The organism is Dyella dinghuensis (genome assembly GCF_003977615.1).
GTDB lineage: Bacteria > Pseudomonadota > Gammaproteobacteria > Xanthomonadales > Rhodanobacteraceae > Dyella_B > Dyella_B dinghuensis.
Map to the genome: position 1 here is coordinate 114,964 of NZ_RYZR01000007.1, position 57,510 is coordinate 172,473.

Genomic DNA, 57,510 nt, shown 5'->3' on the forward strand with positions numbered 1-57,510 from the left:
ACGATTCATCCGTTCGAAACTCACTACCACACCACCGTCTACCGGGACGGTAGCGCCTGTGGTGTTCGTGCCGCGCCCACGCGCGACGACGGGTACGCGATGCTCGCGGCAAACGCGAACCAGGCTTTCTATCTGCGGATGTTCCTGCGCAAACACCACCGCATCGGGCAGCGCGTTGCGGCGCGAGTTGTCGTAGGCGTATGCCAGCCGCTTCGCTTCATTCGTGGAGCAACCCTCTTTACCGAAAACGGCATGCAGTGTGTCGACCAGGGAATCGGGTAGTTTCATGCGTGGAAGTATCCCACCATGGCGTTCTTCGTGCGTCAGGAAGCGTCAAAAGCGCCTTGCAGCCAGTTCATGGTTGCGTGGTCAGCCGGTCCGTCGTAACTGACGACATCGAAGCGGCAGGCGCGATGTGCGTGCTTTGGATGCGCGGCGAGCCAGAGTTGTGCCGTTTGAACCAGGCGCGCCTGCTTCGTTGCAGTGATGGAAGCGAGCGCATCACCGTGTCCGGCGCGCAGTCGATGACGTACTTCGACGAACACCACGACATCGCCGTGGCGCATCACCAGATCAAGCTCGCCGTAACGCGTGGTGTAGTTGCGAGCCAGCACGTTGAGTCCGGCCCGTTCCAGTTCCTTGCACGCGCGCTCCTCGAACGCGGCACCTGCCGCGCGCATCAGCCGTTTGCAGGTTGTGCGGGTTGCACTGGCGGTGCGGAGGCGGGTGCCGGTGCGGTGCCCGCTGGCGCGGGGCCGCCAGGTGCATTGTCCATTTGCAACGTGCCATTCATCGGGCGCGCCACGCCATCCTGGAACTTCAACCACGTCAGCACGCGATTGATATGGCCGAACGTATCGCCCGCCAGCTGGCCCGTCGCGCCGGGCAGATAACTGCCTGGATGATTGCGCAGCCAGTCGACATAGGGCACCAGATTCCATGCATCCATGCCGAACGCAAACAGCTGTGCCGTGGCACCGCGCGCGGCAGGCAATTGCGCCGAGACTTCCTGATAACTCGGAAGGCCTGTTTGCGCGTCGAACAACCACGGCGCGTCGCAGAATTCCACGCCTTCCAGGTCACGGTCGGCGATCGCGTTGTCGCTGCCGCCATAAATATGCGACGTGGCAAAAACCGGCAGATTGATACGCGCCACACGCAACTGCGGCAACAACAAGCGTGCCTGATCGACGCGCATGCTGATGAAGATACCTGCATCGCTTCCCGCGTTGCCTGCATTCAAGCCGTTGATGGCGTCGCCATAGTTGACGTTGCCGGAGGCGATTTGCGCGTTGCCCGCCAATTGCCCACCCTTAGCCTGCCACTCCGTTTTGAAGGCGACGGCGGAACGCTTTGCAAAGTCGTCGTTCGACGTCACCACGTACGCGGTGTGAATGCCGCGGTCGATCATATGATCGGCTACCTGCGCGCCTTCGTCTTCCGGCAGCAACGCGAATTGGCTCGCATTGCCGGCGGGAACGGTCTTGTTGTCCGAACGATTGAGCGCGAGCACCGGGACCGGCAGCGATGGCTGGCTCAGCACGCCCAATACTTCCGGCCGTGTCAGCGGACCGACAACCAGCTGAGCGCCATCGGTCACAGCCTGGTTATAGGCCTTGATCGCGCTGGCTGCATTGCCGCCACTGTCGTACACACGCACCATCGCGCGCGGTGCGTGTGTATCGGATGACTGGAAATACGCGGCGAAAAAGCCTTCGCGAATCGCGGCGGAGATCGAAACCAGGCCATCGTTGTTGGGCAGCAACAACGCAATCTGCGCGGGCATTTTGTAACCCTCGCGCACGCTCGCATTGCTACCGGGAACCAGTGTGCCGACGGGCTGTTCCAGACTGGGTTGCGGAGCGGCGACTGTCACACCCAGGCGTCCCAGTGCTTCACTGACCCACGGGAACATCGGATCGCCCGCCTGCATCGCTGCAGCACGCGCTTTAAGTGCGGTGACACCAAGTCGAGCGAGCAACGAAATGGCTGCATCGCGATTCTGCGTGCGATCGAGGCCCTGCAATTGGTGGTCGAGTTCGACGCGTGTTTGCGCAGCACCCCAAAAATCGCTGGTGCCTGCCAGTGCGTCGGCACGCAACGTCAACAGGCGAGGACGCAGGTTCGGCGGCACGCTGAGATCCGGCTGCGTTGTCAGCTGCAATGCAGCGGCTGGATTGTTTTGATGCAATGCGATTTCCGCGCGCAACAGATCCAGGCGCAGGGGTTCGTCGTCGGTCAATTCCTTGCGCTGGATGCCCGCGACAATCGGCCCCGCGCGATCCAGCGCGTTTTCCTGACGATAGGCTTCGGCCGCGAGCAGGTTGTAGTGGTCGGAGCGGCCAGGGTTTTGCTGGGCAAGCATCACGTACGCCTGCGCGGCGCGGTCGAACTGTCCCTGGTTGGCCAGATCGGCTGCGTTTTGAGCCGCAGCAATTTCAGCGGGCGAGCGCGGCACGAGGGACGGCACGCAGGCGCTCAGTACCAGTGAAATCAGCAATCCCGATGCTGCAAGCCGACACAGGCGCATGAAAATTCCTCGATTCTTCTCGACAGGGGTGGCGATTGCGCGATCATAGCCGATCACATCGACGCGCCGTGGCGGACGGATTCCCAAAATGACAGCACATCAGACCGGTTGCCTGTGGGTCGTGGCCACGCCGATTGGCCATCGCGACGACATCTCCGCGCGCGCCATCGAGACACTGCGTAACGTTTCGGTCATCGCCGCGGAGGACACCCGGCACAGCCGCCCGCTGATGCTTCAGCTCAACATTTCCACGCCCTTGATTGCGTTACATGAACACAACGAGCGTGAAGCGGTCGCAGCGATCGTCAGGCGTTTGCAGGACGGGGAATCGGTCGCGTTGATTTCCGATGCCGGGACGCCGCTGGTCAGCGATCCGGGTTTCCGGCTGGTGCGGGCGGCGCGTGAGGCGGGTATTCGCTGTGCGCCGGTGCCGGGGGCGTGTGCGGCGATTGCTGCGCTGTCGGTGGCCGGTCTGCCGAGCGACCGCTTCGTATTCGAAGGTTTTTTGCCGCCCAAATCCGCCGCACGCCGCTCGCGCTTGCAGGAACTTGCGGGCGATGCGCGTACGCTGATTTTCTACGAATCGTCGCATCGCGTGGTGGAAAGCCTCACGGATATGCGCGACGTGTTCGGTGGCGAGAGACCGGGCGTTGTTGCACGCGAACTCACCAAGATGTTCGAGACAGTCCTGGGAGAGCCGCTTGCCGAGCTGGTCGAGCGCGTGACGTCCGATCCGAATCAGCAGCGCGGCGAGTTCGTCATTCTCGTCGCCGGTCGAGGCGAGCACGAAGATGATCAGCTCGCCGAGGGCCGTCGCGTGTTTACGATATTGCGGCAAGAGTTGCCGGCGGCGAAGGCCGCCAAACTGGCCGCTGCCATCACTGGCGCGCCGCGCAAGGCGCTTTACGAAGGCTAATCGCTCTGCAAAGCGAGCGTTTACGGCCACGCATGCGGTTTCGTTTGCAACGCGTGCACCGCATCCCACGGCAATGTAAAACCTTCGCCACGGCAACTGCGCGCCACTTCCGGATAATTGTTGAATGCAACGAACAGGCCGTTCTTGCGCGGTGAAAAGCTGATGGCGTCTTTCCAATTGCCGTCGTGACCGTAGTTGGAGCAGGTGTTGCCGTCGCAGCTGTAGCTCTCGAACACGGTTTGTGCACAATCGCCGTCATTGCGCTTGGATGCTTCATGGCGCAATGCCAGCGACACGATATCCTTGCCGGTAGTGAAGTCGAAATGATCGGTCGAGGCATCGGGAAAACGCAGCCATTGCGTCCAATCGATCGGATTGCCGGTGGCGAGATCGTACGTCACAGTTTCCCAGCTGCTGCTCGGGTGTGCGGCACCGGGTGTATCCCATTCGCATGTGCTGTCGACAACGAAGATGCGCACGTCGGCGAACGGAATGCTGTAACTGCATGATGCTTCGCCATCAGGTTTGGACGACAGTGCAGCATCGATGTCCTGAGCGAATTGATGCTTGAGATCGTCGTTGATCTTGCGCATGCCGTCGCTAGCTGATGCTTTCACCAATTGCGGAATCGTTGCGCCACTGCGTTTTTCCTGCATGAATTGCCACGTTACTGCGCCATCGTCGGATGACGCTTGTTTCGGCAACATTTGCGTAGGGCCTTCTGCGCGCAGTTGCGCATACGCTTTTTCGATAGCATCGGAAGGATCGCTCGCTTTCGCGCAACCGTTGCATTCACGCGCTAGCGTCACCGTTAGCGCATCGGTTGCTTGCAGCGTTTTGCGCCACGTTCCGTTCGCGTTGTCGCCTTGAATCGAAAGCGTCCAATAACCCGTCGGTTTATTGCAGACGTCCGGTTCGTTGTTGCCGCCGCCGAGCGGACACTCGATGTATTCCCCATTCTTGCCGCTGGCAATCAAGCCGATATCGATGCCCTTGGCGCGATAGAAATAGCGTCCGACTTTCTTGCTGTCGTTCGTATAGAGGCGCAGCACGATCGGGGATTTGCCAAGCATGCCCACGAAGGGTCCCTGATCGTCGTCGGCATGTGCGATGCCGACGCTGGATGCAACGAAAATCATTAGGCCGACCATGACGAATGCGTGGCGCATGACGACGGAATCCTTCCCAATAATGTCGATTTCGCTGAATTTAGCGGCGATTGCCGCTTTTTTGCCATGACTGCCTGATGGCCGAACGGTTACAATGCGTGGCGGAGTCGGCCGGACAGTCGCGTCGCGCGCAAGCGCATCGAGGAAAGTCCGGGCTCCATAGGGCAGGGTGCCAGGTAACGCCTGGGCAGCGCGAGCTGACGGCCAGTGCAACAGAAAGCAAACCGCCGATGGCCGGGCATTTCTTCGGAATGTCGGGCACAGGTAAGGGTGAAACGGTGCGGTAAGAGCGCACCGCGCGCGGGGACAACGTCGCGTGGCACGGTAAACCCCACCCGGAGCAAGACCGAATAGGGGAACGATAACGCGGCCCGCGTTGTTCCCGGGTAGGTTGCTGGAGCCAGACGGTGACGTCTGGCCGAGAGGAATGACTGTCGCGCCGCAAGGCGTACAGAACCCGGCTTACAGGCCGACTCCGCCTCTTTTCCCATCGACGCCTCGCCATCCGGTTCGTAAGGATGTGCGTGGTGGTCGAGTGGGTTTTTGGGATGAACGGGTGGTTCAGAAGAGCCCTCGCCCAGGATGTGATCGAGTAGGCATTTGCCAGGTGTGTCTGAACAAAAAAACCACAGCGATCAAGCACCTCGGAGAGGTTCCTCGAAATCGCTGGAAATATGGCCACACTGTTGCCTTTCTCATTGATTCACAAGCAAAAATCCCTTGACAGTCTCAGGGGCTGAGACTATCGTGGATTCCTGTGTGAAATCGTGGGATTTCGTGGGAGTTCATGGGTCGTGTTCCAGGGCGAAACCGCCATCACCGTCGATGACAAGGGCCGGCTGGCCATCCCGACTGCGTATCGGGAGCTGGTCACGAGCGCTTGCGCCAATCGGCTGGTGATCACCTACAACCCTTTCGAGCAGGGCAGCCTCTGGCTGTTTCCGCATGCGGAGTGGGAGCGGGTGCGCGACCAGGTGAATGCGTTGCCCAGCGTCAAGGCGGTGCATCGCGCATTGCAGATGAAGCTGGTCGGCGCAGCCGCTGAAGTGGAGCCGGACAGTGCAGTGCGCATCTTGCTGCCTGCCAGCCAACGCGCCGCGGCGGGGATCGAGAAAAAGGCGGTTCTGCTGGGCATGGGCAACAAGTTCGAGCTTTGGAGCGAACAGGCCCACCTGGCCAAGATCCGCCAGACCATCGGCGAAGACGAGATCAGCGACGACATGACGGACTTGCGGCTCTGACCGGTGACGGTCAGGTGCGAGGTGATTGCGGACATAGAGAGCGGGAGTGCGGCATGGCCGAGCAAGTTTTGCGGCACATCCCGGTGATGCTGGATGAAGCGGTGGAGGGTCTCGCCGTGCGGGAAGGCGGGCGTTATCTCGATGGCACCTTCGGACGCGGCGGTCACGCCCGCGCCGTGCTGTCGCGCCTCGGGCCCGACGGCCGTCTGCTGCTGATGGATCGCGATCCGCAAGCCATCGCCGCTGCGCAAAAAGAATTCGCTGCCGATCCGCGCGTGTCGATCCGTCACGCCAACTTTTCCACGCTCGGCGAATGGGAAGAAACCGCCGTCGGTCTCGATGGCGTGCTGCTCGATCTGGGTGTGTCCTCACCGCAACTCGATGAAGCCGCGCGCGGCTTCAGCTTCATGGCCGATGCGCCGCTCGATATGCGCATGGACACGACACAAGGCGAAAGCGCGGCGGATTTCCTCGCGCACGCCGATGAACGCGAGATTGCCGATGTGCTGTGGACGTTCGGCGAAGAACGCTTCAGCCGCAAGATTGCCCGTGCGATTGTTGAACACCGCGCCGAATCGCCGATCACTCGCACCGGCGAACTGGCGGCATTGATCGAACGTGTTGTCGGTCGCCGCGAGCCTGGCAAGCATCCGGCCACGCGCAGTTTTCAGGCGCTGCGCATTCGCGTGAACGGCGAGCTGGATGCGTTGCAGCGTGGCCTCAATGCAGCGCTTGAGCGGCTCAACGTCGGTGGCCGTCTATCTGTCATCAGCTTCCACTCGCTGGAAGATCGCGCGGTGAAGCTGTTCATTCGCGATCATTCCGGTCGCGTGCAAGGCAGCCGTCGTGGTCCACCGGTTACCGCGCCGCCGGCACGCCTCGCTGCCGTTGGTAAAGCGCAATTCCCGTCTGACGCCGAGCAGGCCGCGAATCCGCGTTCGCGCTCGGCTGTGTTGCGCGTGGCGGAAAAACTATCCGGCGAGGCGCAGACATGAAGGCGGTCGGCGTCTTTGGTCTGCTCATTCTGCTCAGTGCCGTGATGGTCAGTGCCATCGCCGTGGTGTGGACGCGTCATCAGAGTCGCGTGCTGTTCGTCCAGCTCACGCAGCTGCAAAGTCAGCGCGACGATCTCAATATCGAGTACGGCAAGCTAGAACTCGAACAAGCCACCTGGGGCGAGCCGCGCCGCATCGACAGCGAAGCGCGCAACAAGCTCGGCATGGCCATGCCGACGCCGCAAAACATCAAGCTGGTGCAGGAATGAACCCGCGCCCGCACCTCAGCGCGAAACCCGCCGCACGCCGACAAGGCGCGGGCCCGAGCGCGCGCCGTCGCATGTTGCTGGTGATCGGCGTGCTGGGTGCTGCATCCGTGGGGCTGGTCGCGCGCGCGTTCGATCTGCAGGTCGTGCGCAAGCAGTTCTATCAGGATCAGGGCGACGCGCGCTTCCTGCGCGAAGTCGATATTCCGGTCTCGCGCGGCACCATCTTCGATCGCAATGGCGAACCGCTGGCGGTGTCCACGCCGATGGTGTCGATTACCGCGGTTCCGTCCGAAGTACTCGACAACGCCGATCGCATCCCGGCATTGGCCCAAGCGTTGGGTATCAATCCGGACGATCTGAAGTCGTATCTCGAGCAGCGCTCCGACCGCGATTTTGCGTACTTGCGCCGCCAGATGAGTCCGGATGCCGCGCAGGCTGTGATTGATCTGGCCGTGCCTGGTGTGAACGGTCAGCGCGAGTACAAGCGCTATTACCCGTCGGGCGAAGTGACCGCGCATGTGCTCGGTTTCACCAACATCGACGATCACGGTCAGGAAGGCCTGGAGCTCGCGTTCGATAGCTGGCTGGCGGGCAAGAAGGGCGCAAAGCGTGTCATTCGCGATCGCATGGGCCATGTCGTGGAAGATGTGGAGCAGGTGCGTGCGCCGCAGCCGGGCCAGAACCTCACGCTCAGCCTCGACCGCCGCATCCAGTTCCTTGCCTATAGCGAACTGAAAAAGCAGCTCGACGACGTGGATGCCGATTCGGGCGAGATGGTCGTGCTCGACGTTCGCACGGGCGAAATCCTGGCGATGGTGAGCTTGCCGACGTACAACCCGAATGCCGTCACGGGCACCAACGGCTCGCAACGCCGCAATCGCGCCGTGACAGACGTGGTCGAACCGGGTTCGACGATGAAGCCGTTCACCATGGCGGCTGCTTTATCGAGCGGCAAGTTCACGCCGACTACGCCGCAGATCGACACCGGCAACGGCCATTTCATGTACTACGGCCATGACATTCATGACGACAGCGCGAACGGTGTGTTGACGCCAACCGGCGTGCTCACGAAGTCGAGCAATGTCGGCGCGGCAAAAATTGCTATCCAGCTCGACACGCAATTTCTCTACAACTCCTATCGCGCCTTCGGTTTCGGCGACAGCACAGGCAGCGGTTTTCCCGGTGAATCTTCGGGCCTGTTGAAAGTGGGACACACGTGGCGGCCGCTTGAAAAGGCGACGATCGCCTACGGTTACGGCATGAATTTGACGCCGCTGCAGTTGGCCAACGCGTATGCCACGCTGGCCGATGATGGCGTCATGCATCCGCCGACCTTCATCAAGGATGGCGACAATCCGGGCAAGCAGATCGTCACACCGCAAATTGCACATGAACTGGTGACGATGCTTGAAACCGTCACCGCGCCCGGCGGCACCGCAACGCGCGCGCAAATCGCCAACTACAGCGTCGCCGGCAAAACCGGTACCGCGCATTTGGCGGCGGTCGGCGGTTACGCGAAGAACAACTACAACTCGCTGTTCGCAGGGATCGTGCCTGCCACTGATCCACGCCTTGTCGGTGTCATCGTGATCAACAATCCGAAGAAAGGTTACTTCGGCGGCGACGTCTCGGCGCCGGTGTTCCAGCGTGTGATGGACGGTGCGCTGCGCTTGCTGGATGTGCCGCCCGACAACATCGGACGATGGTACGTCGGCGGCCCCATGCAGGCGGGTGGCGGACTGGCGGGCAATGCCCCGCCGCAATCGTCTCAGGGCGACTCCTCCGCGCAGGAGGTGGTCGAGCCATGAGCGGCCAGCGTCTCGATCATCTGTTGCAGGGCATCGCTGAGACGACGGTCGCAGGGCCGATTGTCGTATCTGGGCTCGCGCTCGATTCGCGTCACGTACGCACGGGCGATGCGTTCTTCGCGCTGCATGGCACGCGCGGACATGGCATCGAATTCGTTGCGGGTGCCGTGCAGCGCGGTGCGAGCGTCGTGCTGGCCGAAGCGCCGCCGCGCGCGGTGAAAGATCCGGGCGTGCCGGTGGTGTGGATCGACGGGTTACACACCTTTGTCGGTGAAATTGCGTCGCGCTTCTTTGGACGTCCATCCGAATCGATGCGCGTGATCGGCGTGACGGGTACCAACGGCAAAACGTCCACGGTGCAGTTGCTGGCGCAAGCGCTGGAAAGCCTGGGTCATCGCACGGCGACCATCGGCACGCTGGGTGCCGGCCTGCACGGGCAGTTGCGTGAAGGCGAGCGCACCACGCCCGATGCCATCGCCGTGCAACAGCTCATGGCACAGTTCCGTGGCGACGGCGCCACGCACGTCGCGATGGAAGTGTCCTCGCACGCGCTCGAGCAGGGGCGTGTCGCGGCCGTCGATTTCGATGTCGCCGCGTTCACCAATCTCACGCGCGATCATCTTGATTATCACGGCAGCATGGAAGCCTACGGTGCGGCAAAAGCCAAATTGTTCGCATGGCCCGATCTTGAAACGGCGGTGATCAACACGGACGACGAATTCGGCCGCAAGCTGGTGAACAAGCTCGCGCCCGATGTGAAAGCCTTGCGGTTGAGCAGCGCGGGCGATGCATCCGCCGACATCGCAGCAACGGATATCGTGACGTCGGCCGAAGGTGTCGCGTTCCACCTGCGCACGCCGTGGGGTGCGCGCGTGCTTCGTAGTCGTTTGCTTGGCCGATTCAATGTTGCCAACCTGCTGACTGTCATCGCTTGCCTTGGTGCGATTGGCGAATCGTTTGATCGAATTGTCGGCGCTATTGAAGCATTGGAGCCCGTCAATGGCCGCATGAATCGCATTGGCGGTATCGAAGGCTTGCCGCTGGTCGTCGTCGACTATGCGCACACACCGGATGCGCTGGAGCAGGCGATCACGGCATTGCGCGCGCATTGCGCAGCGAAATTGATCTGCGTCTTCGGTTGCGGTGGTGAGCGCGATGCCGGCAAGCGCCCGCAAATGGGCGATATCGCGGAGCGTCTTGCCGATGTCGCCATCGTCACCGACGACAATCCGCGCGGCGAAGATGGCGACGCTATCGTGGCGCAGATTCTCGCCGGCATGAAACAACCGCAATACGCCACGGTGTTGCGCGATCGCGAAGCTGCCATTCGTGCGGCCCTGCGCATGGCGCGTCCTGGCGATGTCGTGCTGATTGCCGGAAAAGGTCACGAGACCTATCAGGAAGGTGCCGCTGGCAAGCGTGCTTTCGATGATATGGCTGTGGCGCGTGCGGCGCTGGAGGGGCAGGCATGATGCAGCTGAGCGCCATCGCGCTATGGACCCACGGACGCATGCACGGCGCCGACGCCCAGATCAATGGCGTCGCGATCGATTCGCGCAAGATCAAGGCGGGCGATCTGTTCGTTGCATTCAAGGGCGAGCGAGTCGACGGTCACGACTACCTGGCCGATGCCAGGGCGCGCGGCGCATCAGCGGCGCTGGTGGAGCACCGTGTCGACATCGATCTACCGCAGGTGGAAGTCGAAAACGTGGAGCTCGCGCTGGGCGATCTGGCGAGTGCAGTTCGCGCACAACATAATGCGCGCGTCATCGGCATCACCGGTTCCAACGGCAAGACCACGGTGAAGACACTCACGGCTTCGATTCTGTCGCTGCATGGCCGTACACACGTCAACACCGGCAGCTTCAATAATGAAATCGGTCTGCCGCTGACGCTGCTCTGGATGCCGGAAGACACCGAATATGCGGTGCTCGAGATGGGTGCAGGCAAGCCGGGCGATATCGACTATCTCGCTGCCATTGCACGGCCCGATATCGGCCTCGTGAATCTCATCGCGCCGGCGCATCTTGAGCGCATGGGTACGATTGAAATGGTGGCCGAGACCAAAGGCGCGCTTTATCGCGCCTTGCCGGCAGACGGTGTGGCCGTGATCAACGCCGACGACGCGTTTGCGAGTTTCTTCAACGGCCTCGCTGGCGGCCGCAAAGTGCTGCGCTTTGGTTTGGATCACAAGGCAGACGTCGGCGCGGACATTCTGGAGCAGCGCGCGGACGGATCGCGCTTCATCCTCAGCACGCCGCATGGCGATGCCGAGGTGTCGCTACCGTTGCCAGGCCGTCACAACATTGCCAACGCGCTTGCGGCCAGCGCGATTGCACTGGCGCTGGATGTGCCTGTCGACACCATTGTGGAAGGGTTGGAAAAGGCGTCTTCGGTGGAAGGTCGTCTCAAGCGCATCGCCATGCCGAATGGCTGGACGCTGATCGACGACAGTTACAACGCCAATCCCAGTTCGATGCATGCGGCGATCGACACGCTTGCGCTCGCGGAAGGGGAGCGCTGGCTGGTGCTGGGCGATATGGCCGAACTCGGCGCCGATGCGCGTGCGTTACACGCGGGTGTGGGTAGCCATGCGCGCGAGCGCGGCATTCAAAAATTGTTTGCTGTAGGTCCGTTGAATGTGGCGGCGGTCGAGGCATTTGGGGCAGGTGGCGCGCATTACGCCGACAAAGCGGCGCTTATCGATGCGCTTCGCGCACAGGTGCATGCGGGTGTCACGTGTTTGGTGAAGGGCTCGCATTCAGCGGGTATGGAACAGGTTGTCGCCGCCTTGAAGAGCGGACAACCGAAAGAGGGGGCGCACCATGCTGCTTGAACTTTCCGATTGGTGGGCACGTCACTTCAGCGCGTTGCATCTTTTCCAGTACATCACCTTCCGCACGATCATGGCCGCGCTCACCGCGATGGCGATGTCGTTGTTGTGTGGTCCCGCATTGATTCGCAAGCTCGCGGCGCTCAAGGCCGGTCAGGTGGTGCGCAAGGATGGTCCGCAATCGCATCTGTCGAAAGCGGGCACGCCGACGATGGGCGGTGTGATGATTCTTATCGCCGTTGTCGTGGCGACCTTGCTGTGGGCGGATCTCGCCAATCGCTACGTGTGGCTGGTGCTGGCCGTGCTGCTTTGTTACGGCGCGATCGGTTTCTACGACGATTACCGCAAGCTCGTGCTGAAAGACAGTCGCGGTCTCGCATCGCGCTGGAAATATTTCTGGCAGTCGGTGTTCGGTATCGGTGCGGCCTGGTTTCTGTATCACACCGCTGTACTTCCGGCTGAAACGGCACTGTTCGTGCCGCTGTTCAAGCATGTGGCGATACCGCTTGGCATTTTCTACATCGTCATCGCGTATTTCATGATCGTGGGTTTCTCCAACGCCGTGAATCTCACGGATGGTCTGGATGGTCTTGCGATCATGCCCACGGTGCTGGTTTCCGGCGCGCTCGGCATATTCGCCTACCTCGCGGGTAACAAGGTCTTTTCCGAATACCTCGGCATCCCGGCGATTCCGGGCGCGGGTGAGCTCTCCGTGCTTTGCGGTGCACTGTCCGGTGCGGGCCTCGGTTTCCTGTGGTTCAACACGTATCCCGCGCAAGTGTTCATGGGTGACGTCGGTGCGCTCGCGATTGGCGCAGCGCTGGCCGCGATTGCCGTGATCGTCCGCCAGGAAATCGTGCTGCTGATCATGGGTGGTGTGTTCGTGATGGAAACGGCCTCGGTGATGCTGCAGGTCGCCAGCTTCAAGATGACCGGCAAGCGCATCTTCCGCATGGCGCCGATCCATCACCACTTCGAATTGAAAGGCTGGCCCGAGCCTAGGGTGATTGTTCGTTTCTGGATCATCAGCGTCGTGCTGGTGCTTATCGGTTTGGCAACGTTGAAGGTGCGCTGAGAGATGTTTGGTTTCGGTACATCCCAGGCAAAGCGCCGGCAGGGTCCGCGCGGCAAGTTCGACTTGCCGTTGCTGGTCGCCCTGGTTGGTCTTGCGTGCATGGGTGTGGTGATGGTCGCTTCCAGCTCCATTGCCGTAGCCGATAGCCAGCACATGGGTCAGTTCTATTTCCTCAAACATCACTTGATGTATCTGACGCTCGGCGTGTTCGCTGCGGGTGTGGCGATGCGCACGGAACTGAAGGACATCGAGAAGCATGCATTCTTCCTGATGCTTGTCGCGTTCATCATGCTGCTTGCGGTATTCGTTCCGCATTTCGGTATGAGGCTCAACGGCGCACGCCGTTGGCTCAATCTGGGTATTACCAGCTTCCAGCCGGTCGAAGCGGTGAAGCTGATTCTTGTGGTGTATATGGCCAGCTATCTGGTGCGTCACCGCGAGAGTATCGAGACGCGTTTCATCGGGCTGCTCAAGCCGCTTGGTGTTTCGGGCGTGATGGTGCTGCTACTGCTGGCGCAGCCGGACTTCGGTTCGGCAACGCTGGTGATTGCTGTGACGATAGCGATGGTGTGGCTGGGCGGTGCGCGACCGATTTTCCTATGCCTGATGGGTTTGCCCTTGATGCCGCTGCTGGCGATCGCGGCAACCAGCGAAAACTATCGCATGAAGCGCCTGACCACCTTCCTGCATCCATGGGATCACCCGTTCGACGACGGCTTCCAGCTGACGCAATCGCTGATGGCGATCGGGCGCGGTGAATGGATGGGTGTGGGTTTGGGTTCGAGCGTGCTGAAACTGTCGTATCTGCCGGAAGCGCACACCGACTTTATCTTCGCCGTGATTGGCGAAGAGCTTGGTTTGTTCGGTGTGATCACTGTCATGGCGCTGTTTGCTCTTGTCCTATGGCGCGGATTGCATGTCGGACTCAAAGGTGTAGAGGTGGGGCAGCGTTTCGCTGGCTATATCGCCTTCGGCATCTCGCTGATGATCGGCCTGCAGACGCTTGTTTCGATAGGCGTGAATCTTGGCGCGTTGCCGACCAAAGGCCTCACGCTGCCGCTGATCAGCTACGGCGGCTCGTCGATTGTGTTGACGTGTGCGATGGCTGGCGTGCTGTTGCGCGCGACGTATGAAATCAACCGCGCGCTCGATGCGCGGCATATGGCAACGCGCATGCCCGCGACGGCAGTGCCCGATGCCAACACAGCGACAGCGCGTGATCGCGAAGCGGTGGCCGCATGACCGCGCAATCGCCTGTCCTGATCATGGCCGGTGGCACGGGTGGACATATCTTCCCGGGTCTGGCCGTGGCCGAAACGCTGCGCGCGCAAGGCGTGCCGGTGGTTTGGCTGGGTGCTGCAGGCGGCATGGAAACCAAAGTCGTGCCTGCGCATGGCATTGAATTGCATACCGTGGCTGTTGGCGGTTTGCGCGGCAAGGGAATGAAGACGCGTCTGATGGCGCCCTTCATGCTGGCGCGCGCGCTGTTGTCGTCGCTGGCTGTCTTGCGTCGACTGAAGCCGCGCAGTGTGCTGTCCATGGGCGGTTACGTGGCGGGTCCCGGCGGCATCGCCGCACGTCTGCTGCATCGTCCATTGCTGGTACACGAACAGAATCGCGTGGCGGGATTCACCAATCGCAAGCTCGCCACGCATGCGCAGCGCGTCATGGCGGGTTTCGCCGATGCGTTGCCGAACGCGGAGTGGGTAGGTAATCCCGTGCGCGGCGCCATTGCATCGCTGCCTTCGCCGGCACAACGCATGGCTGGACGTACGGGCAAACCGCGCCTGCTGGTATTGGGCGGAAGCCTCGGTGCGCGCGCGTTGAATGTTTCGGTGCCGCAGGCGTTGGCCGCCATGCCGGTCGATCAACGCCCCGAGGTGCTGCATCAGTGCGGCAATCGCGGCATCGATGAAGCACGCAAGGCATATGCCGATGCAGGCGTCGATGCGCAGATCGTGCCGTTTATCGAGGACATGGCTGGCACGTACGCATGGGCCGATCTGGCGGTGTGTCGTGCAGGCGCGCTGACGCTAGCCGAGCTGACCGCGTGCGGTCTGGGCGCGGTGCTCGTGCCATTTCCGCATGCGGTGGACGACCACCAAACCCGCAACGCCGAAGCGCTCGTCGCTGCCGGTGCGGCTGAATTGATCCAGGAGCGAGATCTGAATACGCAAGACCTGGCGCAGCGATTGAGCGCGCTATTGAACGATCGCACCAAGTTGTTGGCGATGGCCGAAGCAGCGCGAACGCTCGCGAAACCCAATGCTGCGGCCGATATCGCACGCGCTTGCGTGGAGGTGGCCGCATGACGCCGCGTCGCCTGCTTGCGCACGAAGATTTGATGAGCACGTTCCGCCGTGTGCACTTCATCGGCATTGGCGGCGTCGGCATGAGCGGTATTGCCGAAGTGCTGCACAATCTCGGTTACGCGGTGTCGGGCTCGGATCGCAGCGAATCGGCGACCGCGCAACGTTTGCGTCAGCTCGGTATCGATGTGCACATCGGTCACGCCTCGGCACACATCGGTGATGCGGACGTGGTCGTCACATCCAGTGCGATCAAGAACGACAACCCGGAACTGGTCGCCGCGCGCGAAGCACGTATTCCGGTGATTCCGCGCGCCGAAATGCTGGGCGAGCTGATGCGTTTTCGTCGCGGCATCGCGATTGCCGGTACGCATGGCAAGACTACGACAACAAGCCTTGTCGCCAGCGTGCTCGCCGAAGCTAACTACGATCCGACGTTTGTGATTGGTGGCCAGCTCAACGCCGCAGGCGCGAACGCGCGCTTGGGTACCGGCCAATACCTGGTGGCCGAAGCGGATGAATCGGATGGTTCGTTCCTGCTGCTTTCGCCGGTGATTGCGGTAGTGACGAATATCGACGCCGATCACCTTGAAAACTATCAGGGTGATTTCGCGCTGGTGCGCAAGGCGTTTTCCGACTTCCTGCATCGCTTGCCGTTCTACGGTCTGGCCGTGTTGTGCGTGGACGATCCGGAAGTGGTCGACCTCGCGAAGATCACCGCGCGTCGCGTGATGACGTACGGCATCGATACGAAAGATGCTGACGTGCGTGCGGCGAACATTGTGCAGAAAGGGTTCGAGATGCATTTCGACCTGATCTTGCCGGGCGTCAAGAACCCGATGCCGGTGAAACTCAATCTGCCCGGCCGCCACAATGTGCTCAATGCGCTTGCCGCCGCGACGATCGGCTGGCAGCTCGGTGTCGAGGCCGAGGCGATTGCGCATGCGTTTGCGCACTTCGAGGGTGTCGGTCGTCGCTTCCACCGTCGCGGCGAGATTGCGCTCGATAAAGGAACGGCGATGTTGGTCGATGACTACGGCCATCACCCGCGCGAACTCGCTGCCGTGTTTGCAGCGGCGCGTGGCGGTTGGCCGGAGCGTCGCCTTGTTGTCGGATTTCAGCCGCATCGTTACAGCCGCACGCGCGATTTGCTCGACGACTTCGCGAACGTGCTGGCCGAAGCCGACGTGCTTGTTTTGACGGATGTGTATCCCGCCGGCGAAGCGCCGATTGCTGGTGCCGATGGACGCGCGCTGGCGCGTGCCGTGCGCGCGCGCGGCAAGGTTGATCCGGTGTTGGTGGGACATCCGCGTGAATTGAAAGACGCGCTGCCTGCGTTGTTGCGCGACGGCGATCTCCTGTTGCTGCTGGGCGCAGGCGATATCGGCGCTGCAGCCGTCGAGTTGGCTCAACTGGGACATTTGAGGACGAGTGAGTGATGAAGATCCAGGACCCCGCACAATTTGGTCGCGTCGCCGTGGTGATGGGCGGTAGCTCGGCCGAGCGCGAGGTATCGCTCGACTCCGGTCGCAACGTGCTCGCGGCGCTGAAGGCGCGCGGCGTGGATGCGCACGCCATCGACGGTATTCCGGCATTGCTCGATGCGCTGCGCGCTGGCCACTTCGCACGCGTGTTCAACATTCTTCACGGCCAGCATGGCGGTGGTGAGGACGGTGTGCTGCAAGGTGCGCTGGAATCGCTCAACGTGCCGTACACAGGTTCGGGCGTGCTTGGATCTGCGTTGTCGATGGACAAGACGCGTTCGAAGCGCGTGTGGCAGTCGCTTGGTTTGCCGACGCCGAAGTTCGTCCCGCTACCGCGTGGCACCGATGTGCATGCTGCCGCGAAAGAGATTGGTTTCCCATTGATCGTGAAGCCTGCCAGCGAAGGTTCGAGCGTTGGCGTGACGCGCGTCTTCGAAGAGAAAGATCTCGATGCAGCCGTGGCGTTGGCAGAGAAATATCCCGGCGATCTGTTGATGGAAACGCTGATCGAAGGCGATGAGCTCACCGTGGGCATTCTTGGCCGCCAAGTGTTGCCGAGCATCCATATCGTGCCGAAGGGCGCGTTCTACGATTACAACGCCAAGTACGTGGCCGAAGACACGCAGTACATCTGCCCGGGTTTGCAGGGCGACGCCGAGCCGTCGTTGCGAGCACTGTCGCTCGAAGCATTCGACGCGCTGGGTTGCTACGGCTGGGGACGCGTCGATGTGATGCGCGATCGCCAAGGCCGCAACTGGTTGCTTGAAGTGAACACCGCGCCCGGCATGACGTCGCATTCGCTCGTACCGAAAGCAGCTGCCGTAGCTGGCATCGATTATCAGCAGCTGTGCTGGCGCGTGCTCGAAACCAGTTTCAGGGAGGATGCATGAGGGGAAGCATCCGCCTCGTCGCCTGGTGTCTGGCCATCGCCCTGGTGGTCCTGCCGATCGTCGGTGTGTTGTGCGGCTGGTTTGCCGCCGACCGCTGGCCGGTGACTCAGTTGACGGTGCAGGCCGAGTTCAAGCACGTGAGCGCGGAGCAGATTCGCGCCACCGTGAAACCGCGCCTGGGGAAGGGCTTCTTCGCATTGAATCTGGATGCCGTGCAAAGCGCCGTGGCTGCGCTGCCGTGGGTGGAATCGGTGGAAGCGAGCAAGCGTTGGCCGGATACGTTGTTGTTGCGCATTTACGAGCGTCAGCCCTTCGCGCGCTGGAATTCGAATCAATTGATCAGTGGCGAAGGCAAGGTGTTCAGCGTGCCCGACGCCGCCGATTACAACCAGTTGCCTGACTTGCATGGTCCGGACGATCACCTGGCCGAAGTCATCAGCTTCTTCGCCGATGTGCAGAAAGCCTTTATCGGGACGCATTTGAAGATCACCGGCGTGACGCTTACCGAGCGCGGCAGTTGGAGTGTCACCACGGATTCAGGCGCACAGATCGTGATCGGCGATCGCAATCAGGCCGGTCATCGTCTGCGCCGCTTCCTCGATGTGTATGCGCAGGTGATGTCTGGCCACGATCAAGGTTTTGAGTACGCCGATCTTCGTTACACCAACGGTTTCGCCGTGAAATGGCCGCAAGCGCCGGCCGCCCCGACCGCTCCTACTGCCGGAGGCACGCCCCGCACATGAAAGGCAAGAACGAAAAGCAGTTGGTAGTCGGCCTGGATATCGGCACCTCCAAGGTGGTGGCGATTGTGGGCGAGTACGAACCGGGCGAACCGATCGAAGTGATCGGCATCGGCTCGCACGTCTCGCGCGGCATGAAGCGCGGGTCGGTGGTAGATATCGAATCCACGGTGCACTCGATCCAGCGTGCGGTGGAAGAAGCCGAGCTGATGGCGGGCTGCGATATCCGCTCGGTCTATGCCTCCATTTCCGGCAGCCATCTGGAGACGCGCAACTCGCACGGCACAGCGGCCATTCGGGATCGCGAAGTGGCGCCCGGCGATCTGGATCAGGTGCTGGAAGCGGCCAGCGCGGTGGCGATCCCGGCTGACCGGAAGGTCTTATATAAGGAGTCGCAGGAATACCGCATCGACGGCCAGGACGGCATTCGCTCGCCGGTCGGCATGAGTGGCGTGCGCCTGGAAGCCTCGGTGCATCTGGTGACGGGTGCGGCGGCGGCGGTCCAGAACATCAGCAAGTGCATCCAGCGTTGCGGTTTGTCGGTCGATGAGCTGGTGCCGTCGGCGGTGGCCAGTGCGAAATCGGTGCTCACCGATGACGAGCGCGAGCTCGGCGTGTGTCTCGTCGATATCGGCGCCGGCACGACAGACATCGCGATCTACACGCAGGGCGCCATTCGTTACACCAAATCGTTGCCGGTCGGCGGCGACCAGGTCACCAACGATATCGCTTATGGCGTGCATACGCCGACCGCGCACGCGGAAGAAATCAAGATCAAATACGCCTGCGCGCTGGCGCAGTTGGCACACGCGGAAGAAACGATCCAGGTGCCGAGCGTGGGCGATCGTCCGCCGCGCCGTCTGGCGCGTCAGTCGCTCGCGCAGAGCGTGCAGGCGCGTTACGAAGAAATCTTCGAGATGGTGCAGGACGAGTTGCGCCGTTCCGGTTACGACAGTCTGGTCGCGGCGGGCGTCGTGCTGACTGGTGGCGCTTCGCGCATGGAAGGTGCGCTCGAGCTCGCCGAGGAGATCTTCCACAAGATGGTACGCATCGGCGTGCCGCAACACGTCAACGGCTTCGGCGAAGTGATCGCCAATCCGCTGCATTCCACCGGCGTCGGTTTGCTGCTGCACGGCGCGCGTTCGGGCGGCATGCGCGTAGCCGGTCCGGCGGGCGGCAGCGTGGGCGGCTTGGTCGATAAATTGCGCGGTTGGATAACCAAGAATTTCTAAGTTTTAGCGGCGCACGGAGGCGCAGCACGGGCGAATGGAGGTTCGCTCACCACCAAAGAGACAACACGGAGTTGTCTTGCGGTTACAACGACAACGAGAGTTCTACGGAGGACGGGAAATGTTCGAACTGGTCGAAAAACTTGCACCGAATGCGGTGATCAAAGTCATTGGCGTGGGTGGCGGTGGCGGTAATGCCGTGGCACACATGCTCAACTCCAACATCGAAGGCGTCGACTTCGTCGTCGCCAACACCGACGCGCAGGCCATGAAGGGCTGCGGTGGTCGTATGCATTTGCAACTGGGCGCCAATGTCACCAAGGGCCTGGGCGCGGGTGCGAATCCGGAAGTCGGTCGTCAGGCCGCGCTGGAAGATCGCGAGCGCATCGAGGAAATGCTCGAAGGCGCAGACATGGTGTTCATCACCTGCGGCATGGGTGGTGGCACGGGCACGGGCGCGGCACCGGTTGTCGCGCAGTTGGCCAAAGAGAAGGGCATTCTGACGGTAGCGGTGGTGACCAAGCCGTTCCCGTTCGAGGGCCGCCGTCGCATGCAGGTTGCGCTGAAGGGTATCGAAGACCTCTCGCAGCACGTCGACTCGCTGATCACGGTGCCGAACGAGAAGCTGCTGTCGGTGCTCGGCCGCGAAGTGACGCTGCTCAATGCGTTCAAGGCCGCCAACGATGTGCTGCAGGGTGCGGTGCAAGGTATTGCGGATCTCATTACCAGCCCAGGCCTGATCAACGTCGACTTTGCCGACGTGCGTACGGTCATGAGCGAGATGGGCCTGTCGATGATGGGTTCGGGTACCGCTCGCGGCGATGACCGCGCGCAGGCTGCCGCCGAAGCGGCCATCAACAATCCGCTGCTGGAAGACGTCAACCTCAATGGTGCGTGCGGCATCCTGGTCAACGTGACCGCGGGTCCGAACCTCACCATGCGCGAGTTCGACGAGATCGGCCGCATCATCCACGACTTCGCCAGCGAAGACGCCACGGTGGTGATCGGTACCTCGCTCGATCCGGAAATGCAGGACGACGTCCGCGTGACCGTGGTGGCCACCGGCCTTAACCGCGTCGCCGCTCGCCAGCCGATCCGTCCGGTCGCGACCCAGGTGGAGATGCGTCAGCGTCCCCGTCCGATGGTTCTGCGTACCGGCACCGGCAACGAAGTGGTCGATTACGCCCAGCCGGAGGTGGTGGCCAGCAACCCGCGGGGTGGCGATGGCTCGGCCAAGAGCGCCGATCCGAGCTTCGACTACCTGGACATCCCCGCTTTCTTGCGTCGACAGGCGGATTAATTACGTAAAGATATGTGAATGTTATGAACTAACGACGTATTAACTTGTCAGTGATGCCGTGCCGGACGAAAGGGGAATGCTCCCGTCCGCCGCTTGGTCGCCGCCTGAAGGGGTCGTGGTCGAGGGCATCGCTGATGTCAGCTGACGTCGTATTCGTGCGTTGAATGCGAAAGACAGTGCGACCAGGATGGTGCACGGTTGGCCAGAGTGGTGTGTGGACTTGCCGCCCTGCCAGTCCAAAATCCCGTTGCCGGACCTCCCGTCCCTGGCAACGGGATCTTTTGTCGAATCGCAAGTGCTTGATCTATTGGGTGCTTGCATCAACCGAGTGCGAACGAATCGCATTTGTGGATGATGAAAGGAAAATGAAGGCTTGGCCGGACTGTACGGTACGGTTTGTTTTCCCACAGGTTAAGACTGTGTTAGCATCCCAGCTCGAATTGGCTGCTGCCCCTTATAGGTACCCAATAAATGATCAAGCAGCGTACGCTTAAAAACATCATCCGTGCGACTGGCGTCGGCCTGCATACCGGCGACAAGGTGTATATGACGTTGCGTCCCGCAGCGCCAAACACTGGCATTGTGTTCCGTCGCACCGACCTTAATCCGCCGGTCGATATTCATGCACGTCCGGATCACGTCGGTGACACGCGTTTGTCCACCACGCTGGTCAATGGTGACGTTCGTGTTTCCACCGTCGAACATCTGCTGTCGGCGATGGCCGGTCTGGGCATCGACAATGCTTACGTCGATCTTTCCGCACCGGAAGTTCCGATCATGGACGGCAGTGCCGGTCCGTTCGTCTTCCTTCTGCAATCGGCAGGCATTGAAGAGCAGGCTGTGGCCAAGCGCTTCATTCGCATCAAGAAGCCGATCAAAGTGCAGGAAGGCGATAAATGGGCCAGTTTTGAGCCTTTTGAAGGCTTCAAGGTCGGTTTCTCGATCGAGTTCAATCACCCGATCATCTCCAAGCGCACCTCGCGCGCCGAGATTGACTTCTCCACGACGTCCTTCGTCAAGGAAGTCAGCCGCGCACGCACCTTCGGTTTCATGCGCGACATCGAAATGCTGCGCGAACATAACCTCGCGCTTGGCGGTTCGATGGACAACGCCGTGGTGCTCGACGACTACCGCGTGCTGAACGAAGACGGTCTTCGTTACGAAGACGAATTCGTCAAACATAAGATTCTCGATGCGATCGGCGATCTGTATCTGCTCGGTCACAGTTTGATCGGTGCGTACTACGCGCATAAGTCCGGTCACGAGTTGAACAACAAACTTCTTCGCGCACTGATGGCCGACGCTTCCGCATGGGAAGAAGTGAGCTATCAGGACGATCCGGCCACTGCGCCGATCTCCTACGCGCATCCCGCCCAGGCGATCTAAAAGCTGCGCAAAATCTGACCAGGCCGGCCCCTCAAAGGGTCGGCTTGTTCGTTTTGTGACGTAGATCACACTTTTGTCGGCTTTCCATTCACGCTATCGAGACGCGTCCTAGAGACCCGCCTAGGGTACGGCGTGGTATAAAACCGACTCCCGCGCCGGGGTCAGGCCGCTTCATGCCTGTCACCGGGTGACGCTTCAGCTCAGGGTGTCTGGCGGGGCTTGGAATTCGTAACTTCGGCGATGGACGCCAACTCCAGGAACAGCGCCTTTAATTCGGTGTCTGCGACTGAATTTGCGGCAGCCTTCAGATGAAGTGCTGCGGCAAGGGAAAGCGGTTTTGATTGCTCCGGCTGGGGATCAGGCGGAGGAAGGGGGGCCACTTTCACAATGACTGAGCCTGCATGAGCGCCTATGGCGCGCGCGGCGGCGAGGATTTGCGCCTGTTGCAAGCGCAGCCTGGACGCCCATGCGGGAGAGGATGCAAGAAAAACGAGGCTGTCACCGCGCCAATTGGCGAACCTGACCTGTTCACGCAGGGGTGATGACAACGTTTGACGGAGTGCGCGGTCCAAGGCTTCGAGCTTGACGGCTTTTTTGGCTAGTGCAGCAACAGGACTGATCTGAGCAATGGATTGCGGTCCATGCCCGATGTGGTTTTTAGCGGCGGATTCGTCGCGCTGCATCAGTAAAAAAACTTCAAATTTGGTAACGACATGCAAATCATACTCGTCTCACGCGCAGGGAAGGTGCCCAAAACACTGGACCTTACAAACCAGCGATTGCGCTGGCGTGTCTTGGGTATTGGAGCAACCGCCGTGCTGGCATTGGCCACTATCGGCGCCGGACTTGCGCTAGCGGTCGCCAGCCCTCGCGGTCGTGCGGTCGCCGAAATCGATGCGCTCCACCAGCGCGTGCAGGATCAGGACAAACAACTGGGCGACCTCAAAGTGGACGCTCACCGGCAGCTCGACGCGCTGGCGATCAAGCTCGGTCAGCTGCAAGCCCAGGCCACACGCCTCAATGCATTGGGTGAGCGTCTGGCGCAGGTGGGCAAGCTCGACAACGGTGAATTCAATTTCGATCAGCCGCCGCCGGTGGGCGGTGTCGAAGTTAGCTCCGGTAGCAGCGCCTATGCGCTCCCGCAGACGCTGGATGCCAGCATCGATCAGCTCGCGACGCAGTTCGACACGCAAGAAGCACAGCTCAGTGCGATGCAGAGCCTCTTGATGAATGCGCGCATCGATTCCGATCTGAAGCCGACCGGCATGCCGGCAGACGGATACATCTCTTCTTACTTTGGTGTGCGCGCCGATCCGTTCGATGGCAGCGCCGCCCGGCACACCGGTCTGGATATCGCAGTTCCTTACGGCACGCCGGTGCATACCGTTGCCGAAGGCATGGTGACCTATGCCGGCGTGCGCAGCGGATACGGCAATGTGGTGGAGATCGACCACGGCAACGGCTACATGACCCGCTATGCGCACAACAGCAGATTGCTGGTGCGTCCCGGTCAGCATGTGCGCGTTGGCGATGAAATCGCCGAAGCGGGTTCCACCGGCCGGTCCACCGGTTCGCACGTTCATTTCGAAGTCTGGTACGACGGCCGCGTCGTGAATCCGCTGGCCTTCGTCAAGAACCACCGCTGAGCGGCATCTGCCGGCACCCTTGAAAGGGTGCTGCCCTACCGCCACCCCTAGTCACAGCGTCCGGTGAGCCGGGTGTACCACCGGCCCGAGGCGTTTGGGATACCCGGCGGACCCTAGTATCATCGTGGCTTTGCCCATCCGGAATCGTTCCGGATGGCTCCCCATGTTTTCAGATCCGGAAGATCGATGCTTAACCGTGCACTGACGAGCCTTTTTGGCAGCCGTAACGAACGAGTATTGCGCCAGCTGTCCAAGAGCGTGGGGCGTATCAACGCGTTCGAGCCTGAGTTCGAAAAACTCAGCGACGAAGGCTTGCGCGCCAAGACGACCGAGTTCAAGCAGCGCATCGCCGACGGAGAGTCGCTCGACAAGCTGTTGCCCGAAGCCTTCGCTGTCGTGCGCGAAGGCGCCAAGCGTGTGCTCGGCATGCGTCATTACGACGTGCAGCTCGTCGGCGGCATGGTGCTGCACATGGGCAAGATCGCCGAAATGCGCACGGGTGAAGGCAAGACGCTCGTCGCCACCGCGCCGGTGTATCTCAATGCGCTGGAAGGCAAGGGCACCCATGTCGTGACGGTCAACGACTATCTGGCCAAGCGCGACGCGGCGCAGATGGGCAAGCTCTACAACTTCCTCGGTCTGACCGTGGGTGTCGTGTGGCCGGGCATGGAGCACGCCGACAAGTTCGCAGCGTACGCCGCGGACATCACCTACGGTACGAACAACGAATTCGGTTTCGATTACCTGCGCGACAACATGGCGTTGTCCAAAGAGCAGCGCGTACAGCGCGCACTGAATTACGCCATCGTCGACGAAGTGGACTCGATCCTGATCGACGAAGCGCGTACGCCGTTGATCATTTCCGGTCCGGCGGAAGAGTCACAGGATCTGTACATCGCCGTGAACAAGATCGTGCCGCGCATGACGCGTCAGGCGGTCGAAGACGGCTCCGGTGACTACTGGGTCGACGAAAAGCAGAAGCAGGTGCATCTGTCGGAAGAGGGCATGCAGCATGCGGAAGAATTGCTGCTGCAGGTCAAAGTCATCGACGAAGACAGCAGTCTTTACGACGCGCGCAATCTGGCGATCGTGCATCACCTCAATGCCGCGCTGCGCGCCAATGCGATCTATCAGCGCGATGTCGATTACATCGTGCGCGATGGCGAAGTAATCATCGTCGACGAATTTACCGGTCGTACGCTGGCAGGCCGCCGCTGGTCCGACGGTCTGCATCAGGCCGTGGAAGCGAAAGAAGGCGTGCCCATTCAACGCGAGAACCAGACCCTGGCGACGGTGACGTTCCAGAACCTGTTCCGCATGTACAAGAAGCTGGCCGGCATGACCGGTACGGCCGACACTGAAGCCTACGAATTCCAGCAGATCTACGGCCTTGAGGTGGTGGTGATCCCCACGCACAAGCCGATGATCCGTCTGGACAACGCCGACATGGTCTTCCTCAGCCAGGAAGTGAAGTACAAGGCTGTGATCGAAGACATTCGCGATTGCCACAAGCGTGGCCAGCCGGTGCTGGTCGGTACGGCGTCGATCGACGTGTCTGAGCTATTGGCGAATCTGCTGAGCAAAGAAAAGATTCCGCACGAAGTGCTCAATGCCAAGCAGCATGAGCGCGAAGCGCACATCGTCGCCCAGGCGGGTATGCCGGGTGCGGTTACGATTGCGACGAACATGGCTGGTCGCGGTACCGACATCGTGCTGGGCGGTAGCCTGGAAGCCGCGCTGGCCGCGCTTCCGGAAGACGCCAGCGAGACCGATCGCGCCCGCGTGAAGTCCGAATGGAAAAAGCGCCATGAGCAGGTCATCGCCGCTGGCGGTCTGCACATTGTTGGCACCGAGCGTCACGAATCCCGTCGTATCGACAACCAGCTGCGCGGTCGTTCCGGCCGTCAGGGCGACCCGGGTTCCTCGCGCTTCTATCTGTCGCTGCAGGACAACCTGCTGCGCATCTTCGGCGGCGAAGGTCTCGTGCGCTGGATGAAGCGCTTCGGCATGAAGGAAGACGAGGCGCTGGAAGATCGCATGATCAGCCGCCAGATCGAAAAGGCGCAGCGCAAGGTCGAACAGCACAACTTCGATATCCGTAAAAATCTGTTGGAATACGACGACGTCGCCAACGATCAGCGCAAGGTGATCTATCGCCAGCGCGACGAGCTGCTGGAGGGCGATGACGTCTCCGCCACCGTGACTGATATTCGCGACGATGTCGTTGACGGTGTGGTTCGCCGTTACGTTCCCGCCGACAGCATCGACGAGCAGTGGGATATCACCGGTCTTGAGCGCGAGCTCGAGAGCGAGTTCGGCATGTCCGCGTCGATCAAGCCGTGGCTGGAGCAGCAGCACGAAGCCGATGCTAATACCGTGATGGATCACGTACGCTCGTTGTTCAACGATTTGTTCCAGGCCAAGGAAAAGCAGGTCGGTCCGGAAACCATGCGTCAGCTCGAGAAGCACATCATGCTGAGCGTGGTGGACAACGCATGGAAGGAACACCTTGCGAGCATGGATTACATGCGTCAGGGCATCTATCTGCGCGGTTATGCGCAGCAGGATCCCAAGCAGGCGTTCAAGCGCGAATCGTTCACGCTGTTCCAGCAGATGCTGGGCCGTATCAAGTCGGAAGTCACCCAGATGCTGGCGCGCATCCGCATTCGCAGCGAAGAAGAAGTGGCAGCGATGGAAGCCGAACAGCAGCGCATGGCGGAGCGTCTGCAGCGCCAGATGCAGGCCAGCGGCGGCGGTGCGCCAGCGGGTGGCGTGCTCGGTCTGGAAGCGGTCGAGCAGGTTGCGATTACCCAGGAACCGGCGTCGACGGGTCCCAAGGTGGGCCGCAACGATCCGTGCCCGTGCGGTTCCGGCAAGAAATACAAGCATTGCCACGGGCAGCTGGCCTGATCCGGCACGCGCTCTTTTAAGGCATGACAACGTCACGCCCTCTGCTTTCCGCAGAGGGCGTTTGTTTTTTAGTGACGCAGGATTTTATGTAAGCAGCGGTTGCGGATGGATCAATCGCCGCCGCCGGGCGGCCGCTTGCGATGCGGCTCCGCATTCACGGCAATGTACTGCGGTTCTTCCTGATCCAGGCGCAGCGCCGTGAGCTTGCCGCCCCATACGCAACCTGTGTCGATGCCGTAGACGTCCAGGCCGGCAAAACGCCCGAGCGCGGACCAGTGGCCGCAGACAATGCGTGTCTCGCGACGACGCAAACCAGGCACTTCGAACCACGGGTACATGCCGGGTTTTTGCGTGCCCGGCGCACCCTTGCTTTCGAAGTCGATGCGGCCGTTGACGTCGCAGAAGCGCATCCGCGTCATGGTATTGATCGATGCGCGCATGCGATCGATACCCTGCAAGCGACTCGACCACGCAGCAGGGCGATTGCCGAACAGATTTTTCAGCAGGCGCGCATGCCGCGGGCTTGAAAGCTCACGCTCCACTTCGGCGGCAGAGCGCTGCGCTTGCTTGAGCGTCCAACTGGGAGCGAGCCCCGCGTGCACCATGGTCCAACCCAGTGTTTCATCGTGATGCAACAGCTTCTGGCTGCGCAGCCATTCGAACAGTGTTGGCGCATCTTCTGCGAAGAGCACCTCGCGAAGTTCTGGATTCACGCGTGACTGAGCGTCCTGCTTGCGCAGGGCAATGGCGAGCAAACTCAGATCATGATTGCCGAGCGTCAGGGTGGTGCTGTCGCGCAGCGAATGCACCAGGCGCAATGTCGCGAGCGATTCGCCGCCACGATTGACCAGGTCGCCGCAAAACCAGAGCCGATCCTGCGCAGGGTCGAAGCGCAACTTCTCCAGCAATCGCTGCAGCTCCGGATAACAACCTTGGACGTCGCCGATCGCGTAAGTGGCCATCAGCGCATTGCCATGTGCGCGTGCTGCGCATGCATCATCAGCAGGGCCTCAATGCAGTGTGCGCGGAATGGAAAGTGTGAACGCAGGTATTGGTGCCTCGAATCGGGTGCCGTCGTCCGCAACCATCTGGTAGCTGCCATGCATGGTCCCTACCGCGGTTTCCAATACCGCGCCGGAGGTGTATTCGAAATCGTCGCCTGGACGCATCCACGGTTGTTCGCCAACCACACCCTCGCCATTGACCTCCTCGATCTTGCCATTGGCATCCGTGATCACCCAGTGACGGGTGAGCAGACGAGCGGGAATCATCCCGTCGTTGTGCAGCGTGATGGTGTAGGCGAACACGTAGCGGTTCTCCCCGGGAACGGACTGGTCGGGGATGAAGCGGGTTTGCACCTGCACATTAATGGTGTAGGGGGATTTCTCGTTCATGCGCCGATTGTAAGGGTTAAGGCCGCCCAAAGGCACCGCGCGCCGGTCTCGCGACGAGCGGCGTGTCATAAATGCTGGTCGACGTTCACTTTGGCCAGACGCACGAAATCTTCCGGCGCAAGTGTTTCAGCGCGGGCCTTAGGATCGACATCGGCGCGTCGAATGGCGTCGGCGTCCATCAACTGACGCAGCGCGTTGCCGAGCGTCTTGCGACGTTGTGCGAACGCTGCTTTGACCACGGCATGCACGCGCTCCGGGCTGGCATCGTGACGCTCGTGCGCCGCAAGCGGCACCAGGCGCACGACGGACGAATCCACTTTCGGCGGCGGACGGAATGCGCCAGGAGGAACGTCAAAGAGCGGAACGACGCGGCAGGCGAGCTGCAGCATCACGGACAAACGTCCGTACACTTTGCTGCCCGGTTCTGCCGCCATGCGATCGACGACTTCTTTCTGCAACATGAAATGCATGTCGGTAATCGCCGCTGCGTGATCGACGCAGTGGAACAGGATCGGGCTGGAGATGTAATACGGCAGGTTTCCCGCGATGCGAAGCTGCGACACCCCGTGGCGATGCGCCATCGCGGTGAAGTCCACTTTCAGCACATCGGCATGCACGATCGACAATTCGCCAATAGCGGCAGCGTTCGCCTGCAGGCTGGGAATCAGATCGGTGTCCAATTCGATGGCCGTGAGCTTTCCGGCCGCCGCGAGCAACGGAAACGTCAACGCGCCTTCGCCAGGGCCGATTTCGACAATGAAGTCATCGGGGCGTGGCGAAATGGCACTGACGATGCGTTCGATGTAACGACGCTCGTGCAGGAAGTGCTGGCCGAAACTCTTTTTGGGACGGGCGCTCATGAATGTCCCTGCGAAGATGACATCGCACGACGTGCGACCAGATCGAGCGCCATATGAGCTGCGGCGATCAGACTGGATGGATCGGCTTTGCCGCTGCCCGCAAGATCCAGCGCCGTGCCGTGATCGACCGAGGTGCGAATAAAAGGAAGGCCCAGCGTGAGGTTGACCGTGCGATCAAACGCTTCGCTCTTGAGTACCGGCAATGCCTGATCGTGATACATCGCCAGCACTGCATCGTAGTGCTGGCGTTGTGCCGGCACGAACGCGGTATCGGCAGGCAGCGGTCCGCTCAATCGCATGCCTTGTGCGCGCAGCTTTTCCAAGACGGGAATGATCGTATCGATTTCCTCACGCCCGAGATGACCGTTTTCACCCGCGTGCGGATTGAGACCCAGCACGGCAATACGCGGTTCGGCGAAACCGAACTTCGCGCGTAGTTCGTCGTGCACGATGCGTAATGTCCGTTCCAGCGAAGCAGGAGTGATTGCGGCCGAGACGTTTATCAGCGGCAAATGAGTGGTCGCCAATGCCACACGCAATTCAGGGCTCGCCAGCATCATCACGACATCCGCATGACTCTGTGCCGCGAAGAACTCGGTGTGCCCGCTAAAGGGAATGCCAGCATCGTTGATGGAGGACTTTTGCAGTGGCGCGGTGACAACCGCAGCGTAGCGGCGGCCCCGACAGCCCTCCGCTGCTTCAGTCAGCGTGGCGAGCACATGCCTGGCGTTGTGTGGATCGGGACGTCCCGGAATTTCCTCGACGGCCAGCGGTATATGGCGAACGCGCATGGACCCTGGTGCGCGTGTATCGATCTGACCGCCATCGTCGTCGATCAGGTCGAGCTTCACGCTGCAACGCGCGGCAGCGCGTTGCAGTAGATCACGATCGGCAATCGCAACGAAATTGGCCGCCAACGGTGTGGCGGCCAATCGGACAAGCAGCTCAGGACCGATTCCCGCCGGCTCCCCTGCAGTCAGGGCGAGCCGTGGTAGCAACGCGGGACTGTTCACGATCGAGTCGCGCGCGATGGCATCGTCAGGACGACGACTTGTCGTCCGAAGGGGATGCGGGGGCGTTGGGGTCCATCAACTCCGGCACGAGGATCTTCACGTACGAGCTGGAACGCATTTCACGCAGGTAGTCGTCGTAGGCCTGATCCGCCTTGCGGTTGCCGATGGCCTGGCGGGCCTGGTCACGCGCTACTTGCGTGGTCAAGTCTGTGGTACGCGTGCCCAGGCGCTGGATGATATGCCAGCCGGCTTCGCTCTGGAACGGCTGGGAGATCTCACCGTCCTTCAGCTCATCCACCTTCTGGCCAATCAGCGTGCCCCAGTCGCCCTGCTGGAACCAGCCCATGTCGCCGCCGTTGTTCGCCGTCGTGTCGTCACTGGAGTCTTCCTTCGCCAGCTTGGCGAAGTCCTCGTGCTTCTTGACGATGCGGTTGTAGATGTCTTGGGCCTTTTGCTGCGCCTGCGCCGCGGAGACCAGTTCGCTCGGGCGAATCATGATCTGACGGACGTGGTACTCGGTCACCATGTCCTTGGACTGCGAGCGCTGGCCCATCAGCTGGATGATGTGAAAACCGGTGGGACCGTGCAGGATCCCGCTGACTTCGCCGCTCTTCATGCTGTTGATCGTGTCGACGAACGCCGGGGGCACTTCGTCCATGCGGCGCCAGCCAAGATCGCCGCCGTCCAGCGCATCGGGCGCGTCGGAGAAACGGATCGCCGCTGCCTTGAAGTCCATACCGCCCTTGATGGCCGCAAGCGCCTGTTCGGCCTTCGTCTGCGCACTCTGGATGTCGGCCGGGCCCGCACCGCTGGGAATGCTGATCTGGATGTGCGACAGATGCACTTCGCCAGCCTTGTAGCTGGGACTATTGAGCAGGTTGTTGATTTCGCTATCCGTGACGCTGACGGAGTCGCGCACGACGCTCTGATGCAGCTTCTGGACGACCAGCTGATCGTGCAGTTGCTGACGGAAGGCGTTGTAGCTCAGGCCGCTCTGTTCCACCGCGGCATGCAATTGATCGGGGGTCATCTTGTTCTGGGTGGCCACGTTCTGGACGGCCTGATCGACATCGGCGTCGGACACACGAACGCCCTGATCGTCCGCACGCTGCAGCTGGAGCTTCATCAGCACCAGCCGATCGAGCACCTGCCGGCGCAATACATCGATCGGCGGCAGCTGACCCGGCTGGCTGGCGTACTGCTGCTGGATGGCGGCGACGGCGTCGTTCAGCTCACTTTGCAGGATTACATCGTCCTCGACGACCGCGACGATACGGTCGATCGGCTGCTGGCCGGTCGAGCTGGCATCCTGGGGCGACAGGAGCTGGGCCTGGGCCAGAGAGGGGGCCGCTGCGACGATCGTCAGCAGGAACAAGGCAAAAATCTGCTTCATCAGTGAACAGCCTTCTATCGCCCGCGGCGAAGGAATGAGTAATGTTGATCTTGTAAAACGGCCTTTCAGGCTGTTTCGTTCAGGCGCCCAAACCCAGCCTGGGCGCGCTTATTGATACCCAAGGATATCACGCCGCAACAGGCTGTCCGTCTGCCCGCTGGTGTTGCCCATGCCCTTGAATTCGATCTCGAACATGACGGCCGTATCGCTGCCCGGAAGGGGCTGGTTCGGCAGCGTGTAGACAACGCCGTCATAGCCCGTCACGTAGTGGCGGGCCACGACGCTGACCTTCACACAGCATCCCTCGTACTGGACGCCCGCAACGGCTTCCACCACCCGCCTATCCAGGACTGAATAGGTGTAGTCGCCGATCAGGCGCCAACGATCCGTAAGCGGATAGACCGCCGAAATATCGTATTGTTCCACCGATTTCTCGTACGCCTCCTGGGGGCTAAAAATGCTCAGTAGAGTGAGATTTTGGCGGAAGCGGTAGGAGAAATTGAGCACGCCATCGAATCCGAGGCGCCGCTGGAGTGTAAACGTGCCTAGCTCCGTCTTTTTGGTCGCTGGATTCCAAAGGTATTCCGTGTTCATTGTCCACTGATCGTTCAACTGAGTTCCCAATTCGGCAACATAGTCCGAACCAGACCAGTACGTTGGTGGCGTAAAGGCATCCTGCACTAACTGCGGCGTGAAATAACGGATCTGGCCAAACGTTGCCGTCAAACGCTCCACGCCACCATCGTCGAGGAAGCGGGTCGTGACCGCGGCAGTAAGATTGTTCGCATTCATCTGACGGTCGGCGCCCGAAAACTGGTTCGGCGTAAACAACATCCAGTCGTCAAAGTTCATCAGATTCGTATCGAACAGCGGAAGGTTGTTCTGGTTGCGATAGGGCACATACAGGTAGTACAGGCGCGGTTCCAGCGTCTGTGTATAGTCCGTGCCGAATAGTGACGTGCTGCGATCGAAGATCAAGCCTTGGTCCAGACTTATGATCGGCAAAGATCGAGTCGGGTCGGCATTATTGAAATGATAGAGCGTCGTTTCCGTTGGAGTGGTAACGGCGGTTTCGTAGTTCTGATATCCCGCCGCAAGCGAATAGGTTGTATAGCGATAGGCGATTTTTGGCCTGATGAACCACCAAGGGCCTTGGTAGTCCGCGTCTACATATGGGTAGAGATCCAGACGGCTGCCTTCCACACTGTTAGATTTGTGGAACGATACAGCTTCGCTGTTCATGCCGAAGTCGTACCAGCGTGCGAACGGAATATCCATATTGAACGTCGCGCGAGGCAGACGTTTATAGGGCTCGGCAACATTGTTGGGCTCGGACGGGTTTACGTTCTGCCACATATCTCCGCCGATCGATGCGCTCCACCAGTTTCCCGAGCCGTTGAGATAGATCATTGAAGGAAGGAGCGTCGTGGAAACGCTGTATAAGTCATCGCCAAAGTCATGCAAGTAATTCTGATCGGACGCACGATTAATGATCGTGCCCAGCGACCATCCTGGCGCGATGAGAAAGCCATTGACGAACTTGAACGAGTAACGCTCCTTTCCTTGTGTGTCTTCCGCCGTCGATGTGATCTTTTGGTCGTTATAGTTATCGCTAGGCAGAAAATCGAACTCGAATATGCCTCCGGTGCGCGGGAACATATAACGGACTTCACCGCTGAGCATCGCTCCACGCAAGGTGTAGTAACGCGGATCGAGCGTAGCGTCGTAATTGGGTGCCAAATTGAAGTAATACGGAATACGGAACTGATAACCGGCTTCACCCGTATGTTCGAAGTACGGGTAGAGGAACCCGCTCTGGCGTTCATCGTTCAACGGAAACGTCATGTAAGGCGTGTAGAAGAACGGCACACCAAACGCCGTCATGGTGGCGCCGCGCGCGACACCGCGGCCGGTGTTCTCGTCGGTATCGATCTTCTTCGCGCGAATTTCCCAGATATGACGGCCGATGTCGCAGGTCGAATAGGTGGCGATGCTGTAGCTGTTCCGATTGGCATCCAGCATCTGCCCGCGTACGGCAGTGCCGTTGCCATGCGAATCGAGCATCTGGAAGCGCACGTTGCCGGTGGCGACACCGGTGCTGTTGCTGGTGTTGCCGACAATATGATCGGCCGATATCAGGTGTTCGGATTCCTGATAATGCACACCGCCGCGCGCGTCGTAATCGGTGGTGTCGCTGTTGTAGTCGGCGGCGTTGGCCTGCAATTCCTGGTCCGCACGAATGGCCTTCACGTGACCGGTGAGGTGATAAATCGTCTGGTCCGGGCTTTGAACGTAGTCAGAGCTGACATAGGTCTTGGCCGATTCGCGTTGCGAGGAGTCCTTGGTCAGGAACGGATCGTAGAACTCCAGGAACCCGTTGGGCCGGCATAGCGCGAAATTGTCCGGGCGAGGCGGGCAAATAAACGTGCCCAGGGGGCAGACGACCTGCGAGCCGTCCAGCGTTGACTTGGGATGCTTGGTCTGGGACGAGGCATGAACGCACTGGCTGCTCATCAAAGCAGTGGCGGCTGCGATTGCCAGCAGGCGGCGTGGAGGCAGAGAACGCAAGGACGGCGTAGGCTTCACGGGGTGGCAATCAATCGGCTACGAAGGGACGTTAAGCTATCAGAAAGCCCATCGGGACCGCACGTTATCTGTAGGGGGAACAGGCATGGCACAGCACAAACCCGTTAAGACTGACGAGCAATGGCGCGAAAGCCTGAGCCCGGAGCAGTACGCGGTGTGCCGTTGTTCGGCCACGGAACCCCCTTTCAGCGGCAAGTGGTATCGCCACAAAGAACCGGGAACGTACGTTTGTGTGGCGTGCCGTGCCCCGTTATTTGCCTCCGAAGCAAAATACGATTCGGGGTCGGGCTGGCCGAGTTTCTTCCAGCCGATGACGCGCATCGCGATCAGTCTGCGGCAGGACGATAGTCGTGGCATGCGCCGTACGGAAGTGCTTTGCGCGACGTGCGAATCGCATCTGGGGCACCTGTTTCCGGATGGTCCGAAACCCACCGGCCTGCGTTATTGCATCAATTCGCTGGCGCTGGATTTTGAACGGCTGAAGTGACGCCTTATTCTTCCAGCAGGGCTGCTACGTGTGCGCTGGCGCTGGCTGCCAGTGCTGTCAGGTCATAACCACCTTCCAGCGTGGAGACGACGCGCCCGTCGGCGTGCGTCCTTGCGACGTCCACCAGGCGTTCGGTAATCCACGCGTAGTCTTCGGTCTGCAAACGAATGTCGGCCAGCGGATCGTTGCGATGAGCATCGAAGCCGGCGGAGATCAACAGTAGCTGCGGTTTGAACGCATGGAGTCGCGGCAGCAGGACACCATCCCACAGCTCGCGAAATTCGTAAGAACCATCGCCCGGCGACAGCGGCGCATTGATGACGTTGCCGACCCCTTTTTCCTCCGCACTGCCCGTGCCGGGATAAAGCGGAGACTGGTGGCTGGACAGAAACAGGACGCGCGGTTCGCGCTGGAAAATGTCCTGCGTACCGTTACCGTGGTGGACATCGAAGTCTGCGATGGCGACGCGCTTCAATCCGTGTGCCGCCAGCGCATGTGCTGCCGCCACCGCAACGTTGTTGAAAAGGCAGAAACCCATCGCCGTATCTGCCGTGGCGTGATGACCGGGCGGCCGCACCGCGCAGAACGCGCGATTCGCCGATCCTTTCATCACTGCGTCGACGGCAGCCACCAAGGCACCAGCGGCACGCAGCCCCGCTTCGGCCGATGCGGGCGACATGAGCGTGTCCTCGTCCAGCCGAACCGTTTCGTCAGCGGGTGTGATGGACAGGATCCGGTCGACATGGTCGGCGCTATGAACACGTAGCAGTTGCTCCCGTGTCGCGCGCGGTGCTTCCACACGATCGATAACTGCGAAGCGATCCTGGTCGAGTGCTTTGAGCACCGCGCGCAAGCGTGCCGGCGATTCGGCGTGTCCTGGACCCGGATCGTGCTGCAGGCAGACGGCGTGGGTATACAGCTGCAGCATGGGTCAACTCAGGCAGTAGGTTTGCGGCGACGCTCGTGTTGCCACAGGACTTCGCCGTGGCCGCTGCTGCGCGCCAGGACGCGGCACAGCACAAAAAGCAGATCGGACAAACGATTCAGATAACGCTGCGCCTGCGGCCTGACCGATTCCACACGGCCCAGCGCAATCACTTCGCGCTCGGCGCGGCGGCACACCGTGCGCGCCAGGTGACAGCACGATGCTGCCATGCCGCCGCCCGGCAAGATGAAATCCTTAAGCGGCGGCAGCGGTTCGTTGAATTGATCGAGTACGTCTTCCAGGCGCGTGATATCGGCATCGTCGATCATCGCCATGCCGGGAATGCACAGCTCACCGCCCAGATCGAACAGTTCATGCTGCACCTGGGTCAGTGTTTCGCGCACCGCATCGTCGACACCGTCGCAGGCCAGTACCATGCCGATGGTGCTGTTGAGCTCATCGACCGTGCCATAAGCCCCGACGCGCGCCGAGTCTTTCGCCACGCGCGAGCCATCACCCAAACCCGTGCTGCCGTCGTCGCCGGTGCGGGTGTAAATCTTGGATAGCCGGTTGCCCACGATCAGTGCTGCGTCTGTCCGCTGTGTTGAGTAAAGCGTGCAAGCTGCACCACCAAGACATGCAGCACTGCGCCCAGGCCGACATACACAGCCGTGGTCTGCAGGAACGGCAGATACCAGTCACCCAGATTTTCGAACCAGGACGCAAACGTCTTCGGCTGCGGCACGTTCGCGCTCAGCCAATAGAAGCTGCCGTTCGAAATCAGATAGCAAAGATTTTCGCTGACGAGCAAAGCGACGACGGCCAGCGCCAGCGTCGACAGACGCAGACCATTCTGATGCTTGGCCAGCCAGCTACCACCCAGCCACAGTGCGCCGTATGCGGGAATCAGGAACCAGTAGCCGGCCGAGACGCAGTAGTGGCTCCAGAAATTGATGCCCATGTGCGTGATGACCAGGTAATCGACCAGCACCGCTTCGGCCATCAGCACGGGAAAGGCCCAGCGGCCGGTGCCGCGCAACCAAAAACCGGCCAGGAAGAACACACCCCACGATGCGTCCCAAATATCGTGGTGAAGCAGCGACAGGTGCACGCGGGTGACCGCCATCACCAGGGCGAGCGCGGCGAAAATGCCTAGGCGCTGGGTTTGAGTCATAGCCATGAAGAACTCCGTCAAGATAGGCGGCCAATGGAAGACGCCCAGTTTAGCCCAATGCCCGCGTTTGATACGAACAACACGGTGTCAGCGCGTATGATTCCGCCCATGAATCCCACCTCTCCCTTCAGCGCCCATGGCAACGTACTGATTGTTGGCGGCGGCTTGGTCGGCGCCAGCCTCGCTATCGCGCTCGATGCGGCCGGTTGCCGCGTCACCTTGGTCGAAGCCGCCGCGCCACGTGCGGGCGCGCAACCCAGCTACGACGAACGCAACCTCGCCCTGGCACGCGCCACCGTCAACGGTCTCACCGCGATCGGGGTCTGGCCGCTCGTCGCTGCGCAAGCGACGCCGATTCGGCATATCCACGTCAGCCGGGCTGGCGAATTTGGCAGCGCCCGGCTGGATGCGGCACGTCATGGCGTCGATGCGCTCGGCTGGACGTTGCCGGCACGCGAATTGGGCAGCGGATTGCTGCGTCGACTCGACACCTGCAAGCAACTGGTGCGCATGGCTCCGGCGAGCCTCGTCGGCCTTGAGCAGCATGACGATGGCTGGCGCGCGCAGATCAAGACGCCTGACGGTATCCAGCACATCGACGCCGCGCTGCTGGTCGGCGCGGACGGCACCGAATCCTTCGTGCGTGCGCAGCTCGGCATCGATGTCGACACGCACGATTACGCACAGACGCTTTTCGTCTGCACCGTCACACCGGAACGCGATCCTGCGAATCGCGCATGGGAGCGCTTCTCCGATGAAGGGCCCATCGCGATGCTTCCGCTGGCAGAACGTCGCTGTGGTCTTGTGCTCACCGTCCCATCGGAGTCGGCCGATGACGTTGCTGCGCTGGACGATGCGGATTTCATCGCACTGGCGCAAGAGCGTTTCGGCTGGCGATTGGGGCGTTTGACGCGACCGGGCAAGCGTTATCCTTACGCGATTCGCCGTGTTGCGGCGCGCAGTCTTATTGCGTCGCGTGCGGTACTTGTTGGTAACGCTGCGCAAACCGTGCATCCGATCGGCGCCCAAGGCTTCAACCTCGGTCTGCGCGATGCCTTGACGCTCGCAGAATTGATTGCCGAAACGAAAGACCCTGGAGCCCCCGCGCTGTTGACACGCTATGCGGAACGTCGCGCTCCCGATCGCGAAGGCACCATGGCGATGAGTCACGATCTCGTGCGTTTCGCCTGCATGCCGCAGCCGTGGATGGCACCGTTGCGTTCGCTTGCGCTGATGGCCTACGACCGCGTGCCGCCGCTGCAACAGGCGCTTGCCCGGCGCGGTATGGGTTTTCGTGGTGAACCGCCGCGCGCCGTGCTGGAGCGCCTGCCATGACGACGGCATTGAAAACCGGTCATCGCCGGTCACCCGCGCTGGATATTGCGGTGGTCGGTGGCGGCATGGTGGGTGCTGCGGCGGCATTGGCATTGAGTCGCGCGGGTTTCAGCACCGCGTTGCTCGAAGCACGCGCTCCTACACTGTGGAGCGCCGACGATGACGTGGACTTGCGCGTCGTTGGCTTGGCGCCATCGTCCATCGCTTTGCTCGACGACCTCGGCGTTTGGCCGTCCATACGCAATGCACGCGCGAGCTCCTATTCGCATATGCATGTGTGGGATGCCGAAAACGGCGCGGCGATCCACTTCGACGCCGCCGACGAAGGCCGCGATTCACTCGGCTACATCGTCGAAAACAACCTCGTGCAGTGGACATTGTGGCAATCGTTGGAAGCGGCCGGTGTGCGACGGCTTTGCCCTGCAACGGTGAAAGATTTCGAGACGCGTGCGGATCGCGTCGTGCTGGAACTTGCCGATGGCGAAAGCCTGTCCGTGCGTTTGCTGATTGCAGCGGACGGTGCAGGTTCGCCTTTGCGCGAACGCGCAGGTATCGGCACGGATGGTCGTGACTACGCACAGCGTGCCGTTGTCGCGCACGTCACCACCGAGCGTCCGCACGAGCGCACCGCATGGCAGCGCTTTTTGCCAACCGGGCCGCTGGCGCTGCTGCCGCTGGCCGACGGACGCAGCTCCGTCGTGTGGTCATTGCCGGAAGCCGAAGCGCGCCGCGTACAAGCGCTGGACGACGAGGCATTCTGCAGCGAACTGGGCATCGCTTCCGATTTTCGTCTGGGCCGAATCACGGCCACGACGCCACGCGCCGCGTTTCCCCTGAAACTGCAATTGGCCAGCGCTTATCACGCCGAACGCTTCGTTCTGCTCGGCGATGCCGCACATACCGTGCATCCGCTGGCGGGGCAGGGCGTCAACCTTGGTTTGCGCGATGTCATTGAACTGCGCGACACCTTGTCGGCAGCTCGCAGCGAGGGCCGCGACTTTGCCGCTGCGCACATCCTTCGTCGTTACGCGCGACGTCGCCGCAGCGAGGACACGCTCGACGCCTACGGATTCGACGCGCTTGCACGCATCTACGCCTGGGAATCGCAGCCATTCGTGGCAGCACGCGGCATCGGCGTGCGGTTACTGGATCGACTCACACCACTGAAGCGGCGTATCGCTGCACACGCCGCCGGACTTTGATGCTTCCAAAGGGGAATGACCTCATGCGTTTCGTTCGATTGTGCTGTCTCGCATTACTGGCTGCTTTGAGTTTCACCGCACAGGCAAAAATGGTGCATCGCCCTGTGGAATGGACGCTCGACGGTACGCACTTCAAAAGTGTGCTGGTCTATGACGATGCCAGCAGCGCCAAACGTCCTGGTCTGGTGATGGTGCCGAACTGGTACGGCATCACCGACGTCGCGATAAAAAAAGCGGACATGATCGCCGGCAAGGATTACGTGATCCTGCTCACCGATATGTACGGTGAAAACGTGCGCCCCACGCCCGGCCACGCCGATCAGGCCCAGGCGGCAACCAAGCCGCTGTATGCCGATCGCGTGATGATGCGCAAGCGCATCAACGAAGCGCTTACGCAACTGAAGGCGCAAGCCAGCACGGCACCGATTGATCTCACCAAACTCGCGGCCATCGGTTTTTGCTTCGGTGGCACGACAGTGCTCGATCTGGCGCGCAGCGGTGCGGATGTGGCGGCGGTGGTGTCATTCCACGGTGGCTTGACCACCGACAATCCTGACTTGGCCAAGAACATCAAGGCACGCGTCTTGGCGATGAACGGCGCAGACGACAAAGGCACCATGCCTGACGCGGACAAGTTCATGGATGAAATGCGCGGCGGTTCGGCCGACTGGGAATTCCTGGTCATCGGCAATTCGGTGCATTGCTTCACCGAGACCGAAGAAAACTCGCCGGGCTGCAAGTACGACCCACGCGCCGCAGCGCGCAGCTATCGGTTGATGCACGATTGGCTGAATGCTGCTTTCAGCGGCAAACCTTAAAACATGTTCAAAATCTTCGCCGATTCGCGAAGAATCTAAGGGACTCGAAACCTGCCCCCTCCCCTACGTGCAGTAGGGGAGGGTTGGGGTGGGGTTAAGCCGTCACGTGTGCGGCAAGCTCGTGCAACCCCACCCCAGCCCTCCCCTGCTTGCAGGGGAGGGCGCGAATATCGCAGCAAGATTCGTCGCTAGTTAGCGAATCGTCGGCGCCTCCCCCGAACGGGGTTGAAGGCGAATCAGAACGTGCGTTGCACCGAATAGTCGGCGAGTGTCGCCAACGCCTCGCGATACGACGATGCCGGCAGCGATGCAAGCGCTTCACGTGCAGCACGCGCATGACGCATGGCGCATTCACGCGTGCGCTCGATGGCACCGGAGTCGTGAATCGCCTTCAGGATGTGGTCGAGCGAATCCAGGCCGCCGTGCTCGATCGCATGACGCATTTCGCGGGCTTCTTCGGTGCCCACGCGTTGCATGGCATAGATCAGCGGCAAGGTAGGTTTGCCTTCGGCCAGATCGTCGCCGATGTTCTTGCCCAGCGTGCGCGAATCGCTCACGTAGTCGAGCAAGTCGTCGGCGATCTGGAACGCGTAGCCCAGCTGCATGCCGTAGTGGCGCAGCGCCATCACCTGCGATTCGGGCAACCCGCCCAGTAGGCCGCCCAATTGCGTGGCCGCGGCAAACAGCACCGCGGTCTTGCGCTCGATCACAGCGAGATACGCCGCTTCATCGACATCGGCATTGCCGATATTGAGCAATTGCAGCACTTCGCCTTCGGCAATCGTATTGGTGGTGTCGGCGAGGATGCGCATGATGCGCATGTCGTCCAGTTCCACCATCAGCTGGAACGAGCGCGAGTAGAGGAAATCGCCGACCAGCACGCTGGCAGCATTGCCCCACAACGCGTTGGCCGTCTTGCGGCCGCGGCGCAGATCCGATTCGTCGACCACGTCGTCGTGCAACAGCGTGGAGGTGTGAATGAACTCGATGACCGTCGCCAGCTTGATGTGCTTGTCGCCGTTGTATCCCGCCGCGCCGGCGGCCAGGGCATGCAGCATCGGGCGAAGCCGTTTGCCACCGCTGGCGATGATGTGATCGGCGATCTGGTTGATCAGCACCACGTCGGAGGCCAGCCGTTGCCGGATCAGGGCATCGATCCGCTGCATGTCGCCTTCGGCCAGCGCACGCACGCTCGCAAAGTCGCCTACGGGTTCGATGGTCTGGAGAACGGAGGTGTTCATGAGGCGGGTGCTGGACATAGGTTCCAGATTATAGAGGGGCCGGCCGCATCCCGTGTGACTGCCTCCGGATTTTTACCCCGTGAAGGGCGGCCAAGGACGGCAAGCTGGTGGGGCGGTTCCCCGTAGCGGCCCTGAAACCCTATGTTACGATGACAAATCACACCGTTACACCGTACCGCTTGAGGTTATTTCATGGCACGTGGCATCAATAAAGTCATCCTGGTTGGAAACCTCGGCGCGGACCCGGAAGTCCGCTATACCGGCGGTGGCACTGCCATTGCCAGCCTGCGCATCGCTACCTCCGAGCAATGGACCGACAAGCAGAGCGGCCAGAAGCAGGAGCGTACCGAATGGCATCGTGTGAAACTTTTCGGCCGCCTGGCGGAGATCGCTGGCGAGTACCTGAAGAAGGGCCGTCAGGTATATATCGAAGGCTCCCTACGTACCGATAAATACACCGACAAAGACGGCGTCGAGCGCTACTCCACCGACATCATCGCTAATGACCTGCAGATGCTGGGCGGCGGCGGTGCCGAAGGCGGCGGTGCCCCGGGTGGTGGCGGTGGTTATCGTGAACGCCCGCAGGGCGGCGGCGCTCGCCAGGGTGGCGGCGATTACGCCAACGCGCCACAGCGCCAGTCCGCGCCGCCGATGGAAAGCAACAACAATTTCGACGATGACGATATTCCGTTCTGAGGGTCGCGATCGTCTAAACGTCTAAAACATCGCAGGGGCCGCAAGGCTCCTGCTTTTTTTATGGCGAAGTCACGGGCTGATCCTGGCACGGCACACGCTCCTTGCCCGGTGGCTGCAGGCAGTGGAGCTGGGCGGCATGCAGGCGAAGAATGCGGCGCAGCTCGATGATGGCCTGTGGCGTGTCTTGCACGTTGTGCCACGCAGGAACGGCAAGCTCGGAATCGGCACCGTCAAGGTGCGCGCTGGCGTAGGGCACCACGCCGTCGTCCGAATCGTTCAACGGACCCTTCAATTTATAGACGCCCACGATGGTGTGGTAGTGCACCGTGGGCGATATCGGTAGTGTGCTGGACGCTTTGATGAAGGGATCGGTATCGCTGAGGTTGTCGATGCTGTTGGGCACGCGCGTGGCTGTGTCGCCGCTCGCTGCTTTGCCTTGCATCGCATCCGTCAGGTTCTTGCTTTGTTCCAGCAAGGTGACGGGCAAGCGGATCAAGTTGCCGATCCAGCGCGCGAGTTTCCATTGCGCGACAGGCGTGCCTCGATGCGGCGCGGCGAGAAAGACCGCGCGCGTCACCTGTGGCATCGGCTCAAATTGCAGATAGGGTGCAAGCACCTGCCGCACTTTTTGTTTTTTTTCGGGCGTCAGATCGTTACGTTCCGGTACCGCAACCCACAATTTGTCGCCGCTGGATGAAACCAGCAGGCGCGCAATCACGCCACCCATGCTGTGCCCAATCAGCACGATGTGTTGGGATGCGACGGCGTGCCCCGTGGGATCGAAGTGATGAATGGTCTCCTCAATCACCTTGCTGATCTGCAAACGATTCACCGCCACGGGCTGATTGGTGGGGTAATACACCTCCCACACCTGATACGTGCGGCGCAGTTGTTCGTCGCCCATCACTTCGTTGACGACATTGATCCACGCTTCCGGACTGCTGGCCAGCCCATGCAGCATGATCACGGTCAGCCGGTTCGGATCGTACGGTTGCATCAACAGCACTTCAGGCTTGGTGATCCCGCCGCGCCCGAGCAGCGAACGGATCGACTGCGTCGCGAAACCCGAACGCGCCAGCCACACACCGTAAGGCGCCGTGAAATTGGCGGCGAGCGGAATGGTTTGATGGTCGAGTGTGATGGCGCTGTCGACGTAGGGATTCTTCGCAAAAAGGCGCACATCATGCGTGCCGAGGACATCGCTTAATGTATCGCCCGGAAATTCCAGGATGGCAGTCAGCGGCACATAGTTGGGTTCGCGCCATGGCTGATCCGTGTCGGGTGGCGGCGAACCGATGGCGACGAATTCCGAACCGAAGCCGTCGCGCCGATAGACATTGCGTAAACCGCTGAATCGCAGTCCTTCGGCAGGGATCAGTTCTTTCGGGATGTAGTCGCCCGAGCCGAGGTAAACATCGGTACTTGGCTTGAGCAGATTCCAGCCGGCGATGGCCCGGCTGTTCCAGTCAGTACCGAGTTCAGGGAGTAACTTGAAGAAGCTGCCGACAGCTTGCTGCGTGGCGTAGTTGTAGAAATCCAGCACCTGCGATTGCCGTGTTTCGAAAGCGCGCTCGCCAGGATTGCGCGGGGTATAGAAAAGATAGGCATAGGCATAGCGTGCCGACTGCAGGTACGCATCGACGGCGGGATCGCTTACCTGCTGACTACCGTCGGCACTATCGCGCTGGATCGCATACGAAAGCCACAGCTCGGCCAAGGCGGAAAGACGGCGTTCGTCGTCCAGGCCATCGGAAAGCAGTAGCGTGTTGGTGCAACGGGTGAAATTCGCGGCGCACTCGTCGCGGTTGAGCGCCACCACGTTGAGTGTTTGCAAGGTGCCATCGCTCAACTTGCGCGTGCTGAGCACATCGCTGCGGCGCTGGGTGGCGTATTCCTTGGGTGTGACGTGATGCACCCCGACCATGTCGCAGCCGGCCATCAAAGCTAGGGCTGCGATGGCAACGACATGAGCGATCCAATGGGAGTTGCGGCCTTTCATCAATTCTTCTCTGGCAAGAAAGCAGGATGAGCGGTCGTTGCCGGTCTATTATCCATACATCGGCGAGGGGGAGAGCTGGCATGGTGATCATGCGATGGATTCTTTACGTGCTGATTGTGCTGGTCGCCGTGATCTCTGGCGGATGGGCCGCGTTGGCCCTTTGGTATCAGGCGCCGGGTGGTCCCGTGGTCAGAACCATGGCAGCAGTTGCCTGGGTCATCTTTGTTTTGACCGTCCTGGCCTTGATATGGGCCAAACGCGGCGGTGTGCCTATTGCAGCGTATGTGTTGGCCTATGTGATCCTGCTGGCGTGGTGGGGCACCATCGCGCCGTCCAATCATCGTGAATGGGCCGACGATGTCTCGCGTATGCTGGCGGGCCAGGTCGATGGCAATCGCGTCACGCTCTACAACGTGCGCAACTTCAACTGGCGTACGGATGATGATTACGACGCGCGCTGGGAAACGCGAAGCTACGATCTCGATCAGCTTTCGACGGCCGATGTCATTCTCTCTTCGTGGGGCGTCCCCGGCATTTCGCATGCGCTGATCTCGTTCGGCTTCAACGACGGTTCGCATGTGGTTTTTTCGGTGGAAATCCGGCGTAGGAAAGGGCAGTCGTTCTCATCGATCGGTGGGTTCTTCAAGCAATTCGAAAGCACCATCGTTGCCGCCGATGAGCACGACATCATTCGCGTGCGCACCAATGTGCGTAACGAGACCGATCACCTGTATCGATTGCGCATGGACAAGACCGCGATGCGCAGCCTGTTCCTGGCGTACGTGCAGGAAGCGAATGAACTGGGTGCCAAACCGGCGTTCTACAACACCGTCACGTCCAACTGCGTGACCATTGTGTACGGCATGGCCAAGCAGATCGATCCGGGTCTTCCCTACGATTACCGTTTGCTGCTGACGTCGTATTTGCCGAGTTATCTGTATCAGGTGGGTGCGTTGGATACGCGCTATCCGCTGGCGGTGCTTACGCAACAGGGCGATATCACGGCACGTGCCCGTGCAATCGGTCCTGGTGATGATTTCTCGCGCGCCATACGCACACCGCCCGAACCTTGACGCAACGACAGCGCAACTCCCTCCCCTACGTGCAGTAGGGGAGGGTCGGGGTGGGGTGAAGCCTTCCATTTTGCGGCAAGCTCGTGCGACCCCACCCCAGCCCTCCCCTGCAAGCAGGGGAGGGAGTTGATGCGTAGAGTTTTTTTACTTGATGGTGAAGGTGTTATTGCTGCGATCCACATCCGGAATCGCATGATCCGGATCGATGGTGGCCGACTTCACCGCCTTGCTGCCATCCACGCGGATGACATAGCTACGGTGCATCATCCACGTTTCCACGGGAACGCGAACGTCCTGCTTGCTGCCGTCGGTGTAAACCACTTCCAGCATCGAAGGCATCACAAGCTTGTCGAGGTTGGCGACGGTGACGAGCGCGCCCTTGCGCCAGTCGCCGTCCACTGCAGCCACATCTTGCACGGCCAGATCAAGCTTCCAGTTGTATTCGTACCAGCCGCGCCAGAACCAGCTCAGATCTTCGCCCGTTTCGCTTTCCATGAAGCGGAAGAAGTCCGACGGGCTGGGATGCTTGTACGCCCAGGTCTGGATGTATTTGCGGAACGCTGGATCGAAACGTTCCGGCCCGATGATCTGCTCGCGCAGCAGCACCAGACCGTAAGCGGATTTGAAATACGTCACCGGGTGACGGTACTTCTCCGGAATCTGATCCGCGCGTGTCAGCAACGGCGGTGCATCCGCATCGGTCAGCACCTTGACGATTTCATCCGCCGGGTTGCCATGACCCGGCGCGTATTCCGGATCGCGCTTGGGTGCGTATTCGCCGTGATTGAAGCTGTCCGCTTCATACACGTCGATGAAGGTGTTGAAGCCTTCATCCATCCACGCATTGCGGCGCTCGTCGGTGCCGACGATCATCGGGAACCACGTGTGACCGATCTCGTGCGCGATCAGCGCATGCAGATCGCTGCCCTTCGCTTCTTTCGAATCGAACGTGATGCTCGGGTATTCCATACCGCCCGCCGAGCCGGCTTCGTTGATCGCTACCGTGTAAGGGTAGGGATACCACTGCTTCGAAAAGTATTCGGTCGATGCCTTGACGTATTCGGTAGCGCGGCCCCATGCGCCGTCACCGGCGCTTTCGACGGGATAGGCCGATTCGGCCAGCGCCGTCTTGCCGTTCGGCAGATTGATGCGCGCTGCGTCCCAGATAAATGCCTTCGACGCGCCGAACACCGCATCGCGGCTGTTCTGGATGCGGAAATGCCACGTCAGCGTGCCGCTTTGTTTCGGACGCGTGTTGGGATCGTTCACTTCATCGGCCGAACGAATCATCACCGTCTTGTCGCTGTGACGCGCTTGCTCCAGCCGCTGCAATTCGGTCTTGGTCAACACGTCCTGCGGATTGAGCAGATCGCCGGAGCCGACGACGATCATGTCCCACGGCACCGTCACCGAATAATCGTAGTCGCCGTATTCGAGATAGAACTCGTTGTTGAGATACGGATCGGTCGTCCACCCGCGCAGGTCGTCGTACACGCACATGCGCGGATACCACTGCGCGATCTCGAAGATGTCGCCGTTCTTGGTCGGGTTTACATCCGTACGACCGCCGAATTCACCCGGCACCGTGTAGTAGTAACTGATGTGCAGACGCAACTTGCCATCGTGCGCCTTCAACGCTTCGGGCAAGCGCACCTGCATGCGCGTATCGGCGATTACCCAATCGGCTTTCTGCAGCTTGCCGCCAGCGCCTTCGACTTCGACGGAGACGATGTGCTCGCCGTCCGTGAACTGGGCCGGAAACTTGCCCGCGCCGAATGCGCCGCGCGCATCGGTGCGATAACGATTCTGTTCCACCTGCAGCCACAGCACGTCCAGATCGTCCGGGCTGTGGTTGGTGTACGTGATGACTTCCTCGCCGGTCAGCTTGCGCGAAGCCGGTTCGAGCGTCGCCTTGATCTGATAATCCGCACGGTTCTGCCAGAACAGCGGTCCCGGCTTGCCGCTGGCGGTGCGAAAAGCGGTGGCCGATTGCGGATAGACGAACGGCGCGAATGTCTGCAGCGGTTCGTAGTTGGAGATCGGCGCCGTCTGCGCCGCAAACGCGGCGCTGGAAGCGAATAGCAAAGCTGCGGTGAGCGGGCGAAGCGTGGTCAGACGGCGCATGGGTGTCTCGGGGATGAGGAGTTTAGGGAACGCCGCCGGACCGGATCAGGGCAAGCACTTCGTAGCACGCGCCCATCGTGTGGTAGTCGGTTTTGCCGGCAGGACTTTTCTCGTCGCTATAGGAGCGATTGTCCCGCGTGAGGATGCGGAACCACGCGCCGTAGCGATGATCCACCAGATGCTCCCACGCATAGGCCCACAGCTTCCCATACCATTCGTCATAGACGGGCATGTTGGTGTGCGAGTGAAGCAGGGCGGCGGCGGCCAGCGATTCGGCCTGCACCCAGAAATATTTGTCGTCGTCGCAGATCTTGCCATCCGGCGCGAAGCCGTAGCACAGGCCGCCGTATTGCTTGTCCCAGGAGCGCGTCACCGCTGTGTCGAACAGGTGACGTGCGGTGGGTACGAGCCAGGTTTCCTCGCGGCCGCGTTCCAGCAGCAGCGGCTCCATGATCAGCAGCAGCTTCGCCCATTCTGTTTGATGTCCGGGCTGGAAACCCCACGGACGGAACAAATGCTTCGGGTCGTCGCGGTGGTAGTCCCAGTCGATCGTCCAGTCCGTATGGTAGTGCTCCCACACCAGGCCGCCCGCGAGTTCGGCCTGACGGCGCGTCATCGCATGGGCGAGCGTCAGTGCGCGATCGAGATAGCGCGGATCGTCGCTGGCCTGATACGCGGCAAGCATCGCTTCGCACATGTGCATGTTGGCGTTCTGGCCGCGATAGTCGCTGAATTTCCAGTTCGCATCGGCTTCGTCGCGATAAAGATCGTTGCTCGGATCCCAGTAACGCTGTTCCAGCAGATGCCAGGTTTCATCCATCCAGCCGGCCGCTTCGGAAATGCCTGCTTTCAGCGCGGTGGAGTAGGCGAGCAGCACGAACGCCACGCCGTAGGCGTGATTGGTGCGGTCTTCCGGCTTGCCATCGCGAATGGTCCACGCGTAACCGCCCGTTACTGGGTCGCGATGCACATCGCGCAGATAGCGCAAACCATGTCGCGCGGCGCGAATGTATTCATCGTTGCCGAATTCGATCGCGCCCATCGCATAGTTGAAAACAAAACGCGTGCTGCTCACCAGATGACGGTGACTGGTGTCGTACACCGTGCCGTCATCGCGAAAGTAGTGGAAAAAACCGCCTGCAGGATCGATGGCGCGCGGATGATAAAAGGCCATCGTTTTTGCGATGTGGTCGCGCAGAAACGCTTCGGAGCGGAAATCCGGCAAGTCCGGCGTTGTCATGCGTGTGTCTCCATAAAATGTTCGACCTCAACCCGATCAGGCATGGCAGCAAACGAACCGTGCTTGGTCACGGCGAGCGCACCGCACGCGCTTGCGAAGCGCAGCGCGGCATGCAGGCGAGGCAAGGTGCCGATCCAGGCGTCGAGGTTTTCAGTCGTGATGTCTTGTTCGGCCAGCTGATGCAGGAAACCGCCGACGAAAGCGTCGCCCGCACCCGTGCTGTCGACCATCGGAACGTTGTAGCTGGGCAACTCGCCATCTGCATCCGGGTGATACCAGCGCATGGCATGTGGACCGTCCGTCACTACCAGCAAACGCGTGTGACCGCGCCACAGGCGATCGAGCATTGCCTGTTCGCCTTCGACGGCGAGCCAATCGAATTCCTCGGCGCTCAGCTTCACGATATCCGCCTGATGCAGTGCAGGCCACGCGTAATGGCGAGGCTCCACGCCCATCGGCCAAAGCGCCGGGCGCAGGTTCAGATCGAAGCTGACCAGCGCGCCCGTGCGACGTGCGCGATGCATGGCTTCCATCGTCGTCGCTGCGAGGTTTGGATCGGTCAGGCTGTTGGAGCAGGCGTGAAAAGCCGCCGTGTTGTCGAACGTCTGCTCGCGAAAATGTTCCGGGCGGAACAGCAAATCGGCCGCCGGTGGACGGTAGAAACTGAAGCTGCGTTCGCCGTGCGGATCGAGCGTGACGAAAGCCAGCGCAGTATTCGCTTCGGCAGTGCGTGCCACATCGATCGTGTCGACGCCGAGTTCCTGCAGGCTGTGCAGGAGGAAATCACCGAAGCGATCGAGCGCGAGCATGCCGGCAAAGCGCGAGTGGTTGCCCAGTCGCGCCGCAGCGACAGCGACGTTGGCTGGTGCACCACCGGCGAAGGGCAGGAACTGGCGTGCGAAACCATGGCCGTCGTTGCCTTCGCCGTGCATATCGATCAAAGCCTCGCCGAAGCAGAGGATGGAACGTTTCATCAAGTAAACCCCAGTACGTCATGAAGCCGCGTGCCTTCGCAGCGGACGAGTTGCGTGATAGTCAACGGCCGGCACTCACTGTTGTGCATCGACCGGAGCAGTGCGGATATACGACCCGCGCATGCCATAGAAAACGATGTAGGCGTAGCAAAGCAACGGCAGAACAAAGGCGTGTTGAATGCCGATGTTGTCCGCCAGAAAACCTTGCAGAAACGGCAACACCGCGCCACCGACGATCGCCATGATCAACAAGCTCGACGCTTTGCCGGTCAGCGGACCCATGCGCTCGATGCCGAGCGAGAAAATCGTCGGGAACATGATCGAGTTGAACAGGCCGATCGCTACGATGCTGTACATCGCCGTATCGCCGCTCGTTGTGATGGTGGTCAGCAGCAACAAGATGTTGACGCTTGCGAAGATGGCCAGCAGCTTGCGCGGTGAGAAAGCAGCGAGCAATGCCGAACCCAGGAAGCGCCCGACCATCGCGCCGCCCCAGTAAAGCGACACGTAATGCGCGGCTTCCTGATCGCTCATGTGGCCGATGCTCGGCTGCGCCAGGTAATTCACCATGAAGCTGCCGATCGATACTTCGGCGCCAACGTAGAAGAAGATGCCAAGTACGCCAAACAATACGTGCGGATAACGCAACGCATCGAGCAAGCTGTGGCGGTCGGTGTCGGCCTGCTCCGTGGTCTCTTCCAATTTAGGCAGGCGAAAAATCCACACGAACACCGCAAGCAGAACCAGCACGACGGCAAGGCCAATGTATGGCGTCTGCACCGACTGCGCTTCTTGCGCGCGATAAAGCGTTTGCTGACTGGCAGAAAGAGCCGCAATTTCGCTGGCGCTTTTTACTTTGGTGGAAAGAATCAGCAAGCTGCCGAACCATGGCGCAATCGTTGTGCCGAGCGAATTGAGCGCTTGCGCCAACGTGAGGCGGCTGGAGCTGGTTCGCTCCGGCCCCAACAAAGCGACATATGGATTGGCGGCAACCTGCAACACCGTAATGCCGGTAGCAAGCACAAACAGCGCACCGAGAAATGCCGGATAAAGCCGCAAACCTGCAGCGGGCCAGAAACCTACTGCGCCGATGCCCGCAATGATCAATCCGGCAACGATACTTTTCTTGTATCCCAAATGAGCCACCACTCGTCCAGCCGGTAGCGACATCAGGAAATACGCGCCGAAGAACGTGAACTGCACGAGCATGACCTGCGCGTAGCTCAACTCAAAAACGGCTTTCAGGTGCGGAATCAGGATGTCATTGAGGCAGGTCAGAAACCCCCACATGAAAAAGACCGTCGTGATAACGGTCAACGCCATCGGGTAGTACGTGTAACGGTTGTCTTCGGAGCCTGTCGTCTTCACCGCGGAAGATGGCGACGTTGGAGCAGTAAAAGCCATGGTGATTTCCGTGTGAATCAGGCGTGGTGTGGTGGGCAGCTGCTGGCGCGTACGAGCAGTTGCACGGGAACGATGGTTTGGCGGGATGATGACGACGGTTCCTGCAGGCGCTGCAGAATAAGTTCTGCGGCCTGACGTCCTCGTGCACGCGGCGTTACTGCCAGCGTGGTGAGCGGTGGCGCGCTGACGGCAGCTTCGGCAATGTCATCGAAGCCGGTGAGGGCGAAATCGCGACCCGGTTGCAGACCGCGCTGATGCAGACCAAGCATCAGACCCAATGCCACCGCATCGTTGTAGCAAACGGCGGCAGTCGGCGCGGCGTTGCCTGCAAACAGCTGCTCGCATTGCGCAACAGCGTCCAGGCGATTGGGAAGGCATTCCACCATCCCGTTCGGTTCGATCGGCAAGCCGGCGGCCTGCATCGCCTCGGTGTAACCGGCACGACGTTGACGGCAGGAACTCGATCCGCCGTGGCCGCCGTAAAACGCGATGCGTTGGTGGCCTTGCCCAATCAGATGTTCGGTGGCCAGTCGCGCGCCGCGCTGGTTGTCCAGGGTGAGGCGATCCCAGTGCGCACATGCTGCCGTGTTGCCGCTGACTTCGCGATTGAACAGCAGCACCGGCGTGGTGGCCCCTACGGCCGCTAGTAGCTGTGCGGCATCGCTGCCTTCGGCGGGGGAGAGAATGATGCCTGCAGGACCATGCTCCATCAGCGAGCCCAGCACGGCCTGCTCGCGCTCGGTCGATTCACTGGTGCTGCCCAGCAGCGTGACGTACCCCGCATTTCCCAGGATTTCGTCCACACCGGCCGCAAATTCGGCGAAGAACGGGTTGGCAAGATCGTTCAGCACCAGTGCGATGCTGGACGACGTGCGTCGGCGAAGATTCGCCGCGGCGCGGTTATAGACATAACCCTGCCGCCGCAGCTCCTCTTCCACCCGCGCGCGCGTATGCTTGTTGACCAAGGGGCTCCCGCGCAGGACGAGCGAGACCGTTGCGCGGGAGACGTCGCAACCCGCGGCAATGTCGCTAAGTGTGACCTTACGGCCGACCGGCGATGTGTTCCCCATTTATGCCCGATCCTTGCTTTTGGAACGATCCAAATTTACCTGAAACGGCAGGTTTGCGATCACGCAGTGCAGCATGCGTACGAAATCGGCCGGTGTTAGTTTGCGCCATTTAGAACGATCCAAACTCCCCTCCCCACGGATTTGAGCCCCGATGAACCGCTTTGTGCTTTGTTCTTCGCTCTTCGTACTAACCGGATTGTTGAGTGTACCGGCTGCCAGCGTCGCCGCGGCACCGGGGGGCCAGCACGCCGATGAAGTGGACCCGCGCATCGGCACCGGCGGCGACGGCCACCTGTTCCCCGGCGCGACCGTCCCCTTCGGCATGATCCAGCTCTCGCCCGACACCGCCATGCCGGACTTCAAGCATGCCTATAAGTGGGCAGCTGGTTACCAGTATGGCGATCCGACGATCATGGGCTTCTCCCATACGCACTTTTCGGGCTCGGGGCATTCCGACCTGGGCGATGTCCTGGTCATGCCCATCGCGGGCGATGTGAAGCTCGATCCGGGCGATGAGAAAGTACCCGGCAGCGGCTATCGCTCGCGCTTTGATCACGCCACCGAAGTGGAGCATCCGGGCTATTACGCCGTCACGCTGAGCGACTACGGCGTGCGCGCCGAACTCACCGCCACGCAGCGCGTGGGCTGGCATCGCTACACCTTTCCAACGGGCAAGCCGGCGCATGTGTTGCTTGATCTGCGTCCGAGCATCTACGACTACGCGGGCAAGGTGCTTTGGTCGAACCTGCAGGTTCGTGCGGATGGCACTGTGACCGGATGCCGCACCACCCGTGGTTGGGCACCAGGGCGCGAATTGTGTTTTGCGATGCGCTTCAATCAGCCGATGACCTCTCGTGAGTTGTACAACCGCGAGACGGATCTTCTCTACAAGGGCTTCAAGGGGCCAGGCAATCAGCCGGTCGATCAAAATGCGCAGAACGGTCGCGCGATCGTCGGCGTGTTCGACTTCGGTGATCTGAAGCAGCCGTTGCTGGTGAAGGTTGCGATTTCACCGGTCAGCGAAGCGAACGCCATCGCCAACCTCGACAAAGACGGCCAAGGCTGGGCATTCGACCAGCATCGCGATGAAGCCAATGCTGCATGGAACAAGGCACTGGCAGCGATCGACGTCGATGGTTCTCCGACGCAGCGCACGCAGTTCTACACCGCGCTGTATCACTCCTTGATGGCGCCGAATCTGGCGATGGATGCCAATGGCGACTATCGCGGCCCTGATCATCAAGTGCATCACGCGGACGGTTTCAATTTCTATTCCAGCTGGTCGATGTGGGATGTGTACCGCGCACAGCAACCGCTGTTGATCCTGCTGCATCCGGATCGCACCGTCGACTTCGTGCGTTCGATCATTGCTGCGCAGGAAGCCAGCCCGTTCCACATGCTGCCGGTGTGGGCATACGAAGGCCTGGAAACATGGTGCATGACGGGCTATCACGCCGTTGCCATCATCTCGGATGCGTATGTGAAAGGCATTCGCGGTTTCGATGCCGACAAAGCTATGCATGCGATGGTGTCGACTGCCACATACGGCGATTACGGCGATCTGGCCGACTACATGAAGCTCGGTTACGTGCCCATCGACAAGGAAGTGGAGGGCGGTTCCAAGACGCAGGAATATGCCTACGACGACTGGGCCATCGCGCAGATGGCCAAGGCGATGGGCAAGAACGACATCTACAACACCTTCGAAAAGCGCGCGACGTACTGGCGCAACGTGTGGGATCCGAAAACCGGTTTCATGCGCGCGAAGTTGAGCGACGGCCAGTTCCGCGAACCGTTCGATCCGGCGAGTGCGGGCTACGGTGACGACTACACCGAAGCCAACGCCTGGCAGTATTCCTGGTACGTGCCGCAAGACGTGGCCGGCCTGGTCACTGCGATGGGTGGCGACAAGGCCTTCACCGACAAGCTCGACCAGATGTTCGATGCCAAGGTCGATCCGGCGATCTTCAAGGATGTGGAAGACATCACCGGCCTGATCGGCTGGTACGCGCACGGCAACGAACCGAGCCATCACATCGCCTATCTCTACGATTACGCCGGCGAGCCGTGGAAGACACAGCAGCGCCTCAAGCAGATCATGGATAACGAATACGGTCCGGGGCCGGCCGGTTTGATCGGCAATGACGATCTCGGCCAGATGTCTGCCTGGTACATCTTCACGGCGTTGGGTTTTTACCCCGTCACGCCGGCGAGCACCGAGTACGCCATCGGGCGCCCGTTCGTGCCGCGTGCCGCGATCCACCTGAGCAACGGCCATACGTTCACCGTTACGGCCTCGCCGATGGATAACGACCATCCCTATGTGGGCGCGGTCACGCTCAACGGTAAACCGCTCGATCGCGTGTACCTGAAGCACGCCGACATTCTTGCCGGCGGTGAACTGCATTTCACGATGCAGGCCGAGCCGAACAAGACGTGGGGGCAGGATATTTCCGCACGCCCGACTGCGATGAGCCCTTACACGCACTAACCCTTCACATTCCCGCGAGCTGGCCAGCCCTTCCGGGGGCTGGTCAGTGGCGTGCAAAACTGCGCAGAATGCATGCATCATGCCGGATGTGCAGCGGTAGCAAGGGCCGTCAATGATCCGTGGGAAGGTGCGACAAGTAGCTGCCTTGCGCTGGCGTACCGCCGGCCTGCTGCTTGCCGTACTCGTCATTGTGGCGCTGCCCTACATGATTACTCGCGGCGGCGCCCAGCAATCCCTCACTGCCGGAGAGTTGGTAACTCGCTCTGCCGAAGTGGAGGCGACGGTGTATCGCATCGCCGACCAGACGCACGATAGCGAGTCGGCCATCTTCCATCTGCTCGAGAACGACCCGTTTGCGCACGCCCAGTCCATTGCACAGAGCGCGGAAAAAACCGTGCCTCCGCTGCTGGAGAGACTGCGCGCGCTGACCGCCGACGATGCCAGCCAACAGCATTTGGTCGACCAACTGGCCGCCGTGGAAAACGGCCGCCTCGCCCTGATGCACAAAGCGTTTCAGAACTATCAGCAAAACGATCACACCGGCGCCGATCAGGCCATGAGCGACGCCAACGCGTTGTTCCGGGTCGACGACATCGCGGGGATGATCGTCGAGAACGCGCGGCAGCAGCTCGAACAGCGGCAGGAACGCGCCACGCAGCAATCGATCAACAATCGCCTCGTATTGGCGCTCACGGCCGCCGCGCAGTTGCTGATGCTGACCATCGTGGTAGTGGTGTCGGAGCGGCAGATTGGCAGACGCCTGCGTGCCGAGATCGGCGAGCGCGAAGCGGTGCAGCGTTCCCAGTTGATCTTTCAGGCCGTGCGCGAGCCGATCGCACTGCTCGACAACAATCTGCGCACGCTGCTGGTGAATGCAGCCTTCAGCGAGTTGTACGGCGTGTCGGAAAACAGCCATGCCGAATACCTCGACGACATCGGCCAGGGCGCGTGGATGGACGAAGTGCTGCAGCAGCGCTTGCGCGATGTTTTGCTGCGCGATCGCGAGCTGTGGGACTACGAACTGACTCAACGCACCATCGACGGCATCGAGCGGCATGTCGTCATCAATGCGCGGCGACTGCAGCAGCAGGACAGCGACAATCCGTCGCTGCTGTTGACCGTCAGCGATGTCACGGCACGCGCGCTGGTCGAACAACAAGTCAAAGAGCTCAATCATCAGCTCGAAGGTAAGGTCGCTCAGATCACTGACGTCAACCGCGAGCTCGAAGCTTTCAGCTATTCCGTTTCACATGATCTTCGCGCGCCGTTGCGGCATATCGCCGCGTTCGCGCAGAAACTGGAACACCATCTGGGTGGGGAGGTCGACGACACCACCCACCATTACCTGGGTGTGATTCGCGACGCATCGCGACGCATGGCGCAGCTGATCGACGATCTTCTCGTGTTTTCTCGTCTCGGCCGTGGCGCCTTGCGATTGCAGGGCGTCGACATGCAAACCCTCGTCGAAGAAGCGCGCGTGCTCTGCGAGTCGGACGCGCACGGCCGGCACATCGCCTGGGATATCGAAGCGTTACCGGTCGTGGTGGGCGATGAAAACATGCTCCGCACGGTGTGGCAGAACCTGCTCGGCAACGCCGTGAAATACACCGGGCAGCGCGATGTGGCGAAGATCCATGTCTCGGTCAGGCGTGACGATACCGGCAACTACGTGTTCACGATTTCCGACAACGGTGCCGGCTTCGATATGCGCTACGTTGACAAACTATTTGGTGTATTTCAGCGCCTGCACAAAGCGAGCGAATTCGCAGGCAATGGAATTGGTTTGGCGAATGTGCGGCGCATCATCATGCGACATGGCGGCCAGGTCTGGGCAGAAGGCGAGCCCGGACAAGGCGCACGTTTTCACTTCACGCTTTCGGCGATTGAGCCGCCGGATGCACAACAGTGGTTATCACCATGAAACACAGTCCGCTACGCACCATTCTTTTGGTGGAAGACAGCCTCGTCGATGCCGAAATGACCATGGACGCCTTGCGCGAAGCCAACCTGGCCAATCCCGTCACGCATGTGGAAGATGGCGTCGAATGCCTGGACTGGCTCTATGCACGCGGCGCGTTCGCCGGTCGCGGCGAGGAAGACCCGGCCGTGGTGCTGCTGGATATCAAGATGCCGCGCCTGGATGGTCTGGAAGTGCTCACCCAGATGCGCGCGGATGAACGTTTCCGCCGCACGCCAGTGGTCATCCTGTCCTCCTCGCGCGAGGAGAGCGACCTGATCCGCAGCTGGGACCTGGGCGTAAACGCTTACGTTATGAAACCCGTGGATGTTTCGCAGTTTTTCCAGGCCGTGCGGACGCTGGGTCAGTTCTGGGCGGTGCTCAATCAGGCGCCCGAGCAGGATTGATGCATTTCGCGGCGCATTGGCGTGGGTGTGCGAAAACCCGTCTTTTGGCCTCTTCCCCTCGCAACGCATTGAAATATGATGGGTGTGTTGACCGAGAAGGCCCAAGGGGATGCCGGACAAGTCCAACCATCAGAGATTGCTGCCGCGTATTCGCATATTGCAGGTAGAGGACAGCCCGCTCGACGCCGAGCTGGTACTCACCGAATTGCAGGCCGACGGCATCGACTACGACGTCCGTTTGGTCGATGACGAGCCTGCGTTCGTCCTGACGTTGCAGCAATTCAAGCCCAACATCGTGCTCTCGGACCTGAGCATGCCGGGCTTTTCGGGTCAGCGTGCGCTGCAACTGCTGCGCGACCAGAGTGTGGATATTCCTTTCATTTACGTCTCCGCCACGTTGGGCGAAGAGGCCGCCATTGAAGCGTTGCGCGAGGGCGCGACCGATTACATCCTCAAACAGAATCCTGCGCGCCTTGCCAGCGCCGTACGTCGTGCCATGCGCGAAGCCGAGGAAAAGCGTGCACGTGCACGTGCCGAGGCGGAACTGATTCGCGTACAGCGCTTCGAAAGTCTGGCGATGCTGGCGGGCGGCCTCAGCCACGATCTGCGCAATCTGCTGCAACCGTTGTTGCTGGCGGGCGACAGCCTGCAGGACTACCAGAACGATCCGCGTCTGGCGCGCCTGGGTTCACTCGTGCGCGATTGCGGCCGGCGTGGCATCGAGATGGTGCAGTCGATGCTGTCCTTTGCACGCGGCGCACGTCGTGCGGAACAGGTGAGAGTGCGCGCGCTGACCGATGCGCTTTCATTGCTTTTGCAGGGAAGCGTGCCGCGCACGGTGCATCTGGACATCGAGGTCAACGATCCCGAACTCTGCTTCGAAGGCAATCACACCGAGCTGCAGCAATGCCTGCTGA

49 protein-coding genes and 1 other RNA gene (2 of these 50 cut by a window edge) are annotated in these 57,510 nt (G+C 60.8%); 29 read left to right on the forward strand and 21 right to left on the reverse strand.

Features of this window, described 5'->3' with window-relative positions; genetic code table 11:
- The 3 genes in view from EKH79_RS14405 to EKH79_RS14415 are tightly spaced (at most 35 nt apart) and all read right to left on the reverse strand, a layout consistent with a single transcriptional unit that may run on beyond the window.
- Positions 1-288, reverse strand: the 5' portion of a protein-coding gene (locus EKH79_RS14405) for an FAD-binding oxidoreductase (RefSeq protein ID WP_126674537.1). Its footprint begins 1,083 nt before the window's first position; 288 of the gene's 1,371 nt are visible here — the first part of the coding sequence; its start codon is at positions 286-288; the stop codon falls past the left edge of the window.
- 35 nt (positions 289-323) lie between these two features.
- Positions 324-680 carry a YraN family protein gene (locus tag EKH79_RS14410; RefSeq protein ID WP_126674538.1) on the reverse strand — a complete coding sequence of 119 codons (357 nt, stop codon included), beginning with the start codon at positions 678-680 and terminating at the stop codon, positions 324-326.
- Positions 680-2,530, reverse strand: coding sequence for a penicillin-binding protein activator (locus EKH79_RS14415; RefSeq protein WP_126674539.1), 1,851 nt, complete (start codon positions 2,528-2,530; stop codon positions 680-682). Before EKH79_RS14415 ends, EKH79_RS14410 begins: the two co-directional genes overlap by 1 nt.
- Before the next feature lie 88 nt (positions 2,531-2,618).
- Here EKH79_RS14415 and rsmI point away from each other — a divergent pair, with 88 nt between their 5' ends.
- Complete coding sequence (rsmI, locus tag EKH79_RS14420; protein WP_126674540.1) at positions 2,619-3,446, forward strand: 16S rRNA (cytidine(1402)-2'-O)-methyltransferase; 828 nt, start codon at positions 2,619-2,621, stop codon at positions 3,444-3,446.
- Between the two features lie 20 nt (positions 3,447-3,466).
- Here rsmI and EKH79_RS14425 read toward each other — a convergent pair whose 3' ends face one another.
- Positions 3,467-4,615, reverse strand: a complete 1,149-nt coding sequence (locus EKH79_RS14425; protein ID WP_126674541.1) for a hypothetical protein — start codon at positions 4,613-4,615, stop codon at positions 3,467-3,469.
- Between the two features lie 103 nt (positions 4,616-4,718).
- Between EKH79_RS14425 and rnpB the strand changes: the two genes are divergently transcribed.
- The 16 genes from rnpB to lpxC all read left to right on the forward strand — a co-directional run bounded on the left by rnpB (position 4,719) and on the right by lpxC (position 22,174).
- An RNA gene (rnpB, locus tag EKH79_RS14430) (RNase P RNA component class A) lies at positions 4,719-5,096 on the forward strand.
- A gap of 313 nt (positions 5,097-5,409) precedes the next feature.
- Positions 5,410-5,856, forward strand: a complete 447-nt coding sequence (mraZ, locus tag EKH79_RS14435) for a division/cell wall cluster transcriptional repressor MraZ (protein WP_126674542.1) — start codon at positions 5,410-5,412, stop codon at positions 5,854-5,856.
- 53 nt (positions 5,857-5,909) lie between these two features.
- The gene (rsmH, locus tag EKH79_RS14440; RefSeq protein ID WP_126674543.1) at positions 5,910-6,851 is read left to right on the forward strand and encodes a 16S rRNA (cytosine(1402)-N(4))-methyltransferase RsmH; all 942 of its coding nucleotides are present in this window, start codon (positions 5,910-5,912) and stop codon (positions 6,849-6,851) included.
- On the forward strand, positions 6,848-7,120 hold the full coding sequence (gene ftsL / locus EKH79_RS14445; RefSeq protein WP_126674544.1) for a cell division protein FtsL: 273 nt from the start codon (positions 6,848-6,850) through the stop codon (positions 7,118-7,120). The genes rsmH and ftsL overlap by 4 nt, the downstream gene beginning before the upstream one ends.
- Complete coding sequence (locus EKH79_RS14450) at positions 7,117-8,928, forward strand: peptidoglycan D,D-transpeptidase FtsI family protein (RefSeq protein ID WP_126674545.1); 1,812 nt, start codon at positions 7,117-7,119, stop codon at positions 8,926-8,928. The genes ftsL and EKH79_RS14450 overlap by 4 nt, the downstream gene beginning before the upstream one ends.
- On the forward strand, positions 8,925-10,400 hold the full coding sequence (locus EKH79_RS14455; RefSeq protein WP_126674546.1) for a UDP-N-acetylmuramoyl-L-alanyl-D-glutamate--2,6-diaminopimelate ligase: 1,476 nt from the start codon (positions 8,925-8,927) through the stop codon (positions 10,398-10,400). Before EKH79_RS14450 ends, EKH79_RS14455 begins: the two co-directional genes overlap by 4 nt.
- The gene (locus tag EKH79_RS14460; protein WP_126674547.1) at positions 10,397-11,764 is read left to right on the forward strand and encodes a UDP-N-acetylmuramoyl-tripeptide--D-alanyl-D-alanine ligase; all 1,368 of its coding nucleotides are present in this window, start codon (positions 10,397-10,399) and stop codon (positions 11,762-11,764) included. The genes EKH79_RS14455 and EKH79_RS14460 overlap by 4 nt, the downstream gene beginning before the upstream one ends.
- Positions 11,754-12,836 carry a phospho-N-acetylmuramoyl-pentapeptide-transferase gene (gene mraY / locus EKH79_RS14465; RefSeq protein WP_126674548.1) on the forward strand — a complete coding sequence of 361 codons (1,083 nt, stop codon included), beginning with the start codon at positions 11,754-11,756 and terminating at the stop codon, positions 12,834-12,836. The genes EKH79_RS14460 and mraY overlap by 11 nt, the downstream gene beginning before the upstream one ends.
- 3 nt (positions 12,837-12,839) lie before the next feature.
- Complete coding sequence (ftsW, locus tag EKH79_RS14470; protein WP_126674549.1) at positions 12,840-14,078, forward strand: putative lipid II flippase FtsW; 1,239 nt, start codon at positions 12,840-12,842, stop codon at positions 14,076-14,078.
- Positions 14,075-15,148 (forward strand): undecaprenyldiphospho-muramoylpentapeptide beta-N-acetylglucosaminyltransferase, encoded by a 1,074-nt coding sequence (murG, locus tag EKH79_RS14475; RefSeq protein ID WP_126674550.1) that lies wholly within the window; start codon positions 14,075-14,077, stop codon positions 15,146-15,148. The genes ftsW and murG overlap by 4 nt, the downstream gene beginning before the upstream one ends.
- Entirely contained in the window at positions 15,145-16,584 is a 1,440-nt protein-coding gene (murC, locus tag EKH79_RS14480; protein ID WP_126674551.1) for a UDP-N-acetylmuramate--L-alanine ligase, read from the forward strand. The genes murG and murC overlap by 4 nt, the downstream gene beginning before the upstream one ends.
- Positions 16,584-17,519 (forward strand): D-alanine--D-alanine ligase, encoded by a 936-nt coding sequence (locus EKH79_RS14485; protein WP_126674552.1) that lies wholly within the window; start codon positions 16,584-16,586, stop codon positions 17,517-17,519. Before murC ends, EKH79_RS14485 begins: the two co-directional genes overlap by 1 nt.
- Positions 17,516-18,262, forward strand: a complete 747-nt coding sequence (locus EKH79_RS14490) for a cell division protein FtsQ/DivIB (RefSeq protein WP_126674553.1) — start codon at positions 17,516-17,518, stop codon at positions 18,260-18,262. Before EKH79_RS14485 ends, EKH79_RS14490 begins: the two co-directional genes overlap by 4 nt.
- A complete protein-coding gene (gene ftsA / locus EKH79_RS14495) occupies positions 18,259-19,491 on the forward strand; it encodes a cell division protein FtsA (protein WP_126674554.1) in 1,233 nt (410 codons plus the stop codon). The genes EKH79_RS14490 and ftsA overlap by 4 nt, the downstream gene beginning before the upstream one ends.
- A 118-nt stretch (positions 19,492-19,609) precedes the next feature.
- Entirely contained in the window at positions 19,610-20,788 is a 1,179-nt protein-coding gene (gene ftsZ, locus EKH79_RS14500) for a cell division protein FtsZ (RefSeq protein WP_126674555.1), read from the forward strand.
- Positions 20,789-21,259: 471 nt separating this feature from the next.
- A complete protein-coding gene (gene lpxC, locus EKH79_RS14505) occupies positions 21,260-22,174 on the forward strand; it encodes a UDP-3-O-acyl-N-acetylglucosamine deacetylase (RefSeq protein ID WP_126674556.1) in 915 nt (304 codons plus the stop codon).
- 200 nt (positions 22,175-22,374) lie between these two features.
- On the opposite strand, the gene EKH79_RS14510 is transcribed toward lpxC, so the two are convergent.
- A complete protein-coding gene (locus tag EKH79_RS14510; protein WP_325050617.1) occupies positions 22,375-22,893 on the reverse strand; it encodes a DciA family protein in 519 nt (172 codons plus the stop codon).
- On the opposite strand from EKH79_RS14510, the gene EKH79_RS14515 reads away from it, so the two are divergent.
- Together EKH79_RS14515 and secA are read left to right on the forward strand one after the other, a co-directional pair.
- Positions 22,888-23,820: a M23 family metallopeptidase gene (locus EKH79_RS14515; RefSeq protein WP_126674557.1), complete on the forward strand. Its 933-nt coding sequence runs from the start codon at positions 22,888-22,890 to the stop codon at positions 23,818-23,820. The genes EKH79_RS14510 and EKH79_RS14515 overlap by 6 nt on opposite strands.
- 186 nt (positions 23,821-24,006) lie before the next feature.
- Positions 24,007-26,730, forward strand: a complete 2,724-nt coding sequence (gene secA / locus EKH79_RS14520) for a preprotein translocase subunit SecA (RefSeq protein WP_126674558.1) — start codon at positions 24,007-24,009, stop codon at positions 26,728-26,730.
- Between the two features lie 110 nt (positions 26,731-26,840).
- On the opposite strand, the gene EKH79_RS14525 is transcribed toward secA, so the two are convergent.
- From EKH79_RS14525 to EKH79_RS14550, 6 genes are all read right to left on the reverse strand, one after another.
- Complete coding sequence (locus EKH79_RS14525; protein WP_126674559.1) at positions 26,841-27,692, reverse strand: symmetrical bis(5'-nucleosyl)-tetraphosphatase; 852 nt, start codon at positions 27,690-27,692, stop codon at positions 26,841-26,843.
- A 48-nt stretch (positions 27,693-27,740) separates the two neighbouring features.
- Positions 27,741-28,124 (reverse strand): Co2+/Mg2+ efflux protein ApaG, encoded by a 384-nt coding sequence (gene apaG, locus EKH79_RS14530; protein ID WP_126674560.1) that lies wholly within the window; start codon positions 28,122-28,124, stop codon positions 27,741-27,743.
- A gap of 65 nt (positions 28,125-28,189) precedes the next feature.
- Complete coding sequence (rsmA, locus tag EKH79_RS14535; RefSeq protein WP_126674561.1) at positions 28,190-28,984, reverse strand: 16S rRNA (adenine(1518)-N(6)/adenine(1519)-N(6))-dimethyltransferase RsmA; 795 nt, start codon at positions 28,982-28,984, stop codon at positions 28,190-28,192.
- Complete coding sequence (gene pdxA / locus EKH79_RS14540) at positions 28,981-29,997, reverse strand: 4-hydroxythreonine-4-phosphate dehydrogenase PdxA (protein ID WP_233590334.1); 1,017 nt, start codon at positions 29,995-29,997, stop codon at positions 28,981-28,983. The genes rsmA and pdxA overlap by 4 nt, the downstream gene beginning before the upstream one ends.
- 25 nt (positions 29,998-30,022) lie before the next feature.
- Entirely contained in the window at positions 30,023-31,390 is a 1,368-nt protein-coding gene (locus EKH79_RS14545) for a peptidylprolyl isomerase (protein WP_126674562.1), read from the reverse strand.
- A gap of 108 nt (positions 31,391-31,498) precedes the next feature.
- Positions 31,499-33,904, reverse strand: coding sequence for an LPS-assembly protein LptD (locus tag EKH79_RS14550; protein ID WP_126674563.1), 2,406 nt, complete (start codon positions 33,902-33,904; stop codon positions 31,499-31,501).
- A gap of 157 nt (positions 33,905-34,061) precedes the next feature.
- On the opposite strand from EKH79_RS14550, the gene msrB reads away from it, so the two are divergent.
- Complete coding sequence (gene msrB, locus EKH79_RS14555) at positions 34,062-34,463, forward strand: peptide-methionine (R)-S-oxide reductase MsrB (protein ID WP_126674564.1); 402 nt, start codon at positions 34,062-34,064, stop codon at positions 34,461-34,463.
- Between the two features lie 4 nt (positions 34,464-34,467).
- On the opposite strand, the gene EKH79_RS14560 is transcribed toward msrB, so the two are convergent.
- Genes EKH79_RS14560 through EKH79_RS14570 form a run of 3 tightly spaced genes read right to left on the reverse strand, consistent with a single transcriptional unit; the run spans position 34,468 to position 36,568 of the window.
- Entirely contained in the window at positions 34,468-35,391 is a 924-nt protein-coding gene (locus EKH79_RS14560; protein WP_126674565.1) for a histone deacetylase family protein, read from the reverse strand.
- Positions 35,392-35,399: 8 nt separating this feature from the next.
- Entirely contained in the window at positions 35,400-35,966 is a 567-nt protein-coding gene (locus EKH79_RS14565; protein WP_126674566.1) for a cob(I)yrinic acid a,c-diamide adenosyltransferase, read from the reverse strand.
- 2 nt (positions 35,967-35,968) lie between these two features.
- Positions 35,969-36,568 carry a hypothetical protein gene (locus EKH79_RS14570; protein ID WP_126674567.1) on the reverse strand — a complete coding sequence of 200 codons (600 nt, stop codon included), beginning with the start codon at positions 36,566-36,568 and terminating at the stop codon, positions 35,969-35,971.
- Between the two features lie 102 nt (positions 36,569-36,670).
- Here EKH79_RS14570 and ubiH point away from each other — a divergent pair, with 102 nt between their 5' ends.
- The 3 genes from ubiH to EKH79_RS14585 are packed head-to-tail and all read left to right on the forward strand — an operon-like array spanning position 36,671 to position 39,917.
- Positions 36,671-37,897, forward strand: coding sequence for a 2-octaprenyl-6-methoxyphenyl hydroxylase (ubiH, locus tag EKH79_RS14575; protein WP_126674568.1), 1,227 nt, complete (start codon positions 36,671-36,673; stop codon positions 37,895-37,897).
- Positions 37,894-39,099: a UbiH/UbiF/VisC/COQ6 family ubiquinone biosynthesis hydroxylase gene (locus EKH79_RS14580; protein ID WP_126674569.1), complete on the forward strand. Its 1,206-nt coding sequence runs from the start codon at positions 37,894-37,896 to the stop codon at positions 39,097-39,099. Before ubiH ends, EKH79_RS14580 begins: the two co-directional genes overlap by 4 nt.
- Positions 39,100-39,122: 23 nt before the next feature.
- Positions 39,123-39,917 carry a dienelactone hydrolase family protein gene (locus EKH79_RS14585; protein ID WP_126674570.1) on the forward strand — a complete coding sequence of 265 codons (795 nt, stop codon included), beginning with the start codon at positions 39,123-39,125 and terminating at the stop codon, positions 39,915-39,917.
- Between the two features lie 236 nt (positions 39,918-40,153).
- On the opposite strand, the gene EKH79_RS14590 is transcribed toward EKH79_RS14585, so the two are convergent.
- Complete coding sequence (locus tag EKH79_RS14590; RefSeq protein WP_126674571.1) at positions 40,154-41,158, reverse strand: polyprenyl synthetase family protein; 1,005 nt, start codon at positions 41,156-41,158, stop codon at positions 40,154-40,156.
- A gap of 192 nt (positions 41,159-41,350) precedes the next feature.
- On the opposite strand from EKH79_RS14590, the gene ssb reads away from it, so the two are divergent.
- Entirely contained in the window at positions 41,351-41,854 is a 504-nt protein-coding gene (gene ssb, locus EKH79_RS14595) for a single-stranded DNA-binding protein (protein ID WP_126674572.1), read from the forward strand.
- Between the two features lie 58 nt (positions 41,855-41,912).
- Here the strand turns inward: ssb and EKH79_RS14600 are convergent, their stop codons facing one another.
- Positions 41,913-43,853 (reverse strand): esterase/lipase family protein, encoded by a 1,941-nt coding sequence (locus tag EKH79_RS14600; protein WP_158621259.1) that lies wholly within the window; start codon positions 43,851-43,853, stop codon positions 41,913-41,915.
- A gap of 50 nt (positions 43,854-43,903) precedes the next feature.
- On the opposite strand from EKH79_RS14600, the gene EKH79_RS14605 reads away from it, so the two are divergent.
- On the forward strand, positions 43,904-44,926 hold the full coding sequence (locus EKH79_RS14605) for an Lnb N-terminal periplasmic domain-containing protein (RefSeq protein WP_425478521.1): 1,023 nt from the start codon (positions 43,904-43,906) through the stop codon (positions 44,924-44,926).
- A gap of 144 nt (positions 44,927-45,070) precedes the next feature.
- Here the strand turns inward: EKH79_RS14605 and EKH79_RS14610 are convergent, their stop codons facing one another.
- The 5 genes from EKH79_RS14610 to EKH79_RS14630 all read right to left on the reverse strand — a co-directional run bounded on the left by EKH79_RS14610 (position 45,071) and on the right by EKH79_RS14630 (position 51,738).
- Complete coding sequence (locus EKH79_RS14610; protein WP_126674573.1) at positions 45,071-47,050, reverse strand: M1 family metallopeptidase; 1,980 nt, start codon at positions 47,048-47,050, stop codon at positions 45,071-45,073.
- A 22-nt stretch (positions 47,051-47,072) separates the two neighbouring features.
- Positions 47,073-48,290 carry an AGE family epimerase/isomerase gene (locus EKH79_RS14615; protein WP_126674574.1) on the reverse strand — a complete coding sequence of 406 codons (1,218 nt, stop codon included), beginning with the start codon at positions 48,288-48,290 and terminating at the stop codon, positions 47,073-47,075.
- A complete protein-coding gene (locus tag EKH79_RS14620; protein WP_199754337.1) occupies positions 48,287-49,264 on the reverse strand; it encodes a carbohydrate kinase family protein in 978 nt (325 codons plus the stop codon). Before EKH79_RS14620 ends, EKH79_RS14615 begins: the two co-directional genes overlap by 4 nt.
- 75 nt (positions 49,265-49,339) lie before the next feature.
- A complete protein-coding gene (fucP, locus tag EKH79_RS14625) occupies positions 49,340-50,587 on the reverse strand; it encodes an L-fucose:H+ symporter permease (RefSeq protein ID WP_233590371.1) in 1,248 nt (415 codons plus the stop codon).
- Between the two features lie 98 nt (positions 50,588-50,685).
- Positions 50,686-51,738, reverse strand: coding sequence for a LacI family DNA-binding transcriptional regulator (locus EKH79_RS14630; protein ID WP_126674577.1), 1,053 nt, complete (start codon positions 51,736-51,738; stop codon positions 50,686-50,688).
- A gap of 151 nt (positions 51,739-51,889) precedes the next feature.
- On the opposite strand from EKH79_RS14630, the gene EKH79_RS14635 reads away from it, so the two are divergent.
- From EKH79_RS14635 to EKH79_RS14650, 4 genes are all read left to right on the forward strand, one after another.
- Positions 51,890-54,229 (forward strand): GH92 family glycosyl hydrolase, encoded by a 2,340-nt coding sequence (locus EKH79_RS14635; protein WP_126674578.1) that lies wholly within the window; start codon positions 51,890-51,892, stop codon positions 54,227-54,229.
- Positions 54,230-54,341: 112 nt separating this feature from the next.
- Complete coding sequence (locus tag EKH79_RS14640) at positions 54,342-56,150, forward strand: sensor histidine kinase (RefSeq protein WP_126674579.1); 1,809 nt, start codon at positions 54,342-54,344, stop codon at positions 56,148-56,150.
- The gene (locus tag EKH79_RS14645) at positions 56,147-56,593 is read left to right on the forward strand and encodes a response regulator (protein WP_126674580.1); all 447 of its coding nucleotides are present in this window, start codon (positions 56,147-56,149) and stop codon (positions 56,591-56,593) included. The genes EKH79_RS14640 and EKH79_RS14645 overlap by 4 nt, the downstream gene beginning before the upstream one ends.
- 109 nt (positions 56,594-56,702) lie before the next feature.
- On the forward strand, positions 56,703-57,510 hold the 5' portion of the coding sequence (locus EKH79_RS14650; RefSeq protein ID WP_199754338.1) for a hybrid sensor histidine kinase/response regulator. Its footprint extends 782 nt past the window's final position; only the first 808 of its 1,590 coding nucleotides appear in the window; its start codon is at positions 56,703-56,705; the stop codon falls past the right edge of the window.

Coding starts and splice junctions, on each gene's coding strand:
- EKH79_RS14490 (WP_126674553.1), top strand. CDS start 17,516: ATGAGGGGAAGCATCCGCCTCGTCGCCTGGTGTCTGGCCATCGCCCTG.
- rsmA (WP_126674561.1), bottom strand. CDS start 28,984: ATGAGCGCCCGTCCCAAAAAGAGTTTCGGCCAGCACTTCCTGCACGAG.
- EKH79_RS14585 (WP_126674570.1), top strand. CDS start 39,123: ATGCGTTTCGTTCGATTGTGCTGTCTCGCATTACTGGCTGCTTTGAGT.
- rsmH (WP_126674543.1), top strand. CDS start 5,910: ATGGCCGAGCAAGTTTTGCGGCACATCCCGGTGATGCTGGATGAAGCG.
- ssb (WP_126674572.1), top strand. CDS start 41,351: ATGGCACGTGGCATCAATAAAGTCATCCTGGTTGGAAACCTCGGCGCG.
- ftsZ (WP_126674555.1), top strand. CDS start 19,610: ATGTTCGAACTGGTCGAAAAACTTGCACCGAATGCGGTGATCAAAGTC.
- EKH79_RS14410 (WP_126674538.1), bottom strand. CDS start 680: ATGCGCGCGGCAGGTGCCGCGTTCGAGGAGCGCGCGTGCAAGGAACTG.
- ftsA (WP_126674554.1), top strand. CDS start 18,259: ATGAAAGGCAAGAACGAAAAGCAGTTGGTAGTCGGCCTGGATATCGGC.
- EKH79_RS14460 (WP_126674547.1), top strand. CDS start 10,397: ATGATGCAGCTGAGCGCCATCGCGCTATGGACCCACGGACGCATGCAC.
- ubiH (WP_126674568.1), top strand. CDS start 36,671: ATGAATCCCACCTCTCCCTTCAGCGCCCATGGCAACGTACTGATTGTT.
- apaG (WP_126674560.1), bottom strand. CDS start 28,124: ATGAACGAGAAATCCCCCTACACCATTAATGTGCAGGTGCAAACCCGC.
- mraY (WP_126674548.1), top strand. CDS start 11,754: ATGCTGCTTGAACTTTCCGATTGGTGGGCACGTCACTTCAGCGCGTTG.
- EKH79_RS14580 (WP_126674569.1), top strand. CDS start 37,894: ATGACGACGGCATTGAAAACCGGTCATCGCCGGTCACCCGCGCTGGAT.
- EKH79_RS14450 (WP_126674545.1), top strand. CDS start 7,117: ATGAACCCGCGCCCGCACCTCAGCGCGAAACCCGCCGCACGCCGACAA.
- EKH79_RS14525 (WP_126674559.1), bottom strand. CDS start 27,692: ATGGCCACTTACGCGATCGGCGACGTCCAAGGTTGTTATCCGGAGCTG.
- EKH79_RS14620 (WP_199754337.1), bottom strand. CDS start 49,264: ATGAAACGTTCCATCCTCTGCTTCGGCGAGGCTTTGATCGATATGCAC.
- EKH79_RS14455 (WP_126674546.1), top strand. CDS start 8,925: ATGAGCGGCCAGCGTCTCGATCATCTGTTGCAGGGCATCGCTGAGACG.
- murG (WP_126674550.1), top strand. CDS start 14,075: ATGACCGCGCAATCGCCTGTCCTGATCATGGCCGGTGGCACGGGTGGA.
- EKH79_RS14600 (WP_158621259.1), bottom strand. CDS start 43,853: ATGAAAGGCCGCAACTCCCATTGGATCGCTCATGTCGTTGCCATCGCA.
- EKH79_RS14640 (WP_126674579.1), top strand. CDS start 54,342: ATGATCCGTGGGAAGGTGCGACAAGTAGCTGCCTTGCGCTGGCGTACC.
- fucP (WP_233590371.1), bottom strand. CDS start 50,587: ATGGCGTTGACCGTTATCACGACGGTCTTTTTCATGTGGGGGTTTCTG.
- EKH79_RS14645 (WP_126674580.1), top strand. CDS start 56,147: ATGAAACACAGTCCGCTACGCACCATTCTTTTGGTGGAAGACAGCCTC.
- EKH79_RS14610 (WP_126674573.1), bottom strand. CDS start 47,050: ATGCGCCGTCTGACCACGCTTCGCCCGCTCACCGCAGCTTTGCTATTC.
- EKH79_RS14550 (WP_126674563.1), bottom strand. CDS start 33,904: ATGAGCAGCCAGTGCGTTCATGCCTCGTCCCAGACCAAGCATCCCAAG.
- EKH79_RS14415 (WP_126674539.1), bottom strand. CDS start 2,530: ATGCGCCTGTGTCGGCTTGCAGCATCGGGATTGCTGATTTCACTGGTA.
- EKH79_RS14635 (WP_126674578.1), top strand. CDS start 51,890: ATGAACCGCTTTGTGCTTTGTTCTTCGCTCTTCGTACTAACCGGATTG.
- murC (WP_126674551.1), top strand. CDS start 15,145: ATGACGCCGCGTCGCCTGCTTGCGCACGAAGATTTGATGAGCACGTTC.
- lpxC (WP_126674556.1), top strand. CDS start 21,260: ATGATCAAGCAGCGTACGCTTAAAAACATCATCCGTGCGACTGGCGTC.
- ftsW (WP_126674549.1), top strand. CDS start 12,840: ATGTTTGGTTTCGGTACATCCCAGGCAAAGCGCCGGCAGGGTCCGCGC.
- ftsL (WP_126674544.1), top strand. CDS start 6,848: ATGAAGGCGGTCGGCGTCTTTGGTCTGCTCATTCTGCTCAGTGCCGTG.
- EKH79_RS14570 (WP_126674567.1), bottom strand. CDS start 36,568: ATGGCTATGACTCAAACCCAGCGCCTAGGCATTTTCGCCGCGCTCGCC.
- rsmI (WP_126674540.1), top strand. CDS start 2,619: ATGACAGCACATCAGACCGGTTGCCTGTGGGTCGTGGCCACGCCGATT.
- EKH79_RS14425 (WP_126674541.1), bottom strand. CDS start 4,615: ATGCGCCACGCATTCGTCATGGTCGGCCTAATGATTTTCGTTGCATCC.
- EKH79_RS14590 (WP_126674571.1), bottom strand. CDS start 41,158: ATGAACACCTCCGTTCTCCAGACCATCGAACCCGTAGGCGACTTTGCG.
- secA (WP_126674558.1), top strand. CDS start 24,007: ATGCTTAACCGTGCACTGACGAGCCTTTTTGGCAGCCGTAACGAACGA.
- msrB (WP_126674564.1), top strand. CDS start 34,062: ATGGCACAGCACAAACCCGTTAAGACTGACGAGCAATGGCGCGAAAGC.
- EKH79_RS14485 (WP_126674552.1), top strand. CDS start 16,584: ATGAAGATCCAGGACCCCGCACAATTTGGTCGCGTCGCCGTGGTGATG.
- EKH79_RS14545 (WP_126674562.1), bottom strand. CDS start 31,390: ATGAAGCAGATTTTTGCCTTGTTCCTGCTGACGATCGTCGCAGCGGCC.
- EKH79_RS14515 (WP_126674557.1), top strand. CDS start 22,888: ATGCAAATCATACTCGTCTCACGCGCAGGGAAGGTGCCCAAAACACTG.
- EKH79_RS14560 (WP_126674565.1), bottom strand. CDS start 35,391: ATGCTGCAGCTGTATACCCACGCCGTCTGCCTGCAGCACGATCCGGGT.
- EKH79_RS14615 (WP_126674574.1), bottom strand. CDS start 48,290: ATGACAACGCCGGACTTGCCGGATTTCCGCTCCGAAGCGTTTCTGCGC.
- EKH79_RS14630 (WP_126674577.1), bottom strand. CDS start 51,738: ATGGGGAACACATCGCCGGTCGGCCGTAAGGTCACACTTAGCGACATT.